The sequence below is a fragment of the uncultured Shewanella sp. genome, assembly GCF_947501665.1.
Taxonomy (GTDB): Bacteria; Pseudomonadota; Gammaproteobacteria; order Enterobacterales; family Shewanellaceae; genus Shewanella.
Map to the genome: position 1 here is coordinate 1 of NZ_CANMWS010000033.1, position 56,037 is coordinate 56,037.

Annotated in this window: 47 protein-coding genes; 25 read left to right on the top strand and 22 right to left on the bottom strand. The window is 39.0% G+C overall.

The annotated features are described in order from the left end of the window. Positions 1–201 precede the first annotated feature (201 nt). On the top strand, positions 202–687 hold the full coding sequence (locus Q0976_RS20685; RefSeq protein WP_299495977.1) for a VC2046/SO_2500 family protein: 486 nt from the start codon (positions 202–204) through the stop codon (positions 685–687). Between the two features lie 11 nt (positions 688–698). Here the strand turns inward: Q0976_RS20685 and Q0976_RS20690 are convergent, their stop codons facing one another. From Q0976_RS20690 to Q0976_RS20700, 3 genes are all read right to left on the bottom strand, one after another. Further along, a complete protein-coding gene (locus Q0976_RS20690) occupies positions 699–1,181 on the bottom strand; it encodes a YchJ family protein (protein WP_299495979.1) in 483 nt (160 codons plus the stop codon). Continuing rightward, a complete protein-coding gene (locus Q0976_RS20695) occupies positions 1,174–1,752 on the bottom strand; it encodes a DUF4440 domain-containing protein (protein ID WP_299495981.1) in 579 nt (192 codons plus the stop codon). Before Q0976_RS20695 ends, Q0976_RS20690 begins: the two co-directional genes overlap by 8 nt. A 181-nt stretch (positions 1,753–1,933) precedes the next feature. After that, a complete protein-coding gene (locus Q0976_RS20700) occupies positions 1,934–3,772 on the bottom strand; it encodes a M2 family metallopeptidase (protein ID WP_299495983.1) in 1,839 nt (612 codons plus the stop codon). 205 nt (positions 3,773–3,977) lie between these two features. On the opposite strand from Q0976_RS20700, the gene Q0976_RS20705 reads away from it, so the two are divergent. Both Q0976_RS20705 and Q0976_RS20710 read left to right on the top strand, forming a co-directional pair. Then, positions 3,978–4,613, top strand: coding sequence for a TetR/AcrR family transcriptional regulator (locus Q0976_RS20705; RefSeq protein WP_299495985.1), 636 nt, complete (start codon positions 3,978–3,980; stop codon positions 4,611–4,613). Between the two features lie 20 nt (positions 4,614–4,633). Continuing rightward, positions 4,634–6,913 carry an acyl-CoA dehydrogenase gene (locus tag Q0976_RS20710; RefSeq protein WP_299495987.1) on the top strand — a complete coding sequence of 760 codons (2,280 nt, stop codon included), beginning with the start codon at positions 4,634–4,636 and terminating at the stop codon, positions 6,911–6,913. A gap of 56 nt (positions 6,914–6,969) precedes the next feature. Here the strand turns inward: Q0976_RS20710 and pyk are convergent, their stop codons facing one another. Both pyk and Q0976_RS20720 read right to left on the bottom strand, forming a co-directional pair. Next, a complete protein-coding gene (pyk, locus tag Q0976_RS20715; protein ID WP_299495990.1) occupies positions 6,970–8,409 on the bottom strand; it encodes a pyruvate kinase in 1,440 nt (479 codons plus the stop codon). Between the two features lie 192 nt (positions 8,410–8,601). Beyond that, positions 8,602–9,456: a MurR/RpiR family transcriptional regulator gene (locus Q0976_RS20720; protein ID WP_299495992.1), complete on the bottom strand. Its 855-nt coding sequence runs from the start codon at positions 9,454–9,456 to the stop codon at positions 8,602–8,604. 308 nt (positions 9,457–9,764) lie between these two features. Between Q0976_RS20720 and zwf the strand changes: the two genes are divergently transcribed. From zwf to Q0976_RS20740, 4 genes are read left to right on the top strand one after another with little or no spacing between them, the layout of a single operon-like run. Next, positions 9,765–11,234: a glucose-6-phosphate dehydrogenase gene (gene zwf / locus Q0976_RS20725; protein WP_299495995.1), complete on the top strand. Its 1,470-nt coding sequence runs from the start codon at positions 9,765–9,767 to the stop codon at positions 11,232–11,234. A gap of 13 nt (positions 11,235–11,247) precedes the next feature. Further along, positions 11,248–11,946, top strand: a complete 699-nt coding sequence (gene pgl, locus Q0976_RS20730; protein WP_299496084.1) for a 6-phosphogluconolactonase — start codon at positions 11,248–11,250, stop codon at positions 11,944–11,946. Between the two features lie 9 nt (positions 11,947–11,955). Continuing rightward, positions 11,956–13,782 carry a phosphogluconate dehydratase gene (edd, locus tag Q0976_RS20735; protein WP_299495997.1) on the top strand — a complete coding sequence of 609 codons (1,827 nt, stop codon included), beginning with the start codon at positions 11,956–11,958 and terminating at the stop codon, positions 13,780–13,782. A gap of 19 nt (positions 13,783–13,801) precedes the next feature. Further along, positions 13,802–14,443, top strand: a complete 642-nt coding sequence (locus Q0976_RS20740; protein WP_299496000.1) for a bifunctional 4-hydroxy-2-oxoglutarate aldolase/2-dehydro-3-deoxy-phosphogluconate aldolase — start codon at positions 13,802–13,804, stop codon at positions 14,441–14,443. A 66-nt stretch (positions 14,444–14,509) separates the two neighbouring features. On the opposite strand, the gene eco is transcribed toward Q0976_RS20740, so the two are convergent. Beyond that, complete coding sequence (eco, locus tag Q0976_RS20745) at positions 14,510–15,064, bottom strand: serine protease inhibitor ecotin (RefSeq protein WP_299496003.1); 555 nt, start codon at positions 15,062–15,064, stop codon at positions 14,510–14,512. Between the two features lie 420 nt (positions 15,065–15,484). Here eco and dmeF point away from each other — a divergent pair, with 420 nt between their 5' ends. After that, positions 15,485–16,453, top strand: coding sequence for a CDF family Co(II)/Ni(II) efflux transporter DmeF (gene dmeF / locus Q0976_RS20750; protein ID WP_299496006.1), 969 nt, complete (start codon positions 15,485–15,487; stop codon positions 16,451–16,453). 302 nt (positions 16,454–16,755) lie between these two features. Next, the gene (locus tag Q0976_RS20755) at positions 16,756–18,126 is read left to right on the top strand and encodes an MATE family efflux transporter (RefSeq protein ID WP_299496007.1); all 1,371 of its coding nucleotides are present in this window, start codon (positions 16,756–16,758) and stop codon (positions 18,124–18,126) included. A gap of 12 nt (positions 18,127–18,138) precedes the next feature. Here Q0976_RS20755 and Q0976_RS20760 read toward each other — a convergent pair whose 3' ends face one another. From Q0976_RS20760 to Q0976_RS20795, 8 genes are all read right to left on the bottom strand, one after another. Then, positions 18,139–19,437, bottom strand: coding sequence for a 1-acyl-sn-glycerol-3-phosphate acyltransferase (locus Q0976_RS20760; protein WP_299496009.1), 1,299 nt, complete (start codon positions 19,435–19,437; stop codon positions 18,139–18,141). Between the two features lie 30 nt (positions 19,438–19,467). Further along, positions 19,468–20,334 (bottom strand): glycosyltransferase family 2 protein, encoded by an 867-nt coding sequence (locus Q0976_RS20765; RefSeq protein ID WP_299496011.1) that lies wholly within the window; start codon positions 20,332–20,334, stop codon positions 19,468–19,470. A gap of 241 nt (positions 20,335–20,575) precedes the next feature. Continuing rightward, positions 20,576–21,037: a cupin domain-containing protein gene (locus Q0976_RS20770; RefSeq protein WP_299496013.1), complete on the bottom strand. Its 462-nt coding sequence runs from the start codon at positions 21,035–21,037 to the stop codon at positions 20,576–20,578. A gap of 83 nt (positions 21,038–21,120) precedes the next feature. Then, positions 21,121–21,693, bottom strand: a complete 573-nt coding sequence (locus Q0976_RS20775; RefSeq protein ID WP_299496015.1) for a pyridoxamine 5'-phosphate oxidase family protein — start codon at positions 21,691–21,693, stop codon at positions 21,121–21,123. Positions 21,694–22,389: 696 nt separating this feature from the next. Further along, positions 22,390–24,450, bottom strand: a complete 2,061-nt coding sequence (locus tag Q0976_RS20780) for a bifunctional 2',3'-cyclic-nucleotide 2'-phosphodiesterase/3'-nucleotidase (protein WP_299496018.1) — start codon at positions 24,448–24,450, stop codon at positions 22,390–22,392. 189 nt (positions 24,451–24,639) lie between these two features. Next, positions 24,640–26,817, bottom strand: coding sequence for a M3 family metallopeptidase (locus tag Q0976_RS20785; protein ID WP_299496020.1), 2,178 nt, complete (start codon positions 26,815–26,817; stop codon positions 24,640–24,642). A gap of 380 nt (positions 26,818–27,197) precedes the next feature. Continuing rightward, positions 27,198–28,940, bottom strand: a complete 1,743-nt coding sequence (gene ggt, locus Q0976_RS20790) for a gamma-glutamyltransferase (RefSeq protein WP_299496022.1) — start codon at positions 28,938–28,940, stop codon at positions 27,198–27,200. A 349-nt stretch (positions 28,941–29,289) separates the two neighbouring features. Then, a complete protein-coding gene (locus tag Q0976_RS20795; protein ID WP_299496086.1) occupies positions 29,290–29,910 on the bottom strand; it encodes a LysE family translocator in 621 nt (206 codons plus the stop codon). 528 nt (positions 29,911–30,438) lie between these two features. Between Q0976_RS20795 and Q0976_RS20800 the strand changes: the two genes are divergently transcribed. Beyond that, positions 30,439–30,876 (top strand): hypothetical protein, encoded by a 438-nt coding sequence (locus Q0976_RS20800; RefSeq protein ID WP_299496025.1) that lies wholly within the window; start codon positions 30,439–30,441, stop codon positions 30,874–30,876. Positions 30,877–30,939: 63 nt separating this feature from the next. Here the strand turns inward: Q0976_RS20800 and hppD are convergent, their stop codons facing one another. Together hppD and Q0976_RS20810 are read right to left on the bottom strand one after the other, a co-directional pair. Continuing rightward, positions 30,940–31,980 (bottom strand): 4-hydroxyphenylpyruvate dioxygenase, encoded by a 1,041-nt coding sequence (gene hppD / locus Q0976_RS20805; protein ID WP_299496027.1) that lies wholly within the window; start codon positions 31,978–31,980, stop codon positions 30,940–30,942. A 45-nt stretch (positions 31,981–32,025) separates the two neighbouring features. Then, a complete protein-coding gene (locus Q0976_RS20810; protein WP_299496029.1) occupies positions 32,026–33,186 on the bottom strand; it encodes a homogentisate 1,2-dioxygenase in 1,161 nt (386 codons plus the stop codon). A 153-nt stretch (positions 33,187–33,339) separates the two neighbouring features. On the opposite strand from Q0976_RS20810, the gene Q0976_RS20815 reads away from it, so the two are divergent. Then, positions 33,340–34,224, top strand: a complete 885-nt coding sequence (locus Q0976_RS20815) for a LysR family transcriptional regulator (protein WP_299496031.1) — start codon at positions 33,340–33,342, stop codon at positions 34,222–34,224. 263 nt (positions 34,225–34,487) lie between these two features. Then, entirely contained in the window at positions 34,488–35,312 is an 825-nt protein-coding gene (locus tag Q0976_RS20820; RefSeq protein WP_299496033.1) for a transporter substrate-binding domain-containing protein, read from the top strand. 43 nt (positions 35,313–35,355) lie between these two features. Here Q0976_RS20820 and Q0976_RS20825 read toward each other — a convergent pair whose 3' ends face one another. After that, positions 35,356–35,763: a YccF domain-containing protein gene (locus Q0976_RS20825; protein ID WP_299496035.1), complete on the bottom strand. Its 408-nt coding sequence runs from the start codon at positions 35,761–35,763 to the stop codon at positions 35,356–35,358. A gap of 275 nt (positions 35,764–36,038) precedes the next feature. Here Q0976_RS20825 and Q0976_RS20830 point away from each other — a divergent pair, with 275 nt between their 5' ends. Then, complete coding sequence (locus Q0976_RS20830) at positions 36,039–36,965, top strand: pyridoxal-phosphate dependent enzyme (RefSeq protein ID WP_299496037.1); 927 nt, start codon at positions 36,039–36,041, stop codon at positions 36,963–36,965. Between the two features lie 181 nt (positions 36,966–37,146). Here the strand turns inward: Q0976_RS20830 and Q0976_RS20835 are convergent, their stop codons facing one another. Together Q0976_RS20835 and Q0976_RS20840 are read right to left on the bottom strand one after the other, a co-directional pair. Next, positions 37,147–37,320, bottom strand: a complete 174-nt coding sequence (locus Q0976_RS20835; protein WP_299496040.1) for a hypothetical protein — start codon at positions 37,318–37,320, stop codon at positions 37,147–37,149. Between the two features lie 464 nt (positions 37,321–37,784). Further along, positions 37,785–38,144 carry a DUF2750 domain-containing protein gene (locus Q0976_RS20840; RefSeq protein WP_299496044.1) on the bottom strand — a complete coding sequence of 120 codons (360 nt, stop codon included), beginning with the start codon at positions 38,142–38,144 and terminating at the stop codon, positions 37,785–37,787. 271 nt (positions 38,145–38,415) lie between these two features. Here Q0976_RS20840 and Q0976_RS20845 point away from each other — a divergent pair, with 271 nt between their 5' ends. The 6 genes from Q0976_RS20845 (at position 38,416) to Q0976_RS20870 (ending at position 45,701) form a co-directional block, all read left to right on the top strand. Next, on the top strand, positions 38,416–39,603 hold the full coding sequence (locus tag Q0976_RS20845; RefSeq protein WP_299496047.1) for a lytic murein transglycosylase: 1,188 nt from the start codon (positions 38,416–38,418) through the stop codon (positions 39,601–39,603). Between the two features lie 87 nt (positions 39,604–39,690). Further along, on the top strand, positions 39,691–40,173 hold the full coding sequence (locus tag Q0976_RS20850; RefSeq protein ID WP_299496050.1) for a peptidylprolyl isomerase: 483 nt from the start codon (positions 39,691–39,693) through the stop codon (positions 40,171–40,173). Positions 40,174–40,238: 65 nt separating this feature from the next. Beyond that, positions 40,239–40,451 (top strand): DUF3389 family protein, encoded by a 213-nt coding sequence (locus tag Q0976_RS20855; RefSeq protein WP_299496053.1) that lies wholly within the window; start codon positions 40,239–40,241, stop codon positions 40,449–40,451. 10 nt (positions 40,452–40,461) lie between these two features. Continuing rightward, positions 40,462–41,133, top strand: coding sequence for a carboxylesterase (locus Q0976_RS20860; protein ID WP_299496056.1), 672 nt, complete (start codon positions 40,462–40,464; stop codon positions 41,131–41,133). 326 nt (positions 41,134–41,459) lie between these two features. Then, positions 41,460–43,238, top strand: coding sequence for a bifunctional UDP-sugar hydrolase/5'-nucleotidase UshA (ushA, locus tag Q0976_RS20865; protein ID WP_299496058.1), 1,779 nt, complete (start codon positions 41,460–41,462; stop codon positions 43,236–43,238). Positions 43,239–43,778: 540 nt separating this feature from the next. Then, complete coding sequence (locus tag Q0976_RS20870) at positions 43,779–45,701, top strand: bifunctional UDP-sugar hydrolase/5'-nucleotidase (RefSeq protein WP_299496060.1); 1,923 nt, start codon at positions 43,779–43,781, stop codon at positions 45,699–45,701. 175 nt (positions 45,702–45,876) lie between these two features. Here the strand turns inward: Q0976_RS20870 and ilvN are convergent, their stop codons facing one another. The 3 genes from ilvN to Q0976_RS20885 form a co-directional block, all read right to left on the bottom strand. Next, complete coding sequence (ilvN, locus tag Q0976_RS20875) at positions 45,877–46,371, bottom strand: acetolactate synthase small subunit (RefSeq protein WP_299496062.1); 495 nt, start codon at positions 46,369–46,371, stop codon at positions 45,877–45,879. Next, the gene (locus tag Q0976_RS20880; protein WP_299496065.1) at positions 46,371–48,092 is read right to left on the bottom strand and encodes an acetolactate synthase 3 large subunit; all 1,722 of its coding nucleotides are present in this window, start codon (positions 48,090–48,092) and stop codon (positions 46,371–46,373) included. Before Q0976_RS20880 ends, ilvN begins: the two co-directional genes overlap by 1 nt. 386 nt (positions 48,093–48,478) lie before the next feature. Beyond that, positions 48,479–49,690, bottom strand: coding sequence for a multidrug effflux MFS transporter (locus Q0976_RS20885; protein ID WP_299496068.1), 1,212 nt, complete (start codon positions 49,688–49,690; stop codon positions 48,479–48,481). Positions 49,691–50,119: 429 nt separating this feature from the next. Here Q0976_RS20885 and Q0976_RS20890 point away from each other — a divergent pair, with 429 nt between their 5' ends. From Q0976_RS20890 to Q0976_RS20915, 6 genes are all read left to right on the top strand, one after another. Continuing rightward, positions 50,120–51,463 carry an SLC13 family permease gene (locus tag Q0976_RS20890; protein WP_299496071.1) on the top strand — a complete coding sequence of 448 codons (1,344 nt, stop codon included), beginning with the start codon at positions 50,120–50,122 and terminating at the stop codon, positions 51,461–51,463. A gap of 266 nt (positions 51,464–51,729) precedes the next feature. Beyond that, a complete protein-coding gene (locus Q0976_RS20895) occupies positions 51,730–52,008 on the top strand; it encodes a peptidylprolyl isomerase (RefSeq protein WP_299496074.1) in 279 nt (92 codons plus the stop codon). A gap of 693 nt (positions 52,009–52,701) precedes the next feature. Beyond that, positions 52,702–53,658 (top strand): hypothetical protein, encoded by a 957-nt coding sequence (locus tag Q0976_RS20900; RefSeq protein ID WP_299496076.1) that lies wholly within the window; start codon positions 52,702–52,704, stop codon positions 53,656–53,658. A gap of 76 nt (positions 53,659–53,734) precedes the next feature. Further along, the gene (locus Q0976_RS20905) at positions 53,735–54,181 is read left to right on the top strand and encodes a hypothetical protein (protein WP_299496078.1); all 447 of its coding nucleotides are present in this window, start codon (positions 53,735–53,737) and stop codon (positions 54,179–54,181) included. A gap of 34 nt (positions 54,182–54,215) precedes the next feature. After that, complete coding sequence (locus Q0976_RS20910) at positions 54,216–55,601, top strand: hypothetical protein (RefSeq protein WP_299496080.1); 1,386 nt, start codon at positions 54,216–54,218, stop codon at positions 55,599–55,601. 64 nt (positions 55,602–55,665) lie between these two features. Continuing rightward, complete coding sequence (locus tag Q0976_RS20915; RefSeq protein WP_299496082.1) at positions 55,666–55,887, top strand: hypothetical protein; 222 nt, start codon at positions 55,666–55,668, stop codon at positions 55,885–55,887. The last annotated feature ends 150 nt before the right edge of the window (positions 55,888–56,037 follow it).

The window sequence follows — 56,037 nt, forward strand, 5'->3', positions numbered from 1 at the left end:
GGAGAAGGATTCGAACCTTCGAAGGCTGAGCCGTCAGATTTACAGTCTGATCCCTTTGGCCACTCGGGAACCCCTCCTCAATTGCGGCGGCAATAGTAGTCAGATTTTTTTATGATGTAAAGGTCTATTTTAAATTATTACTAAAGTATTGTGTTAAGTGGTCGATTAACTATCAACAGCTTGTTTTGGTGGTTTTTTTTTATGCAAAATACAATTTCTTTAGTGAACGAGTTAAGTTTAGGCTCTCGGCTTAATCAGGCTGTTGAAGCGAATAGAAGAGGTGAGTTTGGCCTGTTGTTGGCCCTTTTGTCAGCAGAACAAAAAGAGAGCGTTCAATTTCAGCTAAATCAACCCTCAAATGAGCAAAGTGAGAGATCACAATTTCATTTACCTGCTAAGCAACGACTTGTGGCGGATTTAAACAATGAGCAGCCCATCGTTGATAATAGTCAGGCATTTCATTTGTCGGGGACGATGGGCTTTCGATTACAAGATGGATTAATGCAAGAAGCGTTAGTGGTTCGAAGTGGCAACGGTGTTGAATTTCAAACCGTAATGGATAATTGTGACTACCACACTCAAAAGCGGGCGGATATGCTTAATTCATCAATGGACACTAAGGCAGTCACTTTAATTGAGCAATTAACGACTCAACGACAAATGAGCCAACTCATATTACAAGCTTAATTATGTCAATATTAAGGCATACAACATTGTTTAAACTTCTTACCACTGTGGCAGATACAACTTTGATTTCGTTTAGGTAATGCACATTGCTGTTGTTCGCCATCGGTATAATACCAAAGTTTGTTTTGTAATATAAAGTTTGAACGCTCGTAAATCACATCTAATTGCTTGTTTTGTTTAAACCAAGCTTTAAAGATCACAATGCCTTCTTTACTGCGCTGTTCACTGTTTAATACTTCTAGCCCTAACCATTGAGGTTGTGGGTCGTTGGCAAGTTGCTCAACGGTTAAACCGTTTTGATAATCGGGATGTTGGGTTGCAATGATATAATCAAATTTTTTTATGGCGAATGCACTATATCGAGAGCGCATGAGCTTTTCGGGTGAAGAGGCTTGTGTATGATCTTGATGAGAAAGATAGCAGCATTGGCCATAAGGCTGCATTGAGCCACATGGGCATAAGCTTGAGGGTTCATAAGAGGCAGTTTCAATCATGAGTATTGACAAGGCCTGAGTTGATAGGAGGAAATTGGCGACCATAATACAGGTTAGGCTGAGGTTTAGCATCATAATAAAAGTCAGTATCGGCTTTATTATTGGTTTCTACAACAAGATACCAATGCCCATTGGGGTATTTTTTAGATACGCCGACAAATTTGCCAGCAAACTCACTGATAGGTTCGCCGTCATCACTGTAGGGGTAATACCGAATAAGGTAATAGCCGATATCAGTTGCACTTTTACCCTCAATATGCCGTTTCACAATTCGAAAATCAACGTCTATATTGGCTTTTCTATCATTTATTTTGGCAAAAAATGTACGATATTGATCGATGATATCTTTACGTCCTAGCAGTATTTCCTTATTTTGGTTATTCGATACATAAGATGCATCTTGTGCATAGATAAAAAACATTTCTTGGGGATCGAGTGTATTAAATGCTTTGTTAAAATGATGGTAAATATGGTTAATCATGGTATTGTCATCATCAATTGCAAAACTTGATGCACTGAAAAAAAGAGAAAAAGAAAGCAAAAATATTGTCAAAATGTTTGATGAATTCATAATATTCAGGCTCTTGTTATGCCAACCCTAACTATAATACTTCCCCTTCGGTAATGACAGCATAAGATCTTTACAAAATATGTAAAAAGTATTAAGTGCATAAAAAAACGCCTTTTAGCAAGGCGTTTTAATGGCGAGTTGAGTTTTTAAACAGCCAGTTTATTTGATTGAATGAGTGGGCTTACCAACCACATTGTCGGTTTGCGAGTTTATTTTTCTCATTTAACCAGACTTGAAGAGGCGCGAAATAATCCAATACGGCATTGGCGTCCATTCTTTGACTACCTGTGACAACGGCGAGTGCCTCTGGCCAAGGTTGACTTTGTCCCATTTCTAACATGGTATTCAACTTGGCTCCCGCTTCTTTATTACCATAAATACTGCAGCGGTGAATAGGGCCTGTATTTTGTGCCATTTCACAAAGGGCTTGGTGAAATTGGAATTGTAAAATATGGGCTAAGAAATAGCGTGTATAAGGCACATTGGCAGGAACATGATATTTAGCTCCAGGATCAAAATCCGTTTCATCGCGCTCAATTGGGGCTTTAACACCCTGATATTTTTCTCTTAACTCCCACCATGATTGATTATATTGATCAGGCGTAATTTCACCGTTAAAGACTTTCCAGCGCCATTGATCAATCATTAAACCAAAAGGAAGGAAAGCGACTTTATCGAGTGCTTGTTTTAATAATAAGCCAATATCTTTTGACGCATCTGGGACCGTTTCTAATAAACCGATTTGTTGTAAGTAACTGGGTGTAATAGATAAGGCGACAGTATCACCAATGGCTTCATGAAACCCATCATTGGCGCTATTTTTAAAGATGAAAGGTTGATTTTTGTAAGCACGTTGATAATAGTTATGGCCTAATTCATGATGAATCGTGATAAAATCTTCAGCGTCTTTTTGAATACACATTTTAATGCGTATATCGTCGAGATCGTCAAGATCCCAAGCAGATGCATGGCACACAACGTCTCTATCTTTAGGTTGAGTAAAAAGTGAACGTTCCCAGAAGGTGTCTGGAAGCGGTTCAAAGCCAAGAGAAGAGAAGAAATCTTCAGCTTGTTCAACCATTTTTATTTCAGAGTAATTTTTTTCACGTAATAGCTGAGTAATATCATAGCCAGGATCGGCATCTGCCGGTGCGACGGTATCATAAATATTACCCCAGCTTTGTGCCCACATGTTTCCTAATAAATGAGCGGGAATAGGGCCGTTAGCTGGTGCAATAGTGTCACCGTATTCTTTATTTAACTCACCTCTAACATAACAATGCAGGGAGTCATATAGTGGTTTAACTTGTGTCCATAAACTATCAAGTTCTTTTGAAAAATCATCTGGCTTCATATCATATTGACTGCGCCATAAGACAGAAAGGTTGTCATAACCTAAATCGTTGGCTCCTTCATTGGCTAAGGCCACTTCTCGTTCAAACAAGGGGCGCATTGGTTTGGCAATGTTACGCCAACCTTCCCATACTTCCAGTAATATGGCTGGATCTTTTGATTCTGCCATAATGACTGACAGTTCTGGTTGGGTCAGGCATCGACCATCTTTCAAACAATATTTACCTTTGCCATAGAGTCCGTTCAGCTCAGCATTAAGCTGTGCCAGTTCAGCATTTTTAATCGGATCTAATGGAGCAGGAAGGACCAGAGAACTACGCAGAATATTGAGCTTTCTTTTATCTATATCACTTAATTCTGTTTGGCTGTATTGTGCGGCTTGAGTGGCTAATAACACAGAGGTTGCGGTTTTTTCTTCACCCACCTTAGCGGCGAGTTGAGCAGTATCATGGGTAATAAAATTGTTATAAATCCATTCAGCGCGGTTTTGTTCAATGGATAATTGGCTTAAGCGATTTTCAGCATCATTGAGAAACTGATTTGCTGTTATTGTTGATTTTTCAATATTTTCTTGATCTTTTATCTGGGGATCACTGCAAGCTGATAATCCCAACATCATCGCTACAGCGATAGATAGACGCGACTGTCTTACTACGAATAGACTCATCAATTTCTTCCCTTATGTTATTTTTGTGTGTGCATTTTACCTTTTTTGTTACTATAAAACAGCTGAAGAAAAAAAAACGTTTGTTTTTAAGTTTAAAACAATGAAAAAGAGCCGCTATAAAGACGAAATCTATTTGACAAAAAGTGAACGAGTGTTTAATTTAAACAAGTGTTTAAATCATTAACTTAAGAATTAGGATCACGGAATGGCAAACCAATCCGATACTAAAACAAAAATTCTGGATTCAGCTGAAAAACTATTTGCAGAAAGAGGTTTTTCTGAAACCTCATTGAGATTGATCACCAGTAAAGCTGAGGTCAATTTGGCATCAGTGAATTATCACTTTGGCTCGAAAAAAGAGCTTATTCGAGCTGTATTGGCTCGTTACATGGATGTCTTTATGCCTGCTGCTGCGGGTGCAATTATAACGGTAAAAGAACAAAAAGAATGTGCCAGTTTAGATGATATTTTTTCAAGTTTAGTCTCACCTTTATTAGATTTGAATCATGTGCGTACTGATGGCACTCTGATTTTTTTACAATTATTGGGTCGTGGTTACATTGAGAGCCAGGGGCATCTCCGTTGGTTTATTACGACACATTATGGCCAATACCTCACGCAATTTGTGCATGCGGTGGCAGAAAGTGCGCCTGAAATTCCGGCTGCTGAAATGTTTTGGCGGTTACATTTTACTTTAGGCACGGTGGTTTTTACTATGGCCTCTGCTGATGCATTAACAGAAATTGCTGCAGCAGATTTTAACGAGCATAATGATATTGAAGCGGTGATTCGAAAAGTGATCCCTTATCTTTCTGCTGGGGTGTCTGCACCGTTAGGCTAATTTAATAAGGTATTGTATTGATGGCATTTTTTATATTATTTTTATTCGTCGTGGTTGTGGTGCTTTTTAGTGTGAAAAGTACCCGTATGACATTATTAACCAAACCAGCATTCACTTTTTTTAAAAAGGTATTGCCTCCCTTATCCAATACTGAAAAAGAGGCAATGGAAGCGGGAGATGTGTGGTGGGAAGGAGAATTATTTCAAGGCAAACCTGATTGGAATACTCTACATGGCTATGGCAAACCCAGTTTAACCATTGAAGAGCAAGCGTTTATTGATAATCAAGTTATGACAGCACTTGGAATGATAGACGATCATGATATTGTTCAAAATAGAAAGGATTTACCTCCCGAGCTTTGGGATTACTTCAAAAAGGAAGGTTTCTTTGCCCTCATTATTCCAAAACAATATGGTGGTAAAGCTTTTTCAGCGTATGCGAATTCGACTATTGTTAGCAAAATAGCCAGTCGTAGTGTGAGTGCCGCGGTAACTGTGATGGTGCCTAATTCATTAGGCCCAGGTGAATTGTTGACACATTATGGGACGGCTGAACAAAAAAATCATTGGCTACCGGATTTAGCTAGCGGTAAAGCCATTCCTTGTTTTGCGTTAACTGGACCTGAAGCGGGCTCGGATGCGGGAGCTATTCCTGATGAGGGGATTGTTTGCCGACAAGTATTTAATGGGGAAGAAACCTTAGGGTTAAAACTGAGTTGGAATAAGCGTTATATTACGTTAGCGCCAGTTGCTACTGTGCTAGGTCTAGCATTTCAAATGCGCGATCCTGAGGGTTTATTGGGAGATAATGTCAATATAGGGATCACTTGCGCATTGATCCCGACAGATCATTTGGGTGTTGAAATAGGTCGCCGCCATAATCCACTGAATATGGCGTTTATGAATGGTACGACGTCGGGTAAAGATGTCTTTATACCACTGGATTGGATCATTGGTGGGCCATTGTACGCTGGTCGAGGCTGGCGCATGTTAGTGGAATGTTTATCGGCAGGAAGAGGTATTTCTTTACCTGCATTATCAACTGCATCGGGTCATATGACGACCAAAACAACAACCGCTTATAGTTATGTTCGTCAACAATTTGGTTTATCGATCAGCCAGTTTGAAGGGGTTCAAGAAGCTTTAGCACGAGTTATTGCCAATACTTATCAGCTTGAAGCGGCACGTCGATTAACGACAACGGGCATTGATTTAAAAGTGAAACCATCGGTGGTTACTGCGATTGCAAAATACCATATGACTGAGTTGGGTCGTCAGGTGATGGACGATGCTATGGATATTCAATCGGGTAAAGGGATCCAATTGGGCCCTAAGAATTATTTAGGCCAAGGTTATATGTCAGTGCCTATTTCGATTACCGTTGAAGGGGCGAATATTTTAACACGTAGTTTGATGATCTTTGGTCAAGGCGCAACACGATGTCACCCTTATGTGTTAGCTGAAATGGAAGCGGCGGCCATGGAAGATGAAAAAGATGGCTTAGCACGTTTTGATGCATTATTGCTTGGACATATGGGCTACGCTGCTCGCAACGCATTAAGTGCGTTTGGACATGCATTAACGGGAAGCCGCTTAGCGACAGGCCCTGTGAGTGGAGAAACAAAGCAATATTATAAAGACATGACGCGTCTATCTGCCGCTTTAGCTTTTATGACTGATTTATCGATGTTAATTATGGGCGGAGATTTAAAACGCAAAGAAATGTTATCGGCGCGTTTAGGTGATGTGCTCAGCCAATTGTATTTAGCATCAGCAACGCTAAAAATGTTTGAAGATAATGGTCGCCAGTTTGATGATTTACCGGCTGTTCGGCATGTCATGGCCACACGCTTACAATTTGCAGCAAAAGCCTTAGATGACGCTATTCGTAATTTTCCAAATAAAATGGTGGCAATATTATTACGGGTGATTATTTTCCCACTAGGAAATCGCTTTAATGCTCCTAGTGATAGCTTATCTGTTGATTTGGCACAGAGCATGAGTAAACCTGGACCTGCAAGGGACAGATTAACCTTTTTATGTCCTGATCTGAAAGATGACACAGGTGGTATTGGGGAAGTTGAACAAGCTTTTTTAGCAAAGTATGCGTGTAAAGGCTCGTATAAAAAATTGAAACAGGCTCAAAGAAGTGGCCAATTACCGGTCAAGATAGCGCCTGTAGCGTTATTTGAAGCGGCTTTGAAGGCTGATGTTATTACTAAAGATGAACATCAAGCATTAATTGATGCCGATAAATTAAGGCAAGCTGCAATTGCTGTTGATGATTTCGACACTTTGTAGTGATTTAGAAGCAATAAAAAAGGACGCAATTGCGTCCTTTTTTATTGTGTGTTTTATTAAGCCACGATAACAATTTTACAGGTATTGGTGCCGCCGATGGTCTCCATGGCATCACCTTTAGTCATTAATACCATATCACCACTTTGTAAATAGCCTGCCTGAGATAATGCAGCTAATGCCTCTTGAGGTAAGTTTTCGGAGGCGAATTGTGTCGAATCAAAGTAGAAAGGTTGCACGCCTCGATATAAAGCCATTTTAGCTAAGGTGCTTTGATGACGAGATAAAGAGAAAATAGGCAATGAAGAACTGATCCTAGACATTAATTGTGGGGTTGCACCCGACTCCGTAAGAGCGACAATTGCCTTAACACTGTCTAAATGATTAGCAGCGTACATAGTAGATAAAGCGATTGTTTCTTCAACGGTCGAGAATTGCTGATCAATTCTGTGCTTAGAGACTTGTACACTTGGGTGTGACTCAGCCCCTAAACAGACATCTGACATGGCCTTAACGGTTTCTTCAGGGAAATCCCCAGCAGCGGTTTCTGCCGACAACATAACAGCATCAGTGCCATCAAGCACCGCATTAGCCACATCCATCACTTCTGCACGTGTAGGCATAGGGCTGCTTATCATTGACTCCATCATTTGCGTTGCTGTTATGACAGGTTTGTTCAGTTGGCGAGAACGACTGATAAGCTTTTTTTGTACCGCGACTAGGGCGGGATCGCCAATTTCTACGCCTAAATCCCCCCTAGCAACCATGACCGCATCAGATGATTTAATAACATCATCCATTGCTTTGTCTGTTGCAACCGCTTCAGCACGCTCAACTTTAGAAACAATTAATGCTTTACTGCCTGCTTTAACGGCTAAAGAGCGGGCATAGTTAAGATCGGCACCACTGCGCGGGAATGACACCGCAAGATAATCAACATTAATGGCAGCAGCGGTAAGGATGTCTTGTTTATCTTTCTCTGTTAGTGCTTCTGCAGATAAACCGCCGCCTTGTTTATTAATGCCTTTATTATTAGATAAAGGACCAGCAACAGTGACACTGGTATGCACTTTATTGCCTTCTACACGTTCAACTTTCAGTTGAACACGTCCATCATCAAGCATTAAAATATCGTTGATGCTAACGTCTTGTGGTAGGGCTTTATAGTCGATACCGACTTGATTTTCATCCCCTTCACCTTTGCCTAAATCAGCATCAAGGATATAAGCTTGTCCAAGTTTCAATTGTACTTTTTTATTATCTTTGAAGGTTGAAACTCGAATTTTAGGCCCTTGTAAATCGCCTAAGATCGCCACATGTACACCTAACTCTTTAGCAATGGCTCTGGCATCAGTTGCACGTTTTAAATGATCTTCAGCTGAACCATGGGAAAAGTTAAGACGAACAACATTAGCCCCTGCTGCTATGATGCGACGTAGGTTATCATCGCGATCTGTTGCTGGGCCTAATGTGGTGACGATTTTTGTTCTGCGGAACATATCATACTCCGTTAAGATTTAAATTCTGGGACTTTATTACTTGACTATCATACCAGACATTGGTCTTTTTTGTAGGAAAATTACGAAAATTTGCTAGATAAAACCAGGTGTATTAATGACTCATATAGGTTATTTATTTGATTAAAGCCGTTTCAGATCGAGACAACGGCTAGAATAAATCACGAAATTCAATTACAGAATGGGATCTTTATCGATGCGAGATTCTTTTAAAACCTCTTTAACGCGTTTTAAGTTCTCACGAAATCGAGGGCCACGACGTAATGTAAAGCCTGTGGCTAAGACATCTACAATCACTAATTGAGCAAGTCGAGAAGCCATAGGAAGATACATATCCGTATCTTCTGGCACTTCCATTGTGACAGGCAGTGTGCAGACATTCGATAATGGTGAATGTCTTGCGGTAATGCCTATCACTGCAGCACCATTCTCACGAGCAAGTTTAGCTATATCAATCAGGGATTTAGTTCTACCTGTGTGGGAGATGAGTACGACCACATCACCATCGTTGCTATTGATACAACTCATGCGCTGCATGAGCACATCATCAAAACAAATAACGGGTACGTTAAAGCGAAAGAATTTATTTTGTGCGTCATGGGCAACAGAAGCGGAAGCACCTAAGCCAAAAAAAGAAATCTTTTTGGCCTGTGTGAGAATATCGACAGCCTTATTGACCGCTGCGGTATCGATGCTTTGTCTGGCTGTGTCCAATGAGGCCATTGAAGATTCAAATATCTTGGTTGTATAGGAATCAGGGCTATCATCTTCTTCAACATGTCGACTGACATAAGGAGTTCCGTTAGCCAGGCTCTGTGCTAAGTGCAGCTTAAAATCTGGAAAGCCTTTTGTGTCGAGTCGGCGGCAAAAACGGTTAACTGTTGGTTCGCTAACATCTGCCATTTTAGCGAGTGTGGCGATACTTGAGTGGATAGCCGTTTGAGGTGAAGCAAGGATCACCTCTGCGACTTTACGTTCAGATTTACTAAAGTGTGTCAGACTTTTTTGTACCTTTTCTAGGGTATTCATATGTATATGTCCACTCAGAAGGAATGTAGTTTTATTTTTACTTTCTACGATGGTTATTTTTTGTTCTATAACACAGCGTAGGGCGTTACAATAAATTATACTAGTGAAAGTATAAAAGTAACTAGTAAATATAGTAATTTTATCACGAAAGCATAGCAGATCTTGTAGACATCTGACTAGTGAGTACTAAAGGCGATAATTTACAAAATTTAGATGCAATTATTAAGTTCTGTTGTTATATTACAACAAATGTGTGAATTCTTGCCTTTATTAGGCTGGACACTGTAATGATAGGAGATGACGTCTCGATGGGTATAACAACAGAAGCCAAAGCTTGTGATTTTGTTCTTTTTGGAACAAAGGGGGATCTAGCAAAGCGAAAATTATTGCCTTCTTTATATCAATTGGATAAAGCTAAATTACTCAATGAAGACACTAAAATTCTGGGTGTCGCAAAAGATAATTTTACTTTAGAAGAATACCGAGCATTAGTGGAAGCTGCATTAACGACTTTCGTTAAAGAAGAAATGTGTTCTGACACATTGAATCGTTTTTTGGATCGTTGTCATTATATCGGGACAAATTTTACAGAGTCGAAAGGTTATAAAGCTTTTCATACGGTACTTGAACCGAAAAAACGCTCAACAGTCTGTTATTTTGCGACCCCGCCAGCGATTTTTGGTGATATTTGTCGTTGCTTAAATGAACAAAAGCTGATTTATCCTGATACCCGCGTTGTACTGGAAAAACCAATTGGATCTGATCTTGCTTCTTCAAAAGTCATTAATGATCAAGTATCCGCTTATTTTAATGAAGAACAGATTTATCGTATTGATCATTATTTAGGGAAAGAAACCGTACAAAACTTGATTGCATTACGTTTTGCTAATTCGTTATTTGCATCAAAATGGGATAATCGTACGATAGATCATGTACAAATTTCTGTAGCAGAAGAAGTCGGCATAGAAGGGCGTTGGGGGTATTTTGATAAAGCGGGTCAGATGCGCGATATGATCCAAAATCATTTACTGCAAGTACTGACTTTAGTGGCGATGGATCCACCCGTTAATCTCGATGCAGACAGTATTCGTGATGAAAAGGTCAAAGTGCTTAAATCATTACGGCCTATCAATGAAGATAATATCTTTGAAAATACTGTTCGTGGTCAATATTCATCTGGCTTTTTGAAAGGCTCTCCTGCACCTGGTTATTTAGAAGAAGAAGGGGCAAATGTTAATTCTAAAACAGAAACTTTTGTCGCATTGAGAGTGGATATTGATAACTGGCGTTGGGCGGGCGTACCGTTTTATCTTCGAAGTGGTAAACGGATGCCGTTTAAGAGCTCTGAAATTGTGGTGTATTTTAAAAACCCTCCTCACAACTTGTATCGTTCAAATTACCGTAATTTACCGCCTAATAAATTGACTATTCGTTTACAGCCTCATGAAGGGGTTGAAATACAAATGATGAATAAGGTCCCTGGATTAGAGGAAAAACAACGTCTTCAAACGGCCAAACTGGATTTAAGTTTCTCTGATACTTTTAAAACGGAACGTATTGCAGATGCTTATGAGCGTTTATTGTTAGAAGCCATGTTAGGTAACCAAGCCTTATTTGTTCGCCGTGATGAAGTAGAGCAAGCTTGGAGTTGGGTGGATGGGATCATCAATGCTTGGGAAAGCAGTAGTGAAAAACCGAAACCTTATCCTGCAGGCACATGGGGGCCTGTGGCATCAGTTGCGTTAATCGCAAAAGATGGTCGTTCTTGGGATGAATAGAGATAAAAGTAACATGATTAAAGAAACGGTATTTAAATCCTTTGATAACAAAGTGGCATTAGAGCAGCAATTAGCTGAACGTATTGGCGATCAACTACAAGAAGCCGTTGATATTCGAGGCCAGGCAAGTCTTGTTGTCTCTGGTGGCTCGACGCCTTTGGCATTGTTTGAACAGTTAAGCCATCGAGGTATCGATTGGAATAAAGTCCAAATTACCCTTGCTGATGAACGTTGGGTCGATAATGATCACAGTGATTCAAATGAAAAATTAGTCAAAGAGCACTTATTGTCCAATAAGGCGGCGAGTGCGAAATTTCAGGGGTTAAAAAATATGTTCTCGACGCCTGAACAAGGTGTCGCGATGACTATTGAGCAACTTGCTCACTTTTCTCGTCCTTTTGATGTGGTCATTTTGGGCATGGGTAATGATGGACATACGTGTTCTTGGTTTCCTTGCTCTGCTGAATTAAATCAAGCACTGACAACTGACGATCTTTGTGTGGCTGTGAATCCCACCACAGCACCTAATGCAAGGATCACTTTATCTAAATCTGCGATTTTGGCGAGTCGCCAAATTTATTTGCACATCGTTGGTGAGCAGAAGTTATCTGTTTACCGTGAAGCATTAACCAGTAAAGCGGTGGCAGAAATGCCTATTCGTGCTGTTTTGGGGCAAAACAGTACCCCTGTTGATGTTTATTGGAGTGCTTAAGGAGTTATTATGCAAGCCGTTATAGAAGCTGTGACTCAGCGTATTATTAAGCGTAGTGAAGTCTCCAGAGCGCAATACTTATCTGCATTAGAAGATGCGAAAATAAAAGGTGTACATCGTAGTGCGTTGAGCTGTGGAAATTTAGCTCATGGATTTGCTGCGTGTAACCCTGATGATAAATCGTCCATTAAACAGCTCAATAAAGCCAATATTGGTATCGTGACAGCGTTTAATGACATGTTATCAGCTCATCAACCTTATGAAGTGTATCCGGATTTGTTGAAAAAGGCCTGCCAAGAAATCGGCAGCGTTGCACAAGTTGCCGGCGGTGTGCCTGCTATGTGTGATGGCGTGACTCAAGGTCAGCCTGGTATGGAACTGAGTCTACTGAGCCGAGAAGTGATTGCCATGGCAACGGCTGTGGGTCTGTCACATAATATGTTTGATGGCGCATTATTATTAGGGATCTGCGATAAAATTGTTCCTGGATTATTAATTGGTGCGTTGAGTTTTGGGCACTTGCCTATGTTGTTTGTGCCTGCAGGCCCAATGAAGTCTGGGATCCCAAATAAAGAAAAAGCAAGAATAAGACAACAATTTGCCCAAGGTAAAGTTGATCGTGCTGCGTTACTTGAAGCTGAATCGGCTTCTTATCATAGTGCGGGTACTTGTACTTTCTATGGTACAGCCAACAGCAATCAGTTGATGTTAGAGGTGATGGGATTACAACTTCCGGGCTCTTCTTTTGTTAATCCTGATGATCCTCTCAGAGAAGCCTTGAGTAAAACGGCCGCCAAGCAGGTGTGCCGTCTCAATGATATGGGCTCACAATATACACCGATAGGGCAAATAGTTTCAGAAAAGTCAATTGTGAACGGTATTGTTGCACTACTGGCAACAGGTGGTTCGACCAACTTGACTATGCATATTGTCGCCATCGCCCGAGCCGCTGGCATAATCATCAATTGGGATGATTTTTCAGAACTTTCTGATGCTGTGCCTTTATTGGCTCGTGTTTACCCTAATGGGCATGCTGATATTAACCATTTTCATGCCGCAGGCGGAATGGCGCTATTGATTAAAGAGTTACTTGACGCCGGTTTATTGCATGAAGATGTTCAAACTGTTGCCGGACCGGGTCTTAGGCGTTATACCCAAGAGCCTAAATTAATTGATGGTGCATTGTCTTGGGTCGAAGGACCCACTGAGAGCTTTGACAAAGATGTATTGACGGGGGTTAACTCACCTTTTCAAGCGAATGGTGGCTTAAAACTCATGAAGGGCAATTTAGGTCGTGCGGTCATCAAAGTATCGGCAGTACAAGAAGGCAATAGAATTGTTGAAGCTCCTGCAGTCGTTATTGACGATCAAAATAAGTTAGATGCTTTATTTAAAGCGGGTGAGTTAGATAAAGATTGTGTGGTGGTGGTGAAAGGTCAAGGACCGAAAGCCATTGGTATGCCTGAGTTGCATAAACTTACGCCAATTTTAGGCAGTCTGCAAGATAAAGGCTTTAAAGTGGCATTATTAACTGACGGCCGTATGTCTGGCGCTTCAGGCAAAGTGCCTGCAGCAATTCATTTAACACCAGAGGCATTAGATGGTGGCTTAATCGCTAAAGTACAACAGGGCGATATGATCCGTTTGAATGCATTAACAGGTGAATTGAGTCTACTGGTCGATGAATCAACTTTAAACGCTCGAGTGGCTGAGACCGTTAATTTACAACCGTCTAGTTATGGTATGGGTCGTGAATTATTTGGTGCGCTGCGTTCGAATTTAAGCAGTCCAGAAACGGGTGCTCGTTGTACCCAAGCTATTGATGAAAATTATTAAGATTAGGAAGAATAACCCCATGCTTGAGAATAATTGGTCTATACAGTCACAAGATATTTTTAAATGCAGTCCTATTGTTCCTGTGATGGTGATCAATAAGATTGAAGATGCCGTACCTTTAGCCAAAGCGTTAGTGGCTGGAGGAATAAAGGTTCTTGAAGTGACGTTACGGACGGCTTGTGCGCTTGAAGCTATCGCTAAAATTGCCAAAGAAGTGCCGGAAGCTTACGTAGGTGCAGGTACAGTACTTAACGAAGAACAGTTAAATCAAGCGGTAGAAGCAGGGGCTCAGTTTGTGATCACCCCAGGGGCAACGCCTGAATTATTAAAAGCGGCAATGTCGGGTACTGTTCCCTTAATTCCTGGCGTGGCCAGTATTTCTGAAGTGATGACTGGCATGGAGTTGGGTTACACCCATTTTAAGTTTTTTCCGGCTGAGGCATCGGGTGGCGTGAATGCATTGAAAGCGTTTTCAGGCCCATTAGCCAATATCCGTTTTTGTCCAACGGGAGGCATATCACCTGATTCTTATAAAAAGTATTTAGCTTTACCCAATGTCGATTGTATTGGTGGGAGCTGGATTGCGCCAACCGATGCGATGGCGGCAGGTGATTGGAATAAGATCACCACGCTTTGTAAAGAGGCATTAACAGGGCTGTAGTGTGATTGGTTTGTGTTTATTAAAAAAGGAAGCATCATTGCTTCCTTTTTATTTTGAGTGCTACTGTTATTCTGTGGTTTGAAAAGGACTTTGTGCTTCCCAGATCCGGTAACGCAACTGAGCTTTTTCAGGTAGGTAAAATACAAAAGGGACTCGACTGTTATAATGCAGTGTTAAATCGCTGGGTAGGCGAATAAAGGCTTCTTTCTTATCAAACTTCATACAAGCCCTCATCGTGCTTGGACCGGGTGCAATCGAGTTAACTTGATAATAGTTATAGCCCCAACCTTTCACTGAGTGTTGATCTATTTTTCCCGTTAAGCTGTGCTTATTACAATCAATGACTTTGGTTTGTCCTATTTCAAACTCAATTTTATAGTTGGCTTCATTATTTTTTTTGGGTAAGTAAATAATATGCTGTGTCATGCCTTTTGAGGGAGCTGGAAACATTTTACTGGCTTCTTCTACTTGATAATTGGCACTGGTATAACTGTGGCCAATGATATGACTGTCAGCATGTGCATGAGCATAAGGAAGAGAAAAAAGGGCTATTGTACTGATGACTGAACAAAAAAAACGGTTAAATGTAAAAGGTTGAAAGGGGGGGGTTAATATTTTCATTACGACTCCAAAAGGCTTTCTATACCTTATTTATATCAATGTAATCACTTATGAGTGATTAAAAAAAAATGCTTGTGACTTTATCATTTTTATATCGATAGCAATTATCTCTTGTTAATGCCTGCTGATTTTAGCCAATATTAAGATACGATATATTCTTTGAAGTAACAAGAATATTACATGATGTCTTAAGGCGTTATCTTGATAAGGTTTCTATTTAAGTCTTTCATTTTAAAATTATTTATTTATTAATCTCGATGTTGGGAACTCGATTTTTATGACTTATTTTTAATCTTTGTTAGTATGATCTTGTGTTGTTATCGTCTAATAATGGCAATATATGCTGATTAATGGCCATTTGCTCTCTTTTCTCACTATCAGGACATAGCGGCCAATTTCATCTTATAAAGGTTTTTATATATGTCTACAAAGCCACATTCTCTTTCACATTGGCAGCATAAGCATCAGTATACAAATATTAATCATTCTGGGGAAAGGAATACTCGATATGTGTTGTATCTGACGATTATCACCATGTTTGCAGAGATCATAGCAGGCACATTTTACGGTTCTATGGCATTACTGGCTGACGGTTGGCATATGGGTACCCATGCCGCGGCTTTTATGATCACTTTATTTGCCTTTAAATACGCAAGGAAGCATGCCGACAGCCCCAACTTTTCTTTTGGAACGGGTAAAGTGAGTGTGTTAGGAGGCTTTACTAGTGCAGTGGCTTTAGGGTTAGTTGCACTTATTATGATATTTGAGTCCGCATTTAGGTTGCTAAATCCACAATCCATACAATTTAATCAGGCTATTTTAGTTGCGGTTATTGGTTTAACAGTGAATGTGTTGAGTGCTTTTTTGTTAAAAGATCATCATAGTCATTCTCATCATCATGATGGACATCACAGTCATGGAGAGCATAGCCATGATCATAATTTGAGAGCGGCATATTTTCATGTTTTGGCCGATGCACTTACGTCATTATTCGCCATTGGTGCTTTACTCATGGGGAAGTTTTTCGGTTTAAATTGGCTCGATCCTGTTATGGGGATTATCGGCAGTATTATTATTAGTCGATGGGCATGGGGATTATTAAAGCAAACCAGTCCTATTTTATTAGATGCCAATATTGATGCGGACTATCAAGCGCAGATAGTGGCGTTAATTGAAGATAATGATGATCATCAAGTGAGCGATATTCATATTTGGGCAATAACAAGCGATCATTATGCCGCTATTATTGCTATTGTGTCTCATGATCCTAAAGACGTAGACTACTTTAAGCAGCAACTGACTCGATTTGATAAATTGTCCCATGTCACCATTGAAATTAACCTTTGTCGTCAAAATGATTGTTCAGGGGAAAAGGAGGCTATTTGTTAAAGTAAAAAAGAGTTATTAGGTCTTGCTTTTATTGTGAGCAGTACTGGGAACATTCACAATAAAAAGAGCATTAATGACTCACTTTTATCGAAATTTTCATCCATTTAAGATAGATGGTGTTAACAATACCAAGTGTTTTGTAAAATTCACTTTTTGTTGATGAAACATTTTGTACGTTGCAAATATAGAGGATGATCTTGGTAAAAATGAGTGCTGCCTATACGATGAATTAAATTATGCTTTATTATTGAAATCAATATTATACTTTTATTATCTCCTTTAAAAATATATTGAATAATATTATGAAAAAGGTCATTTTTATCGGCTATATTAAAATGATATGGAATAAATATTTTCATCAGACATTGATTCTTTCTTTACCTCTTATTCTTTCCTCTTTTTCACAAATATTACTGGGTATTATCGATTTACTCATGGTTGCGAGCTTAGGAGTCGTTGCCGTTGCTTCTGTGGCTTTTGTTAATATATTAGCGCCATTAATGTTAACAATATCATTTGGTTTATCATCTGCTTTTTTGATAAAAATCGCTTATGCTTATGGCGCAAAAAATGTTGAATCTGGTGCAGAAGAATTTCGCTATGCCATGATTTTTTCTGTTATTACGGGTATCGCTCAGTGTTTCTTTTTTATAGGGTTAATGTTTATTTTAGCTAAATTAGGTCAGCCTGAAGAGGTCGTGGCCATGACGCCTCCTTATCTTTTTTGGGTTGCATTATCGTTAATTCCGGCAACTCCAGCGTTAGTATTAAAGAGTTTTACTGATGCACAAAACGATCCTTGGGCTGGTGTTAGCATTTTACTGGCCACTGTTATTTTAAATATTGTGCTCAATTATATGTTGATCCATGGTCATTGGGGCGCGCCAAAACTAGGGTTGTTAGGCGCAGGAGTAGCCACTTTTATTGCACGAACTATGGCATTTTTTGCTATTTTTTTCTATGTCTTTTTTAGAAAGAAATTTCGGGCTTACCATCCTAAAAAATGGTTTAAACCGATAAAAAAGTCTCAATTAATGGATTTATTGGCAATGTCTTTGGCTATTTCGGGTCAAGGTCTTATTATGTATGGGGCTTTTTCTATCACAGCTATTTTTATGGGAATAATAGGAACCGTCGCGCTTGCATCACATCAAATTGCGTTGGTGTGCGCTATGTCTGGTTCGATTATTCCTTGGGGGATATCATTTGCCGTTACTATTCGAGTTGGGCATGCTTTAGGTGAGAGTAAAGTCCATGATACTATGTCTATATTTATTGGTGCTCAGTGCTTAAGTGGAATAGTGATGGGAGGCGTTGCTGCGCTATTCATGTTACAAGGGCGTGCATTGTTGGGGGTGTTTTTTACTGAATTAGAGCTTATCGATTTTACAACGAGCTTATTGTTTATTGTGGGGGCATATCAACTTTTTGATTCATCCCAAATTATTAGCCTAGGGGCGTTACGTGGCTATAAAGATGTGTATAAACCCACGATGGTACTTTTTAGTATTTTTTGGTTATTTGCGCTTCCATTTGGGGCTGTTTTAGCTTTTTATTTACAATATGGTGGGTTAAGCTTATGGGTTGGTTTAGCGATAGGTATCATGGTCTGTGCTGTCACACTGACGCTTCGTTTTATATGCCTATACCGTTTAATGTTATCTAGGCATTAATGCACATACTTTTTATCGAATATTGAATGTCTTAATGAGTATTGATAAATGAGATTTTATATCAAAATCATGGAATAAGCTTAAAAAATCTGTATTTAATTTCTTATCGAGTAATTTTCGGTATGCAGTTGGTGTTAAATATAAACACTCCATTTCTATTGATGATAGAGAGTAATGAGTTGGGGTGAGGGCATAAGGTAACCAAGCATAAATGTATTGGTTAATGGATGAGAACATCTCATCATGATTTTTCATACTGATTGTTATGTCATTATCTTTTTTGATTAAATTAAATGTTTTACATATTTCAGCTATATTTTCATCAAATATAGCTTTTTCCTTATACTCTAAGAAGCTATTCATTTTTTGATAGAGTGAGTCTATATTGGCATTATTTTTTCCGTAGGTAAAAAGGGCTGTTATCATTTTTTCTTTGTCACTAAATAAGTACATTCCATTCAGTTGAAAGCCAATTTCACTTGCTAAACTGTCGATATTATTTTCTGAAAAAGGACGTAATGAAATTGTTTTTGTATCGACATAAACAGAGGTAGAGTATGATAAAACTTGCCTTAATCTTTCTAAAATAATACGTATTGAAAATGGCTTGTTTTTTGGCCACTGACCTTTATTTCTGACGACAGGAAATAAATCAAAATCTAATATTTTAGTATATTGTACTTTAATGATGACCATATCTTCATAATCTGATTTTAATAAATACTTCAATAACCCCAGTTTCATTTTTATTGTATTTCCCGATACTGAAAATGTCCCTTCTGGATATAGGAAAAATGAAAGATCATGGTTTTTTGATTCCGAAATAAACTCTTGGAGTATAAGTTTATCATTATTACTCATTTTTTTATCTCTTTTAATAAAGCTGGTGGATATTTTGTAGAAAATATTGAGCGGGAAAATATTTAGGTGGGATGATGTGAAGAACAATACATATGAAAAGCTGGTTCTGTGTCTAGAAAATAATTCTGAAATAATAAAAGGATCACTGTGACACAAGTGATTTGAGATGAATATAGTCGCATTTAATTTTTTGTTTAAGCAATAGGTTGATTTTTTTGATTCAACAATCTCTTTTAAAGATAAAAACTCAAATGTTTTATATACTAATTTTAGTAAAAACAAACTTAAGAATTGACCTGTCGGAATAGTATCCTCTAATCTTTCGCTGTTATGGTGAGAGAGCTTGTGTTTAATCTTTCTCATTATCGAACGAAACTTAACATTAACATTTAAATCGTAATGCTGAGGAGGTTTAGTATAGTTTTTTATGGTTTTAATTTTAGTGTTCATATCAATTCCTTATTATATATTCAGTGTGTTTTAAACCGATGTGAGTCCAAAACGTTTAAATTCATCCATACTAAACTGATAGTAACCATTAATTTTGTTGCATAGATATTGATAATTTCTATTATTTCTTTTTTTATTTTTACTTTCTTTATCATTGACGGTGATATCTAAATTTACTTTATCTTGATGGAATACTTTTGCATGTTTCATAAAGTTTGGCTTAATATTTAGCTGACTAATAACTTTATAGGCTAAGTCGATATCATCATATCCCCAGCTTCCGTCGTAATATTCATCAAAAAGTCCTACGTCTAAGATATCTTGTTTTTTAAAGACCATATTACAGCCATAAAAATGTCCCCAAGGATGCTCTGTATGGGGTAAATACTCTATCTTTCCTAGTCGTCTGTCTTTGAGTAAACCATAATTAGATGGACTATGAACTCTTGGACAATTATTAAGGTGGTTATTATCGATATTCATCTTATGTGTATTAATATTTTCAACATGAATGAACTCTCTGAGGCCGGTAAGGCAAATATTTTCACCTTTTGATGTAATTTCATCATTTATATTACTTAGATAATCCGGGGAGGGGATACAGTCACTATCAGAAAACACACACCACTTATTATTCGCAATGTTCACTCCGAGGTTTCTGGCAGAGTTGAGTGAAAAGTTATTCAATAATTTTGGTCTGAAAAATAAACTTAAATTAAACTTATCTCTGTACTGGTGATAGCAGTCAATGATTTCTTTATGGCTTGAATTATTATCAATGAGTATAACTTCAAAATTGTCATAGGAGTATGTTTGATTTGCGTACCCATGTAATGTATTAAGCAATAAGTCGCTGTTATTATAACAAGGAATGATAATACTAAATTTTTCACTCATAACGACTCACCTTAAATTTCTTAATTAAGGTTCTATTTTAGTATTTGTTAGCAGTAAAAACATACACCTTGAGTATGAAAGGCATACTGAACATTCGTATATAATAAGATTTAATTTAGTACTTTTTTACTAACCGTAAGAATAAATAAGTGAGTATTATGTAATACTTTATTAATGATAAGAGCCCATAATCGCCTATTATTCATAAGCGATTATATGTATTTAAAAACAACTTCTGTTATTATGGTGAAGTGTGTTTTTGATTTTTTTCTAGTATTGTTACTGGTTTACCTTTTACTCCGGCATAAAACACAATAATTTCTGCAGGTGTTTTTCCTTCATTTTTACCATAGTGCCAAATATTGACAAGTTCTGTAATACTATCTCCTGCTTTAAGGTGGAGTGTTTTACCATTATCTTCTCTGACAACGGTTAATTGACCTTTGGTTAATATACCTGCATTAATATAGGGATGTTCATGTATAGGTAAAGAGACACCAGGTTGAATTGTGATTTTTAAAATAGTGACTTCAGGTTGGCCAGTAGGATAGCTTGGTAATGGGCTACCATCCCAACTGATATCTGATTGGGTGATGACATCAACGGCAATACCTTGTTGTTTTGCCTCTGATGATTGAGCGTAGGCGTAACTATTGAAGAAGAAATAAAATACTAACAAAAGGGAGGAGATTGAAATATTCATGGCTTTTTCCTTTGTAATGTTAATGAGACAAAAAAATATCTGTTGTTACATTAGTAACTTAATACTGAATATTATGGGGTTATTTATTTGATGGGGTTATCTTTAAGTCCGGCTAACGTCACAATATGGGTGTCCATATTATCGATACTGTGTTGATTACGGTTTTCCCAATATTCCCTAATACCTTTATGCCCTTTGGCTGAGGACCAATTATCTAATTGTTCACGATCTTGATTATAGTCAAAAAAAGGAACGGACATGCCGCAGGAGGTTTGTACCATGTCTATATCAAGGAGATAGAATTGCCGTGTCCCCGTATTTTTAGGAAAGAAATCGACATATGTTGACCATTTTTTATCGCTTGGGTGTACCGCTGTGGCTTTACCATAAAGCCTTAAAATAATGGGGTTGCCTTCAAAGGCGCAAAACATGATTGTCATGCGTGGGTTTTGATGTAAATGTGCCGCTGTTTCATTGCCACTGCCGGTATAGTTTTGCCATATCACTTGATTTTCATTAACGATCCGAAAACTATCTCCGCCTTTAGGGGATACATTGACGCGACCAGAAGTGGCTGCCGTTCCTACGAAGAATATTTTTTGTTGTTTAATGAAATCAATTTGTTGAATATTTAAGTGTTTGAATTTTTTACCCATGACAACCACACAATTCATAGTGAATAAAATTGATTATATCGACTCTTTTAAGCTAATAAAATTGATTCTTGGATTTAATGATGAAGGTTAAGAATGATGTTCATATTGATTGATGATTAAGGGGACACCTTTGGTCGATAATTACTAGGTAGGTAATAATACCTACAGTTGTCTCATTACGATTGTTAATAACAGTCATTATGGCAAGTTATAATGACTTTGCTATCAATATTATTTCATTTTATTATCCCGCCTTTTATTTGTCTTTGTTCGTTATTCGGCGTCAGTATTCGTGTGATAAGCGGTATTGCTTTTTGTTGATGCATAGGAGCTGAATCGATTTTGTTATTATTATATCAATTTAAATTAATATTCTGCCGTTATAGAATAACAATGTGGCAATACAGTTTTGTATGAGATAATCTGGCATTAGGTTCAAAAGTTCTGACAAATATTGTGGTTTTTGGCTCTATCTATGTTGAATTTTCTATTAATAACAGGCCACGAGAGCCGATATTTATCTTGAGATTGACAAAAATGTTGGCGTTTAGCAAAAAGAGATATAGATAAAGCAAATAATTGAGTTTTCAATGATTTCAAGTATTCCTGTATTGATATTCGACATTCATTATTCTGAGTTTAGGTATAGATAATATTTGCCTATTCTTTCCACTTGTTGAAAAAGGTTTGTGAATATTAGGGGTGGTTAAGCATAATTTGATATTTGGCGTAGCCCTGACTGTCTACTTCTTTATTAATCATTTTTATGGTTTGGTGTTCAATAATGAACTCCTTAGCAGATAAGGTATTTTGTGTTTGAAAAAAAATGGCTAAAGGCGTTTTGCTTTTGATGGGACTTAGACGCCAATTCTCGCTTGGAGTAATATCTATTTGTCCGTTTTCTTGGGTTTGTTCAGTGATGTAATGTGCAAGTAGTGTTTGAATATCATTTGGAAAGCTAAAAATGACATGTTTAGGACCTGTTCCTGGAAACTTACCCGCAAAGGCCCGGTAGTTATTAGTGATCACGATAAAATCGTGGTCATAAAAAGCCTCACCAGATAATCGTTCACCAGCTTCAGTAATATAATGAAGATTGGTTATTCTATGTGATTTTATCGATGTTATTGGGATACATTGCTCATTGTACCGGCTAGGCTGAGTGACATCGATTTGATATTGAATATTTTTAATGATATCAAAGTCAGCGCTGTGATGGTGTGTCCAATTAATTAAGTTTTGGGGGGCTGGATTATGAGGGTTAATTTGATTAAATTGATTGGCACTACACTCTAGCCATTCTTTAATGAGTCTTCCTGAAATTTTAACGGCAGCTAAAGTGTTGGAATAAGGGTAAAGGGAGATAATATCTTGGTGGGTAATTTCACCTACCCCAATATCAACGAATTGTTTAGCATCTCTTACCGTATGATTTCCGCCAGCTTTAGCGGTTGAAACAGCGGACAAAATCGGAATATTCTGAAAAACGGGATCGGCTTTTATGGTGGCTTTTACCGCATGTATTTGTAAGTCAGATAAGAGTTGGGTGATGGCGGAATCTTGAATTAGGGCAAGAGCACTGTATAACGGCGTGGCTGTTACTCCACGATTATGGTTAGAGAAGTGTAAAATAGCTTTATGGACTTCCACTAAAGCATCTTCAATTTTTTTATCGGGTAATACTGAGGCTTGCTGCTCAAAAATTGGTTTTGCTTGCGAATGTGAATTGATGACAGTCCATTTTCCTTCAACGCGATTTAAGGTCAAATCAATCACGCCTAAATGGCTTCCCCAATAACCCGGTGCAACTGCTGGAATACCATTAATGGTTCCTTTTTCAATATCACTATTCCACAGGTTGGTATATTGTTTTGATGGAAAAGCTTGATGACTATGACCAAATAATATTGCATTGATACCCTCGACATCGGTTAAGTGAATGACGGCATTATCGGCGGCAAAAACCAATTTATTTTGTTTAAAAGCAATACCTGAATGTGGAATAGCTAAAATTAAGTCAGCCCCTTTTTTTTTCATTTCGGGAATGAACTTTTCAGCAGTATCCACGATGTTTTTTATGGTTATTTTCTCTGCTAGTGAGTTATTAAGCCATGTATTCACCTTAGGATCAACAAAACCAATATAGCCAATGTTGATATTGTGCTCATTGCCTTGATTATCAATTAGCGTGGTGGCTTTTATCAGATAAGGGGTAAAAAGATTTTCACCTTGTTGACGACCATTGTCACAGAGAGCGACATTACAATAGACGTTAGCGTTGATGAATGGAAAATTAGCGCTATTGATTGCCCATTCAAAAAATGGCATACCGTTAGTAAAGTCTTGAATACCGATGTTACTCACGGTGTAATTGAGTAAATTCATGGCTAAAAAAACTGGGTGAGGGTGCAATTTTTGAGGGCCTAATGCATTTGCATAGTCTCCCATTGGACTACCCTGTAATAAGTCTCCGTTATTAATTAATATATTATTGGGATTGTTTTGACGGGCTTTGTTGATTAAGCTGGCCGTTCGTGCCAGTCCCAGTCTAGGATCGTTCTGACCAATAAAGTAATTGAAATCTTTCATATTCGCTTGTAAATCACTGGTTTCAAGCAGGCGTAAGTTAATATGTGTTTGTTGGTTTTTGATTATGGCTGCTTGTTCGTCAAGCTGCTCTTGGATGGCATCATCAGAGCTGCAAGCAAACAGTAAACTAATGATAATGAAATTAAACCCAATACGATGTGTATTCATATATTTTTAACTTCTCATTCCTTTGAAAAAAGCCGATAAATATCCTGAAAGAAGGTGTTGAAGTGTGAGACTCTTTATTACTTAAAGAATAGTGGATGACGGGTCTTTACGCTATTGTTTTAGAGACAAACGAAAAAGCACAGTGCAATGCACTGTGCTTTTTTGACTGGTTATTAATAAGCTAAAAGATTATTTTTGTAATAATCCTCGACTTCGTAATAGTGGTTCAATACCTGCTTCTTTACCTCTAAATTGCTTATAAAGCACCATAGGATCTTGGCTACCGCCTTGTGAAAGTACAGTGCTTTTGAATGCCTGAGAGGTTGCTTGGTCAAAAATGCCATTTTCTTTAAATGCTTCATAGGCATCAGCACCTAATATATCAGACCATAAGTAACTGTAATAACCTGCAGAATAGCCTCCTGCAAAGATGTGTGAGAAGTAAGTACTATGATAACGCGGGGATATTTCCTCAATCAAGCCCATGTTATTTAGTGAATCAGTTTCAAATTTGGCGGCATCTTTTGGGGTAAAGTCGGTAATGGTATGCCAGTCTAAATCGAGTTTTGTGGCTGCCATGTATTCCACGGTTGCGAAACCTTGGTTAAATTTGCTGGCGGCTTGTATTTTATTCACAAGTGATTGTGGGATCACTTCGCCTGTTTGATAATGCGTAGCAAATTGGGCTAATACCTCAGGCTCAGTCATCCAGTTTTCCATGACTTGTGATGGAAACTCGACATAATCACGAGGAACAGATGTGCCGGCTTGTGAGCGATATTGTACTTGAGATAATATGCCGTGTAATGCATGTCCAAATTCATGAAATAAGGTGCTGGCTTCATCAAAAGTCAATAATGCGGGATCATCGCCAGCTGGACGAGGGTAGTTTAAGACGTTTGAAATAATCGGTTTAGAATTCACGCCATTCATATTATATTGCTGACGATAAGCATTCATCCAGGCACCGCCACGTTTACTGTCACGGACATAATAATCCCCCATAAAGATGGCAATGCTTTCCCCTTTTTCATTAAAGATCTCCCAAGTTCGAACCTCTTCATGGTATTTAGGCAGATCAGTTCGCTCTTTTGCGGTAATGCCATAGAGACGATTGGCAGTATAAAACACCCCTTTAAGTGTGTTTTCAAGTGAAAAATAGGGGCGAGTTTGCTGTTCGTTAAAGCTGTATTTTGCCACACGGATTTTATCTGAGTAATACCACCAATCCCAAGCTTGTAGCTGAAATTTTTCTCCTTTTTTATCAATGAGTTTTTGCATTTCAGCAACTTCAGCTTCAGCTTGTGCCAGTGCTGCTGGCCAGACTTTATCCAATAACCCATATACATTTTCAGGTGTTTTTGCCGTGCGCTCTTGAAGGACTAAGTGGGCGTGAGTCGAGTAGCCCATTAATTGGGCACGTTGCGCTCTTAAGGCTGCAATTTTTGAGATGATTTTTTTATTATCATTGGCATTATCATTATTAGCACGTTTAATATAGCCATTGTAAATTTTTTCTCGTAAAGCCCTATCATCTGCATAAGTTAGAAAGGGAGTTATAGAGGGCCGTTGCGTTGTAAATACCCACTTGCCAGAATGACCGCGTTTAATGGCGGTTTGTGCTGCCGTTTCAATAACATCTTCCGGCAGACCGGATAACTGGGTTTTATTATCAACCACTAATTCAAATGCATTAGTTTCAGCTAATAAATTATCCCCAAAAGAGAGACTGAGCTTGCTGATTGACTCGTTGAGTCCCCGTAGCGTGTCTTTATCTTTTTCATTGAGGTTAGCCCCCCCTCGTGCAAAGGCTTGGTATGTATCTTCTAATAATTTCGCTTGTTCAGTGGACAGCTCTAGGCTATCTCGCTGCTGATAAACGGTTTTAATGCGTTGAAATAATTTGTCATTAAGGTAAATGTCATCTTCAGATGCAGAGAGCATAGGTGTGATAACTTTTGACACAGCTTGTAGTTCTTCACTCGTGTCTGCACCTGTAAGATTAAAGAATACATTGGCGACTTTGATAGTGAGATCACCTGAAAACTCCAGTGCTTCAATGGTATTGGCAAAAGTAGCAGGTTCTGGGTTACTGGTAATGGCATTGATCTCAGCTTGATGTTGAGCAATACCAGCTTCAAAAGCGGGTTGAAAATGAGCGGTCTCGATTTTATCAAAATCAGGGATATTGTAATAAGTACCATAAGGCTTAAAGAATGGATTGTCAGCATTGTTGTTAATAATATTTTGTGCGACAACATTAGGGTTGGTATTTTGTTGTGTTGTTGTGTTTGCTGTATTACAGCCACTTAGTGCTAAGGTCAATGCGATAGCCGATACAAGTGGTTTTAGGGTTAGTCCCTTCATCTTAATCTCCCCGAAGATAAGTTTGTTCTTTTTTGTTTCATATTTGTGTTTCTATTTTCTACCTCTTTAAATACCATGTTTGAATGATGTAAATCCATTAAACTTGTTCTTTAATTGTAACTAATTTTGTAAGCGGTGGTTTTTTACGCTATCAGGGAGACGTTAGTGAATTTTATTGTTAACTTGTGTAGTGTTTGAGCAATTTTGGAAGGGGGGATTTCTAACGCAGGAAAGCAGGATATTGCTGTTAAGTTAATAGATAGAAGGGGTTTCGTTTAGGCTTATGGAACTCAAAAAGGCGAGGATATCGGGAAAGATGATTGCCCTTAAATACGAAAAAAGTATTGAGTGAGCAATCATTTTATTGTGTCATTTTGGGGTTAATAGCCTAACGTTTCACTGCCGGATCTGCGTAAGTCAGAAAACCCAGTTAAGCCGTTCTCTGTCATCATGATAGATTGAGTCGATCCCATTGCATTTTTAATTACCACTTGATGACCTTTATTTTCTAGGATTTCAATAGTGTCTTTATTAATGCCTTGCTCAACGCGAATTTCATCGGGTAGCCATTGATGATGAATGCGGGGGGCAATTGAAGCCTCCGCAATATTGAGGTGATGATCGATCACATTTAAAATGATTTGCAGTGTTGTGGTAATAATACGAGAACCGCCAGGGCTGCCAGTAACAATATAAGGTTTGCCATCTTGCATGACAATAGTGGGGCTCATTGAACTTAAAGGGCGTTTTTTAGGCTCAACGGCATTGGCATGACCGCCGATAAGGCCATAGCCATTAGGGGTTCCCGCTTTGGCTGAAAAGTCATCCATTTCATTATTGAGTAAAACACCAGTCCCTTGAGCAACTAATCCAGAACCATAACTGAAGTTCAAAGTATAGGTATTTGATACGGCATTTCCCCATTTATCAACCACAGAGAAATGAGTGGTTTGATCACTTTCATAAGGTGTTAAATCACCGGGTTTAATTTCTGCACTTGGGGTGACTTTATTAAGGTTTATTTCCGATGCTAATTTTTTTGCATAGGCTTTACTGGTTAAGGTTTTAACGGGAACATTGTAAAAGTCGGGATCACCTAGGTACTCACTTCGATCGGCATAAGCGCGTTTCATTGCCTCACTCATTAAATGAATACTGCTCGCAGTATTTAAGCCTAACTTATCCATTGGAAAGTTTTCTAGAATATTAAGCATTTGAATGATGTGTACACCGCCTGAAGAAGGTGGGGGCATGGAGACCACTTGATATCCACGATATGTCCCTTCAACAGGCGTACGTTCAACAGCCTGATAATCTGTTAAATCATCCAAGGTCATCACACCACCGGCTTTTTTGACAGCATTGACTATTTTTTTTGCGGTTTCACCTTCATAGAAACCTTTACTGCCTTTTTGGGCAATTAATGCCAAGGTATGGGCGAGTTCTGGTTGCGTAAAGCGTTCCCCAATTTGGTAATTTGTGCCATCAGCTTTATAAAAAACAGCTTGGGTGCTAGGCCATTTAGTTAAGCGTTTTTTGGCACTCAGGAGCGAGAGAGCCAAATCTGGTGTCATGATGATACCTTTTAATGCCATATCGATTGCGGGCTGCGTGACTTGCTCCATGCTCATGGTGCCATATTTTTTTAAAGCAAGTTCCATGCCCATCACGGTACCGGGTACGCCAACGGATAATCCATGTTCACGACTGAGAGTGGCATTTGGATGACCGTTTTCATCGAGAAAAATGTCTTTATGGGCTTTTTCTGGTGCCATTTCACGGTAATCAATAGCAATATTTTTGTTTTCTTTGGCGAGATGGATGAGCATAAAGCCTCCGCCCCCTAGGTTACCAGCTCTTGGTAGCGTGACGGCTAAGCTAAAGGCGACGGCAACGGCAGCATCGACAGCATTACCTCCTTGTTTTAAAATTTTAACACCTGCTTGTGTAGCGATTGCTTCTTGGCTGGAGACCATGCCATGTTTTGCCCAAATGGGCTGAGCAGTTGCTAAGTGTGTGTAAAGTGGTGCAGGATCCGTCGGTTGAGTGGGGGGGGTGTTAGCTAGGGCTAAGAAAGGTAACACCATAAAAAATGTAAAAATGGCGGTCTTGAGCGATCGCATTACAGCTCCTTTTTATTCATGTTTTTATCTTTGTAATCTGACTATTATCACTTGTAAATGCAAGTATTAGTGCTTCTTATTGGCATATTCATGTCTTTTGGGATTTAATGATAATTTGAGGTGTTTTAATTGTTTGTTTTTAGCTAATGATTTGATGTGTAAATTTTGCAAGCTATATTTTGATAAGAATGAAAGTGGAATAATATGAGTTCTTTCAGTACAGTAAAACCATAGTTAACCTGAACTCGGGATTTCGAGTCTAATAACGGGTTATTAGTAGAAAACACAACATAGATAGGGGCAAAAATAGCGCTATTAAGCGGCGCTGCTTATCCCGAGTCCAGGTTAGTTAATCTAATGCTAACCAAACGCCTACAGCTATCATAAGTGTGCCCGCGAGCCTATTCATCCATTTTACATTATCGCCACGGCTTAAAAATAGTTTGAGACTCTTACCACCGGAAGCATAAATAGTCATGCTCACAAACTCTGTGATCATAATGATCCCGACTAATGCTATAAGTTGCGGTGTGACGGGGGCATTGTCATGAATAAAAGGAGGCAGTAAAGAGATCATAAACGCCCAGCCTTTTGGGTTGGCGATAGCGGTAATAAAGCCTTGAGACATTAATACGCGATTGTTGACATCGGGAACTTGGTTATGGGTTGCTAGGGCCATTTTACCTTTGGCCCGCCACATGTTAATACCAATATAGATGAGATAAATACCGCCCAACCATTTTAAGGCAATAAAGAGGTGAGGATAATTTAGCATAATACTTGCTGCGCCTAATGCGGCAGAAATGGCTACGAGTGCAATGCCTATCAGTTCGCCTAACATCATCCAAAAGGTTCGACGTAAGCCGATACTCATGCCTAAGGTCATGGCGAGTGTCATACACATACCTGGCGTAATCGACACGAAAAAAAAAGTCGGGATAAAAAGAGTGAGCAATGTGAGATCAGGCATGAGTAACAGACAGCTTTTGTTAGACATATTCAGCGTCTAGTGTAGTCAATTGTGGTTCAATAGTGCAACCTATATCCTTGATTATGGGATGAACGGGTTTTTGATTGTTATCTAAAATGAAGCTTAGTGATTTGTTATTGTCACAATAGCCTAATATCGATTTGTTGAGGTTTGTATCTTTCAGATTTTCTATTGTCAATTTTTGATGTAAGGAAATAGGGTGTTGGTTTACGGCTATAGCCGCTAAACATTGTTATTTGATTATAATTGGTGTTTACTATTGCGGTGTTTTTTATTTATAGCGAGCCATTAGAGATGCTACCTTTTTTGATAGTGACAAAAATGTAAGCATAAAATATACCGTTAAAACTCATTGGAATATAATTTAATATTGTTACTTTAAAAGTAGTAATTAAGTTTTTGTTTGAGTGTTCTTGAGTTGAGATTAATGAGTTTCCTAAGCTAACAAAAAATAGAAAGTGGACTAATATATATTATTCTTATAATGAATACAGGATATTTAATGACATGAAATGGATTTATTTTGTTATATTTTCTTTGTTTAGTGCAGTTTCTTATGCCGAGCCCTTAAATATTGTTGGGCAATGGCAGGGGGAGTACCGTATATATGTCTATCATAATGGGGAGAGTCATAAAGGGCTTGCGAGTTTAATGTTTACCGTGACAGAACAAGATAAAGAGTTTTTGCATGCGAAATATGTTTGGCAATTGAATAAGGCTAATGTGGCGAAACCTGACGTTGCGGGTAAACAGGTAAAGGGGGCTGAAGAGGAGTTATTGGGCATATTCAGCTTTAATGAAAAGGATATTACATTTATTGAAACGGAAGACAATGGTGTGCTTAAAATGACAATCATTGATAATGACACGATTCAGGCTGTTTATCATGAAAATCAACATCATGAAGCGACTTTATATCGTGTTAAGCTTAAACGTGTTAAATAGGAATATATATTGAAAAGCCTGTTGGATATCAACAGGCTACGGTTTGGATAAGCGCATTATCGATTATAAAACACCACGCTTCATTTGATCCCGTTCGATGGATTCAAACAGTGCAGTAAAATTACCTTCTCCAAAACCAAGGTTATTGCGTCTTTGAATAATTTCAATGAAGATCGGGCCAAACAAATTCTTAGTGAAAATTTGTAATAAGTAGCCATTTTCATCTCCATCAATGAGGATTTGGTGGTCTTTGATTTTTTGACGATCTTCCGTTACTTGAGGCAGTTTTTCAAAAATAGTGTCGTAATATTCAGGAATGATGTCTAAAGTTTGAATCGCAGAGCCTTTCATCGCATCTAGTGATGCCACGATATCTCGACTGCTAAATGCTAAATGTTGTACGCCTGGGCCATCATAATCTCTCAGGTATTCATCGATTTGATTTTTGTCATTGCCTTTTCCTTCATTGATGGGAATACAAAAGCTACCATCGGGTGAGCGGAGTGCATAAGAGATCAGTGCTGTTTGGCTACCTTTGATATCGAAATAACGGACTTCAGTAAAGCCAAAAATATCTTTATAGAAATTAGACCAATATTCCATCGTGCCCTTATAGACATTATTGGTAAGATGATCAACGGCAAGAAAGCCTTTTTCTTGAGTATGAATTGGGGCTTGTAGATCGTCAAAGTCAGTTTGATAAATATTGTTATCTTCACCAAAGGTATCAATGAAATAAATCAAACTGTCCCCAATACCATAGATAGCAGGATAAGGCAGATCGGTATTTTTAGGATTGGCTCCCTTCGCCCCTCTTTCAATCGCTGTATTAAAGGCAAAACCGGCATCTTCAACACGCCAGCCCATAGAGCAAATTGCTGGGCCATGGGTTTTAGCAAATTCAGCAGAAAAGCCTTTATGTTCAGTATTCAATAAAAAATTGATGTCATTTTGCTGATAATACAGAATGTCTTTATTCTTGGCTTTTTTGAGTAAAGAAAAACCAAAATCAATAAATATGTCGTGCATGTAATTATGATCAGGCGTGGCAAATTCAGTAAATTCAATACCAAGTAGACCTAGTGGGTTCTGTTCGCTTGCCATGTGAATATCCTCTTTCAATGTGCTAATGCTTTAGTGGCTACGTTGTTATTTTTCTAACCACGAGCGGTTATAGTCTTTTTGCATGCAATTTTTGACATGCATTGTGAGGTGTAATGGATTAAATGTATCGATCATCACCGCATATTCATGGGTTTCTTTCTTGCCAATGGAGGCTTCTGTTCGACCCGGTTGAGGGCCATGAGGGACCCCTTTTTGATGTAACGTCATGTATCCCGCTTTAATATCTGTTCTACTCATAAAGTCGCCGTCGACATAATAGATAACCTCATCGCTGTCGATATTGTTATGGTAATACGGTGCTGGAATAGATAAGGGATGGAAGTCATAAGGTCTAGGAACAAAATTACAGATCACAAAGTTATGCGCACTGAACACAACATGCTCTGAAGGAGGTAAGTGAATTTGTCCGACTTTGGGGGCATAATCTTCAATGTTAAAGGCCCATGGGTACACAAATCCATCCCAACCGACTAAATCAAAAGGATGCCACTCTAGAGAAATATGCTGATATTGCTCGCCAAACTTACTAATTAAGGTAAAGTCGCCTTGTTCAACGATAGCGTCTTCTAAAATCGGTGTACGAATATCGCGTTCGCAATAGGGAGCAGACTCTAATAGCTGGCCATATTCATTGCGAAAGTGCTTAGGGATTTCAATCATTGAAAATGATTCAATAATCAGTAATCGTACATTTTGATAGTTATCAAATTTAAGTTGGTAAGTTGTTCCTCTTGGAATAACTAAATAATCCCACTTTTTCACATGGATAGTGCCATATTCGCTATAAAGTCTTCCTTGTCCTTCATGGACAAAAATCACTTCATCAGCATAAGCATTGCGATAAAACGCACTGGTGTCTTCAGTGACATGGGCTGTGTAGAAGGAGACGTCAGTATTATGAAATATTTTATTGCGTGCATTAAAGAAGTGACCAGGCTTGTCAGCCTGTGTGGTGTCGAGTTTATAATTTTGAATTAACGTATCTTGCCAAGGCTCTCCGTGAGAAAGGGAATGTTGAGTCACATTGAGTGCTTTTGTTGGCATGTTATGATGATATTTATTGGAATAAATATTAGCAAAACCATGGGTTGAAAATAACTCTTCACGGTATAGTTCGCCATTTTCTTTTTTAAATTGAATGTGGCGTTTATCAGGGATTTGGCCTTGTTTAATATAAAATGGCATGTGGCTCTTCCTCAATGCGTATCACGCAATATTTACACTTCATATGATCCTTAAGATCAATTTAGTTGCTTAAACAAACAAAAAAAAGAATAATAATTTTATCAAAACCATCTATTTTTTTGATGGTAAATGATTATTTACAGGGAGAATGAGATGCGTGTTGATATTGATGTCTTTAAAATGCTGGAAGTGTTAGTTGAAGAAGGAAGCTTTACTAAAGCTGCAGAGCGGCTGCATAAGGCACAATCGGCGATCAGTTATCAAGTCAAAAAGTTGGAGCAACATTTAGGGATCACACTTTTTAATCGAGATCAATACCGAGCAGAATTAACCCCAGAGGGGAAAATCATTCTTGTAGAGGGACAAAAGTTATTACATAACTTGGCCAATATTGAACATTTGGCGAGTCGATTCAGTGAAGGTTGGGAGCCTAAATTGGAGCTTATCATTGATGGTGCTCTACCTATGGAACCTATCATGCGAGCGTTAAAGCGTTTATCCAGTTATCAGATCCCCACAAAAATACAGCTTAATATGGAGTTTTTGGGAGGGGTACAGCATCGATTTGAGCGTAATAAGGCCGATTTAATGCTGGTGAAAGATTATCGAACAGGACCGCATTATCAACCTAAATCGTTACCGGAAATTACCAGCATTCTTGTGGCCAGTTGTGATCATGTATTGGCCAGTAAAACCCAGTTAAGTTTGTATGAGTTGCAGCATCATATTGAGTTAACGATTGAAGATTCATCCCCCGAAAAAAATCGTTTAGATGAACTGCAATTTGGGGGTGATAAAGTGTTTTATCTATCAGGATTTATGATGAAAAAAAATGCGCTTTTAATGGGAGTGGGTTTTGGATGGATGCCTGATTTTTTGATAGAGCAAGAGCTTAAGAAGGGAACGCTGGTGGAATTAGATTTTATGGGGGGCAGCCGTTTTAGTTTTACACCTCAGCTGGTTTCGACCTTAGAGCGTCCTTTAGGTCGAGGTGGACAACTCTTAACAAATTTAATCTTAGAGGAATTTGAAAAATAAAGTTGATAAGTTCTAATGCATTTTCTTGTGTTGTGAAGGGATTATTTAGCTTGAATGATGTGATGGGGACTCTTAGGTGATGATACCTGCTTATATTAAGTGGGTTAACTGTTTAGTGCTTTTAGCTATTCATCCGTATTATCTATGGGCTTATTTGAGAAAGTCCTGTAAGCTTTTCTCAAAAAAGAAAGTGGCAATAAACATGAAATTGGCTAAAATTTTTGTGTGATAATGAATAATTATCAATAAGGAGTTTGATAATAATGCTGTGGTTTTTAAAGCGCTGTGTTTCCTTCGTGTTTAGTGGACTTCTCTGTGTTGGGAATAAGCTTATCCGTTCTAAGTTTTTTCGATATCAACGATGGTTATTCATTTTTCCTTTTTTAGTCGCACCTATTCGCGCAGATACCCTATATTTAACGTCCCTTAATTGGGCACCTTATTCCAGTGAGCAACTCGACAATAAAGGGGCTGTCATTGCCGTGACCCGAGCAGCGTTAAAAGCAATGGGGCATGAGTTAGTGGTTGACTTTTATCCTTGGAATCGTGCGGTTAGATTAGCGACACGCAGTCATACAAAATATTTAGGCTATATTCCAGAATATATTTTTCCTGCTGATCATTTAGCGTTTTCAGTCGCGATAGGCTCCAGTTTATTAGTTATTGTTGAGAATAAAGATAATCCTATTTATTGGGAAAAGTTGTCTGATTTGAATCAATATACTATTGGCGTCGTGAAAGGTTACGTCAATACTGCTGAATTTGATGGCATGATTGCGTCTGGCGTACAGCGTGTTGAAATGGTGACTTCAGATGATCAAAATATCCGCAAAGTTGTATCGGGTAGAGTGAATGGTGCCGTTATTGATTTACATGTATTAAAGTATTTATTGGCTAGAGAGGGGATGGAGCCTTTAAGGAAGAAAATACAAGTCAATGAGCATTCTTTAGTAGAAAAGGAGCTTTTTGTCGCATTTCGTAATACACCTGAAGGAAGGCGGTGGCGAGATATATTTAATCAAGGCTTGGAAAAAATTGACGTTGATGCTCTTATGGAAGCAAGTATGCCTACAACCAATCCACACTGATAGCAGCTACCATTGTGGACTGGCTAAAGGCTTACTCGGGTTATCACTGGGTACTGATGACAGTTTGTCCAATGGGGATCACCGTGAGTTTGGCTAATTTTAAATGTTGAAAAGCGAAAGGGATCCCGATAATCGTGATAGCACTGGCAATGGCACAAACAATATGGCCTATTGCGAGCCAAAAACCGATTAAGATAAACCAAACAATGTTGCCTAGCATACCGAATGCTCCTGTACCAATATCACTGTGACCGGTTATGCTTTGTCTATTCACGGTATCTTGGCCAAATGGCCAAAATGTCATTTCTCCAATGATGAAGCAGGATTTAGCAAAAGGGATCCCGATAATACTAATAATACATAATAGTCCCGCTAGCCACCATGCGAGTCCCATAATGAATCCACCCATAATAAACCAAGCAATGTTAAATGCTAAGCGTAATACTGCCATGTAGTACTCCTTGTTAAATGTGATTTGTTTGGTGCCTTGGTTTATCGCTAAAGCAATACATGAAGCTGTTAGGCACTCGATTGATATCATATATAGAATAACAAGCTAATTTCATGCCAATGTTTAATAATCTGTTTTTTAAAGCTATTTTTATTTTTTTAACATAAAAATTTTGTTATAGACTATTTTTTAATGAAATTGACTATTCTATTTTGGTTTTGACTATTGGCAGCGTAAAATAGTGATGATTGAGCATGCTATGGATGAGTTAAGTTGTGAAGTTAGTTAATACACCTGTGGAAAAAGTTGATTTTTTGGGACATGCTGTTTTTGTAAAGCGGGATGATTTATTACACGCTGAATTTTCAGGTAACAAAGCACGTAAATTTCGCTTCTTTTTGGATCATGACTTTCCACATGTGAAACGGATTATCAGTTATGGTAACCCTCAGTCTAATTCTATGTATTCATTATCGGCTTTGGCAAAAATAAGAGGTTGGCAATTTGATTATTATGTTGATCATGTTGCTAAGCAAATATTGAATGCTGCTGACGGTAACTTTAAGCGTGCATGGCTCAATGGGGCGAACATCATCGATTTAAATACGGTATCTGATAGACAGGGTCGCAGTTGCTTAGCGTATATCGAAAATGTTTTGCTAAAGAATGATCAAGCAACCTTGTTCATTCCTGAAGGGGGGCGTTGTGAGTATGCAAAATACGGTGTGTCTCTATTAGGAAAAGAAATAGTGACATGGATGCAAGCACAAAAATTGAATGAAATGGTGGTTTTTCTACCATCAGGAACCGGCACCACAGCGCTTTATTTGTCCGCTTTTTTTAAAGAAAATAATTATCCTATTGAGGTGATGACCTGCGCTGCTGTCGGCAGTAGTGACTACCTTAGACAACAGTTTAAAGAATTAATGAAGGATCCTACTTTTTTCCCTACAGTTTTAGAAAGTGATAAAAAATATCATTTTGGAAAGTTGTACCGTTCTTTTTATGACATTTGGCAGCAACTCAATGAAACGGGTATTGAATTTGACTTACTTTACGATCCATTAGGTTGGATAGTATTGCTGTCTTATCTTGAGGGGGATGATAACCGGTCTGTATTATATCTTCACCAAGGGGGGCTGTTAGGCAATGCAACAATGTTACCGCGATATAGAAGAAAGTTTGATTGCCTATCGAAATGAACTGTCGTTTAGGCAGTGTTATTGCTCATTTGGTCAGGTGCTGGATCTGTGAAAGGGATACCACCTGAACCAAATGAATTGACTTTGAAAGCTGCACAATAACAGTCCTAACTGTTTGTTTAAGTAACAAACATTCGATACGAGTGAGAGGAAGAGAGTATCGAAAAGTCGTTTTTACTTTTTACTTATTGCTTGAGAGTAACCATTTCATAAATTTTAACGCTTCGGTGCGTTTTGAAAAGGTTTCTCGATTTTTTCCTCGGCTATCCGTAAAAGCGATAGACGATTTATTGACTGAAATAGAGTTAACTGGAAAGTCGACTGTAATTTCATGTCCATTCACTAGGTATGACATAGGCCACACTCCTTTTTGATTATACTGCCTGTTTTTGACAGTGAGTTTTTAATAATAAAATATCCTTAGCGAATAGCAAAAGATGAACATTCAGTATTTTGATACTCCCATTTACAAATAGCATATAGAAATCAGTCTGTCCAAATATTAGCCGTTAATGATCTCAATATGACGTCTTTCAAAATACTTTAAACAGTGAAACACACAGTTATGACAGTAAAATGACGACGATGCTAGCTGGAGTTTTTACGTTAACGCTGTGAAGAAAATCAAACCTGTAAACGGGGGGATTTGCAGCAGTATAAAACATATAAGGGAACACCAAAAACGCATCTAGGTTATTAGATGAGCAACGGCTTGTCAAGTTTTGCCGAAAGTCATTACACCCCCACAGTTGGAAAAAGGGAGCATTTCGAGTCATGTAAGTGCATTTTAGCAATGCACTTTCTTAGTGAAATGGTTAACTATTCAGCTTCTATTTTGACTAAAGCGGTTGCCAATTCAATAGGATCGACTTCTAGACAAGGCTGGTTCTCAATCCAATTAACACCAATTAATACGCCATCATCATTAAGATCGCTGATCCATTCTTCCAATAAACTTTCAAGACTAATTGATACAGCTTGGTATTCAGCCCATTCTTCTGTGCAATGACTTTTAGCTTGGGTTTCGTTTGACCATAATGGCATGACGTCGGTATTTTCAAATTCTGCAGAGTCACACACGACCCAGCCTTCACCAGCCTTATCTTGTAGGCCCCATACGCGTTGTTGTTCTTTAACGTTATTAATAAAAGTGTCTAATATAGGATCCATATTTGTCATAGTGCTTCTCTTGGCAGGATGAAAAGGGGAATAAGGCGCTAGTGTGCAGCCGCTACGGTTGTTAATCAAGTTTTAATGATTAAAAAGTCATGGTTCCAGTCAAGGTTAGGAATATTGTATTAAAAATGAGAACTAAAGGATTAAATTATGGTCAATTCAATTAAATTTGCCGAGTTTTCACATGTTCCATTAGTAAGATATGGTGCTTTAGTCTAGAGTGATGATTAGCAAATTTGAATCGAACATCTACTTTTTGGGAGTCTTCTTATTTATGAAATTTATCCCCTTAGCTTCAATGCTTATCTTTTCAAGTGTTTATATTCCAAACGTGGCCGCACAAGACTTTGATGTGTGTGTTAAGCGTTTACAAGCCACTGCACAAGAGCAGGGATTATCTCAAGATATCATCCAACATACTTTAGCGAATGTTAAATATGTCCCTCGTGTGGTGGAACTTGATAATCAGCAGCCTGAATTTAGTCAAACCTTTGAAGGTTATTATACTAAACGGGTGACAGATGCTCGTGTTGAGCAAGGCAGGCAGCTATTAAAAGACAATCGTGAATTTTTAGAACAGTTAACGAAAAAATACGGGATCCCCCCTCAGTATTTATTGGCTTTTTGGGGGTTAGAAACGAATTTTGGTGGTTATAAAGGAAAAATGCCAGTATTAGATTCGTTAGCAACGTTAGCCTGCTTACCTCGTCGCAGCGAGTACTTTACAGGCGAGTTAATGCAAGCATTAAAACTTAAACAAAAATATGGTTTTAATCAAGCTGACATGGTGGGGTCATGGGCTGGCGCGATGGGGCACACGCAGTTTATGCCTTCAGCTTATGCGCAATATGCCATAGACGCTGATGGCAGCGGTAAAGCTGATCTGTGGAATAGTCAAGTCGATGCGTTGACCTCTGCGGCTTATTTTTTACAACAATTAGGTTGGCATAGAGACGAGCGTTGGGGAAGAGAAGTCATTTTACCTCGAGGATTTTCTTACCAAAATGTAGGAAAGTCACAAACTAAATCGCTTACACAGTGGTCAAAACTTGGCGTACTCAATACCAATCGAACGGCATTGAGTACGCCTGATATGCAAGCGACGTTATATTTGCCTTCGGGTCATTTAGGGCCAGCATTTTTAGCGTATGAAAACTTTGACGTGATCATGCGTTGGAATCGTTCGACATTTTATGCTTTAGCTGTGGGGAAATTGGCGGATCGCATTAACGGTGGCGGGGTATTAACCAATACACCGCCGAAAATGCCAAGGTTGAGCCGAGAAAAACTGAAGGCCTTGCAAACGTCGCTGAATGAGAAAGGTTTTGATGTAGGAAAAGCCGATGGCGTATTGGGCACGCGTTCAATAAAAGGCTTGCAAGATTACCAACAGAGCCAAGGATTAATTGCTGACGGCTATCCGAGTGTGGCGACATTAGATGCTTTAGGTGTGTCAAGATAGTTTTCATGTGCTTAAACGGATAAAAGAGCTAGAGCCAAAGGCCTGCATTTGATAAGCTGCCGCCATTGATAAGAGTTAAGGATAGTTATGAGTATTAATGATGATATGGTTGTGCAGTTTAATTATACATTGCGCGATGAAAAAGGTGATGTATTAGAAACGAATGAAGGGCATGATCCCATCGCTTATTTACACGGTCATGACAATATGATGCCAGGGGTGGAAAAGTCGATTGAAGGTAAAGAGGTGGGTGAAAAATTCACTGTCACCTTACCGGCCGCTGAGACTTATGGGGAACGTAATGAAGAGGCAGAACAACGTGTTTCTGTGAAGCATTTGCAAGGCGCTAAAGTGTGGAAACCAGGCATGAGAGCCTTGATTAATACCGAACAAGGGCAACGTCAAGTGACTATCATCAAAGTAGGCAAATTTATGGCCACTGTGGATGTGAATCATCCATTAGCAGGCCGTGAATTGACGTTTGATATTGAACTGCTTGATGCCCGTGACGCTACGGCAGAAGAAATTGCCCATGGTCATGCTCATGGCAAAGGCGGACATCAGCATTAAGGCATTGTTCTACTTTAAAGCTCAAGGCTTTCAACAGTCTTGGGCTTTTATATCATGAGATCACAATGATTATTGACTTTTCCCAAGGCAAAATAATTGTTACGCCTGATGAAGTACAAATTCGTTTCGAACATGCCACGCTTTATGGTATGGCGGAAGATATTAAGTTTAAAAAAGATGTGCTTATTATGTATGCAGATGCGGGTGCCGTTCGCTGGAGTATGACATTGGATTCGGTAGAACAGTTATTACAGATAAAAGACACATTAATGATATAAGGAATTAAGGATGTCAGTCGTCCCATTGGAACGTATCACGGTTGAACCAAAAGCCGTTGCTAATGCTTGTGTGATTTGGTTACATGGTTTGGGAGATTCTGGTGCGGGCTTTGCTCCCGTAGTGCCTGCATTAGGGCTAAAAGCAGACCACACTATTCGTTTTATTTTTCCTCATGCTCCTGAGCAAGCAGTAACCATTAACTCAGGTTACGTGATGCGTTCTTGGTATGATATTAAAGGAATGGATTTACTCGATAGAGCCGATATACAAGGTGTATTAGCCAGTGAAATACGTGTTAAGGCGTTGATTGAAGAGCAAGAAGCATTAGGGATCAGTGCCGACAGAATTGTGCTGGCTGGATTTAGTCAAGGTGGGGTCATGAGTTTATTCACTGGACTGCGTTACCCTAAAAAGCTGGCGGGCATTATGGGGTTGTCTTGTTATTTACCCAGTGGTGACAAGTTGCCTGAAAAAACCAGCGAGCAAAATAGTTCAACAGCGATATTACAACATCATGGGTTACAAGATGAAGTCGTACCGCACCAAGCGGGAGTGATGGCAAGAGAGGCTTTATTGTCTGGCGGTTATCAAACGCAATGGCAAGAATACACTATGGGTCATAATGTATTACCACAGCAATTATTTGATATTGGTCGCTGGTTAACGGCGAGATTATCTTGATCTTAAGTTGATGTAAATGTCATTTTTTAAGTGTCCAATAATACGATTTAGTGCTTAAAGAATGACGTTTATTCATTGTCAGTTTTGTCTTTTAAAGTGTTATATTATCTTAATTTATTACTTATTTATGTTTTTTTTATGTATTAAATAATGTTTTATTTGTATATTTCAATTTAATCCCAAGCCCTCTTATTATACATAAGTCTAAGTCCTTTACTTTATTAAATTCATCCACTGGATGCCTATGCTAGGATCCGCCGCCAAATATAGATGTCAATTTTTTATGAAGAATGACATTGTCAAATAATGATAAAGGTTAATGAACCATGATAATAAAGCTCGTTAAAGGGTCCGTAGGGATCGTACTGGCTGTTTTTCTATCTGCTTGTAACTGGGGAGAAGAGAGCGACGCGCTAATGATGGGTGAAGGGGAGGTGAGCCGTGTAAATACCGCCGCCATGAGTTGTGAAGCTGCGGGTGATGATTGTATTCATCTCACTGTATTGCATACCAATGATAATCATGGGCGTTTTTGGAATAATCAAGACGGTGAATATGGCATGGCTGCCCGTAAAACATTAGTCGAACGTATTCGTCATGAGGTGAGAGCGGCTGGAGGAGAGGTCTTACTCTTGTCAGGGGGGGACATTAATACAGGAGTGCCAGAGTCAGATCTACAAGATGCTAAGCCTGATTTTATTGGCATGAATCTGATTGGTTATGATGCGATGGCTGTAGGCAATCATGAGTTTGATAATCCACTGTCTGTTTTAGATAAACAGCGTGAGTGGGCTAATTTTCCCATGCTAGCGGCTAATATTTATAAGGCTGATGGAACACGTTACTTTGAACCTTATAAAATATTTGAACTGAATGGCTTGAGAGTGGCCGTGATAGGGTTAACGACGAAAGATACTGCAAAGTTAGGTAATCCGGAGTTTGTTAACGTATTAACCTTCACCGATCCGGCAATTGAGATTGCAAAAGTAATTAAAGAGCTTAAGGTTAACAATGCTGCAGATGTCATTTTTGCTACCACGCATATGGGGCATTTTGCTGATGGGCATTTTGGGAGTAATGCCCCCGGTGATGTCATGATGGCACGTTCATTAAAACCGGGATTATTACAGGCTATTTTTGGTGGGCATTCCCAAAACCCTGTTTGTATGGAACCTAACAGTGATGATTATGCTCAGTTCCAACCTGGTGATGAGTGTGTGCCAGATAGACAAAATGGCGCTTATATTATGCAAGCTCATGAATGGGGTAAATATGTTGGCCGAGCTGACTTTGAATATTATGCAGGGCAGTTGCATTTAGTGGATTATCAGCTTATTCCGGTTAATTTAGTTAAGCCTAAACGGGATGATAAAGGTCAACTTGTTTTTAACGCTCAAGGTAAAAAGGTGACGACTTGGGTACAGTCTTATATTCAGCCTGATAGTAAAGTCCTTGCCGCATTAGAACCTTACCAAATGCAAGGCCAAGCAGAGCTAGATCAAGTTGTGGCAAACACAGAGGGAGTGTTTGACGGTGCGCGGGATCATGTGCGTTTTATGCAAACCAACTTAGGTCAATTAATTGCCAAGGTACAGAGTCAGAAAGTGGATGCTGATTTTGGGATCATGAATTCCGGTGGGGTACGTGATTCTATTCCTGAGGGTAAAGTCAGTTATCGGGATGTGCTTATGGTACAGCCATTTGGTAATTTATTCAGTGTTGCGACCATGAGCGGAACACAATTACGGCATTATTTAGGGGACGTTGCTGCTATGCAGCGTGATTCAGGTGGATATGCCCAAATAACGAACGTTAAAATGACGGTTGATTGTGTGGAAAAATCCGTTAACATCAGTAAAATTAATGGTCGTGATTTTAAAGAAACGGAAAACTATACCTTTAGTATTCCAAGTTACAGTGCAGCTGGTGGCGATGGTTATCCCATTATTGAAGCTGTAGCCACTGGGTATGTGGACGCTGATGTGCTATTTCAATTTTTTAACGATACGAAGAGTCTTGTAGCCGCTGATTATGCACCAGTCGGTGACATTATCTATGAAAACTCCGATAGCCCATTTGGCTGCCAAGTGTCTGTACAACATTAATCGTGTGAGAAACTAAATCAACATAAGTTGAGAAAAGTAAAAAGTGAGACTTTTTACTTTTCTCTGTTATTCGACTCTTTATCTTCATTTCCTATTCTCTATTACTGCGGATATTTTGATTGTTTTATCGACGCCGTGTTGTTTTTTATTCGCCTTATTTAGGTGTAGATTAATTCAAATGGGATATTTACACTTGTTCGAGTTAAAAATAGATAAATGTTAAAATTATTGTTTTTAATTTATTGTTCTTAATTTAGGTGTTATCTATATATTAATCTAAAGTCTATTGTTTCAGCATGATATGCTAACTTTTTTGTTTTATTTATCATTATTTTGTGTATCGTTTAGTGTTAATTGTTTATGTTTATGTTTATTTTTGTGGGTAAAAAATAAACTTATAAAACAAATAAATTACAAATTGTCATATTTTTGACACATATTCAGTTTATTTTTTGCTAGAATGGGCGCCAGCGAAATAAAAATAATGATGCGTTATCGCTAAATTATAAAAATGACAAATAAAAATAATAGGTTGATGTGATGAATAAAAAATTACTTAAGGGATTAGTGGCGACTGCCGTTTTAACCGCACTTGCCGGTTGTGGTAGCGATGATAATAACAAGAACAATACAGAGTCAGGGAGTAATACGTTTAATCTTGCGATTGCTCATATCAATGATACCCACTCTAACTTCGATGCGACTTCGCTTGATTTTACTGCGCAAGTTGAAGATGCAGATTTTGACGTTCGTACGTCAGTGGGAGGCTACCCTCGCATTGCTAAAAAACTAAAAGAAGCACGAGAAGCGGCAGAGGACAAAGGCTTACCCTTTTTAGCTTTACATGGCGGCGATGCTTTTCAAGGTTCACTATATTTTAGCGTTTTAAAAGGTGAAGGTAATGCTAAGTTATTGAGTGAAATGGGGTTAGATGCTTCCGCATTAGGTAATCACGAATTTGATCTAGGTAATGAAGCGCTAATCGAATTTGCTAATAATATTAATTATCCAATATTGGCTGCGAATTTAGACATGAGTGCCGATGCAAGTATGAGCGGCGTTGACAATATCTTGCCTTACACAGTAAAAGAATTAAATGGTGAACGTGTTGGTATATTTGGTTTAGTGCTCGAAGACATGCCTTCTATCACTTCTCCAGGTGAAGATCTTGTTTTCAATGGTGAAGTGGAAACTGCGCAAGCCACAGTAGATACATTAGTCGCTGAGGGCGTCGATAAAATTATCATGGTGAGCCATATTGGCCTAGATCGTGACATACGTATTGCAGAAAGTGTTAATGGTGTTGATGTCATTGTCGGTGGTCATTCTCATACTCGTTTAGGTGACTTTACCAATCTTGGCTTAGGTCATGGTTCTGCAACAGCAAGTTACGCGCAAATGTTTACTAACCCTGATGGAACAGGTCAAACCTGTATCGTTCAGGCAGGTGAAAAAGCAGAGGCTGTAGGTGGTCTTGAGGTGAGCTTCACTGATGGTGCAGTGACGGAATGTGCGGGTACCAATGTACTGTTAATCGATAATGACTTTCAACATGAATATGTCGAAAGGAACCCTGAAGAATTAACAGCTGAAGACCAACAAGCAGTAGAAGCGTTTGTGAATGAGCAAAGCAATATTGCTTTTGCTGCAGAAGATGAAGTAGTTCGTCAGGTTATCGATACCGAATATAAACCTTTATTAGAAGCGTTCGAGTCAACGGTTGTAGGTAACGTTTCTGATATAAACGATCCTACTAATACGGCGCAGCTAGATCACGTGCGTATTCCAGGTGTTGCACGCGGTGGTGCCTCTCTAGCGGGAACAGGATCTGAGGCGGGTGCTCAGGTCGCTACGTCCATGGTATGGAAGTTAAACCAGCAAGGTTATGGCGTGGATATGGCCATTACCAATAATGGTGGTGTGCGTGATCATATTACCGCAGGCCCTGATGGCTTAACCGCAGGTTATGTTGTCGGTTCTTTGCTGTATTTTAATAATGAATTAGCCATCGTAGAGTTATTGGGCAGTGATGTTCGCTCACTGCTTGAATATACCATCAATTATGGTATTTCAAATTCTACAGGAGCGTTCCCAACCTTTGCTAACCTTGAATTTACCTTTAATGGCTTGGCGATTGAGGGTGAGCAAATTGAGGGCTTGAATGTTTGTCCAGGTGGCGTCGATGCAGGCAATTGTGCTGCTATTGAAGATGATAAAGTCTATAAAGTCACAACCAATGCCTACATTGCTGGCGGTAAAGACGGTTATGATATGTTAGCGACCCATAATCAGTCAGAGCTAGTATTAACGGGTTTTGTTGATAACGAAGTCATGATCGAATATGTGGAAATGTTAGCGGCATCTGGTAAAGCGCTGGAAGAAATATCCACTGGGCTGACTTTTATTGCACCGGCTGATTTAGTAATAGATGATCCACTGAATAAGCCTGAAGATAATCAATAAAAGTTTGGGCAGGTCTTGATTCGATCCGCTTTTTATGGTGAAAAGTGAAAAAGATTAAACAAAAAAGGTAGCCATTGGCTACCTTTTTTTACGATGATTGTGAACATTGAACATTGAACATTGAACATTGAACATTGAACATTGAACATTGAACATTGAACATTGCAAATGAAGCTTATAGCTTCATGGCCTTTTCGCCACGGGATAAACCAACCACTCCGGAACGTGAGATTTCAACCACTTTGGTAAATTCTGATAGAGCGGCAATACAGGCATCGAGTTTTTCTGTGGTGCCAATAGTTTGTACTGTGTACAAGTTTGCTGTGACATCCACAATCTGACCGCGAAAAATATCGGCAGTTCGCCTGACTTCTTCACGGCTATCGCCTTGAGCTTTTACTTTTATGAGTGCCAGCTCTCGCTCCACATGGGGGCTTTCACTGATGTTTAAGACTTTTATCACGTCAATGAGTTTATGCAGTTGCTTCTCGATTTGTTCTAAAATAGCCTCATCGGCTTTTACTGTAATGGTTAAGCGTGAAAGCGTCGCATCATCGGTTGGGGCAACGGTTAAGGTTTCAATATTATACCCACGTTGTGAGAATAGCCCGACCACGCGAGACAGGGCGCCAGATTGGTTTTCAAGTAAAATAGATATAATACGACGCATTAGCTTTTCTCCGTTTTGCTGAGCCACATTTCATTCATTGCACCACCACGAATAAGCATGGGATAGACATGTTCAGTTTCATCGACGCTAATATCAACAAAGACGAGTTTATCTTTCATCGCCAGCGCTTCGGCGAGTTTTGATTCAAGCTCGGCAGGATCGTCAATGGTCATGCCAACATGGCCGTAGGCTTCGGATATTTTTGCAAAGTTAGGCACTGAGTCCATATAAGATTGAGAATGGCGACCTGAATAAATCATATCTTGCCACTGCTTGACCATGCCTAAAAAGCGATTGTTCAAGTTAATAATTTTAACTGGCGTGCCATATTGTAATGCGGTAGACAGTTCTTGAATATTCATTTGAATTGACCCGTCTCCTGTGACACACACCACGGTTTCTTCAGGCAGTGCCATTTTGACGCCCATGGCTGCGGGTAGACCAAAGCCCATAGTGCCTAAGCCGCCTGAATTGATCCAGCGGCGGGGCTTATCAAAGGGGTAATACAATGCGGCAAACATTTGATGTTGACCCACATCCGAACTGACATAGGCATCACCATTGGTCAGCTTGTGCAAAGTCTCAATGACTTGTTGTGGCTTAATACGGTCGCTGGTTTTATCATAGGCGAGACTATCACGCTCGCGCCATTGCTCAATATCGGTCCACCAAGCATCGAGTGCGGCTTTATCATTATCTTTAGTCGGATCATTGTTTAATAGTGCCAACATACTATCGAGAATATTATCGGCCGAACCCACAATCGGAATATCCACTCGTACGGTTTTGGAAATGGATGAGGGATCAATATCGATATGCAAAATGGTGGCATTGGGGCAATACTTTTCGACGTTATTGGTGGTTCTATCATCGAAGCGAACTCCAATACCAAAGATCAAATCGGTATTGTGCATCGCCATATTGGCTTCATATCGACCATGCATGCCGAGCATGCCTAGACAGTTATGGTGAGTGCCCGGAAAAGCACCGAGTCCCATAAGTGTGGTGACAACAGGGATATTTAATTTTTCTGCTATGGTGAGAATTTGCTTATCACAGCCAGAGATAATGGCGCCGCCACCCACATAAAGAACGGGCTTTTTCGCTTCTAATAGTGCTTGCAAGCCACGACGAATTTGTCCCTTATGGCCATTGGTAGTTGGGTTGTACGAGCGCATTTTTATGGCTTCAGGATATTGGTACTCATGTAAAAGCTCTGGATTTAAACAGTCTTTTGGAATATCCACGACAACAGGGCCGGGTCGGCCAGAAGCGGCTAAGTAAAAGGCTTTTTTAATAATGGCGGGAATATCTTTGGCATCTTGAACTAAAAAACTGTGTTTAACGATAGGACGTGAAATACCTATCATGTCACATTCTTGGAAAGCATCATTGCCTATAAGCGTGCTGTGAACTTGCCCTGATAAGACGACCATAGGTACAGAGTCCATATAGGCCGTGGCAATGCCGGTGACTGCATTGGTGGCGCCGGGGCCCGATGTAACTAAGACAACGCCGACTTTACCTGTTGCGCGTGCATAGCCGTCAGCCATGTGGACGGCAGCTTGTTCATGTCGAACAAGAATATGATCAATATCTGATTTTTCGTGCAATGCATCATAGATATCCAGCACTGATCCGCCAGGATAGCCGAATATATGCTTGACACCTTCATCGATGAGCGATCGAACGATCATACTCGCGCCAGATAACATTTCCATTATAAAATCCTCATAAGTTACCGCTGCGGTAGGCAGTATCTTGCTACAGCGACGGTAATCGCTTGAAAAAATGAGTCTAGATGGTGATCTTTACTCGTGTGTACCTAAGCAAAAAGCGCTCAACAAAGCGTGTTTTAACGCTTGTGGCATCTTGTGGGATGCGGTACCTGCGACTGTATAAACAGTGTCTTCATCATATAAAAAATCATTCGTTTTACAAGTTTTTTAAATGAAAAAAATCGTTAGTTGAATTATTTTCATTATTTAATCAGCAGATAATAATTTATTTAACAAATAACCTTAAATATATTTCCAAAATTAACGAAATTACACGGTTTATTAAGAGGCGCATTTCAACAAAGCAGGCTAGCCTGTTGATGATAATGTTATAAACTGCGGCGTGAATGATTGATGATTTGCAGTACGGCTGCCATCATCACCGCAGATAACATGAGTATAGAAAAAGGCACAGCACTGTTTTTGGCAAATAGGGCAAGAATGGGGCCACCAAGTGCACCACAACCAAATTTAAGGGTGCCTATTACAGCGGAAGCGGTGCTGATCTCTTTTTGAAATTTCATTAATACAATGGCATCTGCATTGACTGACATGATGCCTAAACAGCCCATTAATGGAATGAGTGCACCAGCCGTATAATGGTAATCTAACCCTAACGTATTGACGGTCAATAAGGCTGCACCCGCAATGGCGGCCAATAAAGTCGCAATACGCAAAAGCGCATCGGATCCAAAGCGAGTCACGAGGCGACTATTAATTAAATTCGCTAACATTAATGCGCCAACATTTGACGTAAAAATAAGCGTGAACTTTTCAGCAGACAGGCCAAAAACGCTCATAAAAACAAAAGGAGAGGCGGTTAAGTAGCTAAAAAAGGCGAAGGAAATGACAAAGCTCACCATAATATTAAGAGGGACGCCGGGTTTAGTCAGTACGATTTTGTAGTTTTTAATAAAAGACATTTGTTTAGTGTCTTTTATTTGAGTGGACTCTGTTGGAGCATCATTGGGCAGTTTGAGTTTATAAAAAGCAAAAATGGCGATCACTAAGGCATAAGTGGCTAATAAGAAAAAAATCATATGCCAATCCCCTAAGATAAGGATTAAACTGCCAATCGATGGGGCAATGAGGGGGGCAAGCATCATAATCAACATAACGTATGACATGCCTTTAGCGGTATCTTTCCCATAAATATCTTTAATATAGCTTGGGATCACAACGGTTGCAGCAGCCCCAGTAAAAGCTTGTAAAAAACGTAATATTAAGAAAAGTTGTATGTTGCTTGTTAAGGCTAATGCGGCACTGGTGAACATAAAACCCAGTAAACCGTAAAGAACAAAATAGCGTCTTCCCCATTTGTCAGCTAAGGGACCAAATAAAAACATTCCCGCAGAATAACCGACTAAATAGAGGCTTAAGGATTGTTGAATATCACTCATAGGGGCATTGAATTGCGTTGCCAGTGTTGTCATTGCCGGTAAGTACATGTCAATAGCAAACGGGGTAATGGCAATAATAGCTGCCAATAATGGAATAAGCCGAGTCAAATTGGTGGCTTGGACAAGCGATTGAGTGGACATGGCGTTTGAAGCCCCTTAACTGAATAAAGCAAAATGAGAGAGAAAATACATATTGGTTAAACTGAATAGTTCAAGCATAACATGTTATGGGAGTAGACTGTTTATTCAAGTCACGTCTTTTTAATGAAAGGCAGCTTGCTATCAGGCCATTTAAAGGGGCATGTGGGAACAAGAGGTTATTATCTCTATTTAAATACATTCATTTGGTTAATTAAATGTGTTTTTTTATTTGTGTTTATTTGTAAAAATAGATGTTTGGCTCCTGTAATGAGAGAGAAACTGGTAGGTTAGTTTTCTTTAATTTAGTATATGTTAATGGTTTATGACTTAAAGTGCTGAATTTATGTTCATTTTAGGTTTTAGCTTGGATTTGAGAAAATCTCATTTTCGATTGTATGACGTTTAATTTAATCTAATAAGATAAAAAATATGAATAATCTTTCACTTCCGTTGAAGATAGTGCTGATCGTGCTATGGGCAATAACCAGTTACTTCATTGGCCAAGGATTGGTAGAACAAGCAGACACTCAGCTAGGTATTTTTATGCTGGTGTTATTTGCAGGACTTTGGATGACGGAGATCATCCCCTTATCGGTTTCGGCTATTTTAGTGCCCGTTGTGGCAGCCTTAACCCATGTTTTAAGTTTTAAAGCGGGCATGACTAATTTCTCCTCCAGTATTATTTATCTTTTTATGGGGGGCTTTACCCTCGCCGCGTTATTGAACAAACATGGCATTGATCGTTGGTTAGCATCAACGGTAACGAAAGTCACAGGCGGCCACCTGTGGCGTACCGTTATTTTATTTTTTTCTGTGGTGTCACTGTTATCCATGTGGATGAGCAATACCTCAACCACGGCAATGATGTTACCTATTGCGCTTGGATTGATTGAAAAAAAATACATACGCATGCGGGCGTTTGTGATTTTAGGCACGGCTTATGCGGCGAATATTGGGGGGTTAGCGACTATCGTTGGCTCACCGCCTAATGGCATCGCGGCGGCGGCATTAAATATGGACTTCTTAACTTGGTTGAAAGTGGGATTACCCACCACACTACTCATGTTTCCAGCCGTTTTGTTGGCGTTGTATGTGGTGATCCGCCCTGAAAAAGATGCTCAAGTGGTGCATTTATCAGATGAAGAACCCATGCGCTGGACAGCAGAAGCGAAAGGCTCTATCGCTTTGTTTATGTTTACCGTGGTGTGTTGGGTGTTTGCTAAACCCATTGGTCATTTTCTCGCGGTTGATGGTTTTGATCGCTTAATTGCACTGGTGATCACTGCCGCTGCGCCAGCCCTTAAACTGATCAGCTGGAAAGAGCTGGAACGCCAAATTGATTGGGGAATTTTACTCTTATTTGGTGGCGGCTTGTGTCTTTCTATGGTGCTGAAAGAAACAGGGACTTCTGCTTGGTTAGCTGAAGCCTTAATGTCTGCGCTTGAAAATGCGCCTGCTTGGCTCTTGGTGATCGCTTGTATCAGCTTTATGATTTTCTTAACTGAGTTGGCGTCGAATACTGGTTCTGCGGCGATTTTAATCCCCATTATGATAGCCCTTGCGGATCAATTTAATCCTGCGATTACCTACTCACTGGTGTTTGGTGTTGGGGTGGCAGCCACTTGTGCCTTTATGCTACCAGTGGCTACGCCGCCTAATGCACTGGCTTATGCCACAGGAGAGGTGAAACAAAGCCAAATGCTAAAAGCGGGTATGATCTTAAATATTATCGGTATTTTTGTAGTGTACCTGTGTGTCAGCTTGTTTTCCTAGTTTGTGAGCATAGCTTCGAGGGCTTTGAGGTAATAGCTTGAGGATATCGTTGGCGGATATAGACTCGTTTCTTGCCTATTGCCTATTGCCTATTGCCTTTGTTTAAGGTTTAAGCGTTTTCACTAAACGTTAGCCATTGTCACTTGAGCCAGCCGGTGATTTGAAAGCCTGATTTTCACAGAGAAAATCAGGCTTTTTTATGGCTTTTTAACGCGATAAGTTTTACATTACCGCTAATTTTTAAAAGTATAATCTTGAGTACCATTATGGCCCGGACTGCGAGTGCGCTGCATATTTTAGTAAAACATAAAGAACAAGCTGAAGATATTATGAAGAAGCTTGAAAAAGGTGCTAAGTTTCATGTGTTAGCCAAGAAATACTCGACGTGTCCATCGGGTAAAAAAGGAGGCGACTTAGGTGAATTTCGTCAAGGGCAAATGGTGCCCCAATTTGATAAGGCGGCCTTTAAAGGGGAAATATTGGTTCCACAACTCGTTAAAACCAAGTTTGGTTGGCATGTGATTAAGGTGTTGTATCGGACTTAGCAATCCTCTTTCTTTGTGACCATTTATTCAATGGTCACGATATTGACATTTAAGGGTGTTTTTCAATTAGTTAAGAGTATTTTGATTACATTACTTCAGTTGTAATTATTGCCTGCGGCAGGCTTTTGTGCAGATACTCCTGCTAGACGCTGTGAAGCCATCCATGGCCGCTTTACGGTTTCAAATGACATCCTTGTCTAAAGGCCAGCCAAATATCCTTATTTGTCGCTCATCAAAGCCATATTTATGGCCTTCGCCTTGAAACCGAAACTAGCAGGCGCATCTACACGGGGTGTTAAGAGCAAAAGCAAAAATCACAAGCTAAAGAAAAGTGTTTCTTCGAGTGAAGTATTGATCGTAATCGACTAATCACTTTTAAAATAGCTACCTACATTCTATGTTTTATTCAAGGTTAAACAAAAAAAAGCGTTATTGAATTAATTGTGAGGCAGATCATGGATTGACGTTTTTTTCCGTTTTTTTATTAGTTAAAAACATTTTATTTACATAAGTAACGTTTGAGGGTATATTGCTGGGTGATGTGATAGTGAAGTTATTGGTTTTCATACTTAATAGAGTAAATTATGCAATACAGTATGTTAGTAGTGTGCCAGATGTTTTAACAAGAGTAGTGGTCTGACATGATAAACGCGCATGCGCACTATACAAAGGTTATGCCTACAAGGAAGAAGTTTGAGTGCTCAGAAACCTTTTTGTCCAATATGCGGCTTATTTAGAGAGCTGCCTCTACATCTTCATGAGCTAGCTATATATTGCGAGTTACTTAATGATGAGAAGTTTGTATATAAGTTGGTTAAGAAAGACGTTGAAAAATGCGGTACTGCTAAAACGACAAGTATTGCAAAGTGGCTTAGGTTAGCCAGTCAACTTGATTTAGTAGAAATGAATACTTTTAGATATGAAGAAGCACATATCTACTGCGAGCCTGTAGCAGATGAGCTTAGCTCAAATGCAAAGCATGACTCTTCGATAGCCACTCAAATCACTCGATTTTTGTTTATTTCGAATGCTCTAGAAGAAGCTTACAGGTTAACAAGCCATCTTTATGAAGAAAAATACTTAAGCTTATTAAACTCGGGGAGAAACCCCAATCGGCAACGCAATTATTCTGCTCAGTCAGCTTGGTTGTTAGATGAAATATTTACTTCATTAGATACCCCTGAAAACTACTTTCATAAGGTTGACGGCTTGTTAGATATATCAAAACACTATAAAGATATCTTTAAAGTAAGTTTTGATATGGATCTTACCGATAGGAAAACAGCTTCAAGAGGGTTCTCGGCAGTTAGAATTATCAGAAATCATATAGCTCACGCGGTTTTTCCAATCGTTGAAAACCCAGAATTTACTTGGGAGTTTGATGACCCTAAAAACAAAAAATTAATTTTAACGTTGCTCCTAAGAGCATCCCGTTTAGCGGCGATGAATATACAGGTTATTCTCGGCTTTTCATTTAAGGAATTTAAATCGGAAAGCTATGGCTACTATTCAGGAGATCCTGATACTGGAGAAGAGTTTAAAGAAGCTTTTAACTGTGGCGCATATTTGAACCACTTGCATATTAGTCAAGACTTTGGTTTAAATGAAAGCTCACACTGGGCATGGCGAAACGGTGTACTTGAAGGCTAACAAGCGCATGTTGTCGGACTGGTTTTCCGCTGCGCTCCAAATCAGCCGCAAATGCGGGCGTTATGAGCATTAAACGATGAAAAACGTAATCTTAACTCTGGTTTTCCTGTCACCTATAGCAGTTGGAGGCGGCTTACCCAAGGAGGTTTCTCTCACGCCTGCTTTAGCTGAGGAACTTGGGTTCTCTATAAGTGTGACGCCTGAAGGCGCTGCGACAATGGTAGAGCTTAAAGGCCCAAGAGAAAGTCCTTCTAGTTGCCTAGCTTCTAGAAGTGGTACTTTTCTATTAGATCAGGATGGTGAAGAGTTGTTGGTACATATTACTGAGCTCCCTAAAACTAATTCACAACCAGAAGCTGTTGGTTACTATACAAATAGTACGCATACAATGGGTGTTTTTATTGACTACCTCTGCAAGGAGCCAAAAGTTTTACAAAGCATTCGCTACACGGTTCAATCAACTAGTGAGTGGCTCATAACTAGTAAAGGCACAGGTCGCAGCAAAGCTGCGCCCGTGCTTTAGGCGTTAGTTTTTCAATAAACATTGGAGTTTAATCATGAGTGAAGATACACTCGAAATTGAAATTGCAGACGAGATTAAACACCTTTCCTCTGATGAAATAGAGGAACTTTATAAAAAATATTTAGATGGCGAGAAAAACTCTGTTTTAGTTTCGGATTATAAAATTAATATTAATCCGAACAAACTGATAAAAATTCTTCCACCAAGAATACTTGATGATGCACTTTGTCCATATTGTGACATCCCTATGTATACCAAACGTAGAAGTAAAAGTGCTTCTAGCTGGGATATCCTTCCTATTGAATGTCATGACTGCAATCACAAGATCTTTCCAGAAAAGTTAGGATATCGTTCACAGCAGTGTGGGTGTGAAGAATGTGTGATTGTCAGAAGACAACAAAAATTAGAAGCGGAAAAAGAAAAAAGAGAAACTATTCGAGAGTTGTATGACATCGACGATAGAGAACCTATCGATTACTCAGAATTAACCTTCTTCAACAAGTTAGTTTTGCTTACTCTGTTCAGAATGCAAACTGATGAAGATTTTGAATATATTTTATCACTTGATGATCCTTCAAGAACTGAATCTTTATCACCTACTGAGGAAATGGATATAGAATGTCTCAAAGAACTATTTAGTTGTAGTGTTGTAATTATTGATCCTGAGTCTAGGGTTGAAGCATTTGTTGAGGATGAAGAGTTTAAATCATTCTATATAACCAGAACTAGGTGGATACCCAATATTACATTTGATGGTATTGAGAGAGCTAATCTAAGTAAAGTTTATAAGGAAATATATCAAGAAATTAAAAGTGGGATTCAGTCCCAATGGGAAAAAGAAATATTCAAAACACTATTCAGAATTGCAAGAGAAGAAGTTCTTCAATATGTTCATGTGAGAGCTGATGAATTGAATGTTAATTTCTCTGCTGAAAACAAAACAAGAGAAGTAGTAAATCAACTTTTACAACAGTTTTCAGTAAGTGAAATCTACTATTTTGTTAAAAAATCAGTAGAAAACGCTCACATCTACTATTCCAAAGGATATGCAAACAATAAAAAGCATGCTGCTAACACGATTCCTAATAAAATTTTATCATTAGGTGAGCGGGCAATTGATGAAGGATGGAATACTTATAAATACAGTCGTGATAGCAGAGCTCCAAGATCGTACATAAGCCAAGTTTTTTACGATTTTTTCCTTCAAGATGAAGATGCAGGCTTCCATAAAGCACCAGGGAAGCATTGGGAGCAAGAGCTTCATCCAAGACATTTCTGTGAAAGTGAGGCAAGCAATGAAAGTGAGTTATCTTGTACTCAATGCAAGTCTCAAAATGTTGCAGTACAAATGGCTAATGGGGGCTTAGAGCTCACATGTCAATACTGTGGAAGTATTGAACAATTTACACCGAGTAAGTGAAAAACTAACAAGAAATTCCAGGTGACGCCTACGGCGCACCTGAATTTGGCGTTAAATTGCGAATATGAAAGCGAAGCTACTTTCTACAGAAGGTAAATATCTTGAGGCGCTTATTGAAATAGGGGGCGCTGAGTACTGTGTTATGGATGAATTAACTCCTGATGTCGAAAGCATACCCAAAGATGAAGGTGTGTTTGAATTTGAGTTCGCTAACATGCTTGACGAAGAAGAGTCTTGGGAGTCTATTTTCCAAGGAAATCCGGAAAAGAAAAAAGGGATTAACTAAGACACCCATGATTATTTGCCTAGTTTGCGATTGTAAACTAGGCTTTGAATAGTTGAACAGTCACTGGTGGGTGTGTTATGCCAATACCAAGAAAAGCCATTGTTAGTATCGAGGACACTCCTTATTATCACTGTATATCGCGCTGCGTCA

What these genes read in the sequence shown, in the direction of transcription:
- hppD (WP_299496027.1), bottom strand. Translation starts at nt 31,980, where the DNA reads ATGGCAAGCGAACAGAACCCACTAGGTCTACTTGGTATTGAATTTACT.
- Q0976_RS20765 (WP_299496011.1), bottom strand. Translation starts at nt 20,334, where the DNA reads ATGAGTGAAAAATTTAGTATTATCATTCCTTGTTATAATAACAGCGAC.
- pgl (WP_299496084.1), top strand. Translation starts at nt 11,248, where the DNA reads ATGATTAAAGAAACGGTATTTAAATCCTTTGATAACAAAGTGGCATTA.
- Q0976_RS20870 (WP_299496060.1), top strand. Translation starts at nt 43,779, where the DNA reads ATGAATAAAAAATTACTTAAGGGATTAGTGGCGACTGCCGTTTTAACC.
- Q0976_RS20740 (WP_299496000.1), top strand. Translation starts at nt 13,802, where the DNA reads ATGCTTGAGAATAATTGGTCTATACAGTCACAAGATATTTTTAAATGC.
- Q0976_RS20855 (WP_299496053.1), top strand. Translation starts at nt 40,239, where the DNA reads ATGATTATTGACTTTTCCCAAGGCAAAATAATTGTTACGCCTGATGAA.
- Q0976_RS20850 (WP_299496050.1), top strand. Translation starts at nt 39,691, where the DNA reads ATGAGTATTAATGATGATATGGTTGTGCAGTTTAATTATACATTGCGC.
- Q0976_RS20880 (WP_299496065.1), bottom strand. Translation starts at nt 48,092, where the DNA reads ATGGAAATGTTATCTGGCGCGAGTATGATCGTTCGATCGCTCATCGAT.
- Q0976_RS20845 (WP_299496047.1), top strand. Translation starts at nt 38,416, where the DNA reads ATGAAATTTATCCCCTTAGCTTCAATGCTTATCTTTTCAAGTGTTTAT.
- Q0976_RS20800 (WP_299496025.1), top strand. Translation starts at nt 30,439, where the DNA reads ATGAAATGGATTTATTTTGTTATATTTTCTTTGTTTAGTGCAGTTTCT.
- dmeF (WP_299496006.1), top strand. Translation starts at nt 15,485, where the DNA reads ATGTCTACAAAGCCACATTCTCTTTCACATTGGCAGCATAAGCATCAG.
- Q0976_RS20695 (WP_299495981.1), bottom strand. Translation starts at nt 1,752, where the DNA reads ATGAATTCATCAAACATTTTGACAATATTTTTGCTTTCTTTTTCTCTT.
- Q0976_RS20780 (WP_299496018.1), bottom strand. Translation starts at nt 24,450, where the DNA reads ATGAATACACATCGTATTGGGTTTAATTTCATTATCATTAGTTTACTG.
- ilvN (WP_299496062.1), bottom strand. Translation starts at nt 46,371, where the DNA reads ATGCGTCGTATTATATCTATTTTACTTGAAAACCAATCTGGCGCCCTG.
- Q0976_RS20710 (WP_299495987.1), top strand. Translation starts at nt 4,634, where the DNA reads ATGGCATTTTTTATATTATTTTTATTCGTCGTGGTTGTGGTGCTTTTT.
- Q0976_RS20685 (WP_299495977.1), top strand. Translation starts at nt 202, where the DNA reads ATGCAAAATACAATTTCTTTAGTGAACGAGTTAAGTTTAGGCTCTCGG.
- Q0976_RS20815 (WP_299496031.1), top strand. Translation starts at nt 33,340, where the DNA reads ATGCGTGTTGATATTGATGTCTTTAAAATGCTGGAAGTGTTAGTTGAA.
- Q0976_RS20895 (WP_299496074.1), top strand. Translation starts at nt 51,730, where the DNA reads ATGGCCCGGACTGCGAGTGCGCTGCATATTTTAGTAAAACATAAAGAA.
- Q0976_RS20910 (WP_299496080.1), top strand. Translation starts at nt 54,216, where the DNA reads ATGAGTGAAGATACACTCGAAATTGAAATTGCAGACGAGATTAAACAC.
- Q0976_RS20755 (WP_299496007.1), top strand. Translation starts at nt 16,756, where the DNA reads ATGAAAAAGGTCATTTTTATCGGCTATATTAAAATGATATGGAATAAA.
- ggt (WP_299496022.1), bottom strand. Translation starts at nt 28,940, where the DNA reads ATGCGATCGCTCAAGACCGCCATTTTTACATTTTTTATGGTGTTACCT.
- Q0976_RS20860 (WP_299496056.1), top strand. Translation starts at nt 40,462, where the DNA reads ATGTCAGTCGTCCCATTGGAACGTATCACGGTTGAACCAAAAGCCGTT.
- Q0976_RS20915 (WP_299496082.1), top strand. Translation starts at nt 55,666, where the DNA reads ATGAAAGCGAAGCTACTTTCTACAGAAGGTAAATATCTTGAGGCGCTT.
- Q0976_RS20820 (WP_299496033.1), top strand. Translation starts at nt 34,488, where the DNA reads ATGCTGTGGTTTTTAAAGCGCTGTGTTTCCTTCGTGTTTAGTGGACTT.
- Q0976_RS20835 (WP_299496040.1), bottom strand. Translation starts at nt 37,320, where the DNA reads ATGTCATACCTAGTGAATGGACATGAAATTACAGTCGACTTTCCAGTT.
- Q0976_RS20690 (WP_299495979.1), bottom strand. Translation starts at nt 1,181, where the DNA reads ATGATTGAAACTGCCTCTTATGAACCCTCAAGCTTATGCCCATGTGGC.
- Q0976_RS20840 (WP_299496044.1), bottom strand. Translation starts at nt 38,144, where the DNA reads ATGACAAATATGGATCCTATATTAGACACTTTTATTAATAACGTTAAA.
- Q0976_RS20760 (WP_299496009.1), bottom strand. Translation starts at nt 19,437, where the DNA reads ATGAACACTAAAATTAAAACCATAAAAAACTATACTAAACCTCCTCAG.
- Q0976_RS20890 (WP_299496071.1), top strand. Translation starts at nt 50,120, where the DNA reads ATGAATAATCTTTCACTTCCGTTGAAGATAGTGCTGATCGTGCTATGG.
- pyk (WP_299495990.1), bottom strand. Translation starts at nt 8,409, where the DNA reads ATGTTCCGCAGAACAAAAATCGTCACCACATTAGGCCCAGCAACAGAT.
- ushA (WP_299496058.1), top strand. Translation starts at nt 41,460, where the DNA reads ATGATAATAAAGCTCGTTAAAGGGTCCGTAGGGATCGTACTGGCTGTT.
- Q0976_RS20825 (WP_299496035.1), bottom strand. Translation starts at nt 35,763, where the DNA reads ATGGCAGTATTACGCTTAGCATTTAACATTGCTTGGTTTATTATGGGT.
- Q0976_RS20795 (WP_299496086.1), bottom strand. Translation starts at nt 29,910, where the DNA reads ATGCCTGATCTCACATTGCTCACTCTTTTTATCCCGACTTTTTTTTTC.
- Q0976_RS20905 (WP_299496078.1), top strand. Translation starts at nt 53,735, where the DNA reads ATGAAAAACGTAATCTTAACTCTGGTTTTCCTGTCACCTATAGCAGTT.
- zwf (WP_299495995.1), top strand. Translation starts at nt 9,765, where the DNA reads ATGGGTATAACAACAGAAGCCAAAGCTTGTGATTTTGTTCTTTTTGGA.
- Q0976_RS20885 (WP_299496068.1), bottom strand. Translation starts at nt 49,690, where the DNA reads ATGTCCACTCAATCGCTTGTCCAAGCCACCAATTTGACTCGGCTTATT.
- edd (WP_299495997.1), top strand. Translation starts at nt 11,956, where the DNA reads ATGCAAGCCGTTATAGAAGCTGTGACTCAGCGTATTATTAAGCGTAGT.
- Q0976_RS20720 (WP_299495992.1), bottom strand. Translation starts at nt 9,456, where the DNA reads ATGAATACCCTAGAAAAGGTACAAAAAAGTCTGACACACTTTAGTAAA.
- Q0976_RS20775 (WP_299496015.1), bottom strand. Translation starts at nt 21,693, where the DNA reads ATGGGTAAAAAATTCAAACACTTAAATATTCAACAAATTGATTTCATT.
- eco (WP_299496003.1), bottom strand. Translation starts at nt 15,064, where the DNA reads ATGAAAATATTAACCCCCCCCTTTCAACCTTTTACATTTAACCGTTTT.
- Q0976_RS20785 (WP_299496020.1), bottom strand. Translation starts at nt 26,817, where the DNA reads ATGAAGGGACTAACCCTAAAACCACTTGTATCGGCTATCGCATTGACC.
- Q0976_RS20810 (WP_299496029.1), bottom strand. Translation starts at nt 33,186, where the DNA reads ATGCCATTTTATATTAAACAAGGCCAAATCCCTGATAAACGCCACATT.
- Q0976_RS20700 (WP_299495983.1), bottom strand. Translation starts at nt 3,772, where the DNA reads ATGAGTCTATTCGTAGTAAGACAGTCGCGTCTATCTATCGCTGTAGCG.
- Q0976_RS20770 (WP_299496013.1), bottom strand. Translation starts at nt 21,037, where the DNA reads ATGAATATTTCAATCTCCTCCCTTTTGTTAGTATTTTATTTCTTCTTC.
- Q0976_RS20705 (WP_299495985.1), top strand. Translation starts at nt 3,978, where the DNA reads ATGGCAAACCAATCCGATACTAAAACAAAAATTCTGGATTCAGCTGAA.